47 protein-coding genes and 1 tRNA gene (1 of these 48 running past the window's edge) are annotated in these 57671 nt (G+C 69.1%); 6 read left to right on the forward strand and 42 right to left on the reverse strand.

Going from position 1 to position 57671, the window contains the following annotated elements:
• Positions 1-540: 540 nt before the first annotated feature.
• From G9Q41_RS19010 to G9Q41_RS19030, 5 genes are all read right to left on the reverse strand, one after another.
• Positions 541-1194, reverse strand: coding sequence for a hypothetical protein (locus tag G9Q41_RS19010; protein WP_165633682.1), 654 nt, complete (start codon positions 1192-1194; stop codon positions 541-543).
• Positions 1195-1419: 225 nt separating this feature from the next.
• A complete protein-coding gene (locus G9Q41_RS19015) occupies positions 1420-3990 on the reverse strand; it encodes an ATP-dependent Clp protease ATP-binding subunit (RefSeq protein WP_165633683.1) in 2571 nt (856 codons plus the stop codon).
• A 260-nt stretch (positions 3991-4250) separates the two neighbouring features.
• Positions 4251-5183 carry an ABC transporter ATP-binding protein gene (locus G9Q41_RS19020; protein WP_092524592.1) on the reverse strand — a complete coding sequence of 311 codons (933 nt, stop codon included), beginning with the start codon at positions 5181-5183 and terminating at the stop codon, positions 4251-4253.
• Positions 5180-6286, reverse strand: a complete 1107-nt coding sequence (locus tag G9Q41_RS19025; RefSeq protein ID WP_165633684.1) for an iron ABC transporter permease — start codon at positions 6284-6286, stop codon at positions 5180-5182. Before G9Q41_RS19025 ends, G9Q41_RS19020 begins: the two co-directional genes overlap by 4 nt.
• A complete protein-coding gene (locus tag G9Q41_RS19030; RefSeq protein WP_242687668.1) occupies positions 6283-7407 on the reverse strand; it encodes an iron ABC transporter permease in 1125 nt (374 codons plus the stop codon). The genes G9Q41_RS19025 and G9Q41_RS19030 overlap by 4 nt, the downstream gene beginning before the upstream one ends.
• Positions 7408-7502: 95 nt before the next feature.
• Between G9Q41_RS19030 and G9Q41_RS19035 the strand changes: the two genes are divergently transcribed.
• The gene (locus tag G9Q41_RS19035) at positions 7503-8498 is read left to right on the forward strand and encodes an iron-siderophore ABC transporter substrate-binding protein (RefSeq protein ID WP_165633685.1); all 996 of its coding nucleotides are present in this window, start codon (positions 7503-7505) and stop codon (positions 8496-8498) included.
• A 226-nt stretch (positions 8499-8724) separates the two neighbouring features.
• On the opposite strand, the gene G9Q41_RS19040 is transcribed toward G9Q41_RS19035, so the two are convergent.
• The 18 genes from G9Q41_RS19040 to dacB form a co-directional block, all read right to left on the reverse strand.
• Positions 8725-9087 carry an Lsr2 family protein gene (locus tag G9Q41_RS19040; RefSeq protein ID WP_092524600.1) on the reverse strand — a complete coding sequence of 121 codons (363 nt, stop codon included), beginning with the start codon at positions 9085-9087 and terminating at the stop codon, positions 8725-8727.
• A gap of 252 nt (positions 9088-9339) precedes the next feature.
• A complete protein-coding gene (gene lysS, locus G9Q41_RS19045) occupies positions 9340-10854 on the reverse strand; it encodes a lysine--tRNA ligase (RefSeq protein ID WP_165633686.1) in 1515 nt (504 codons plus the stop codon).
• Positions 10855-11256: 402 nt separating this feature from the next.
• Positions 11257-12087 (reverse strand): type III pantothenate kinase, encoded by an 831-nt coding sequence (locus G9Q41_RS19050; RefSeq protein ID WP_092524604.1) that lies wholly within the window; start codon positions 12085-12087, stop codon positions 11257-11259.
• Positions 12088-12162: 75 nt separating this feature from the next.
• A complete protein-coding gene (gene panD, locus G9Q41_RS19055) occupies positions 12163-12597 on the reverse strand; it encodes an aspartate 1-decarboxylase (RefSeq protein ID WP_165633687.1) in 435 nt (144 codons plus the stop codon).
• 90 nt (positions 12598-12687) lie between these two features.
• Complete coding sequence (gene panC, locus G9Q41_RS19060; RefSeq protein WP_165633688.1) at positions 12688-13608, reverse strand: pantoate--beta-alanine ligase; 921 nt, start codon at positions 13606-13608, stop codon at positions 12688-12690.
• Entirely contained in the window at positions 13605-14567 is a 963-nt protein-coding gene (locus G9Q41_RS19065; RefSeq protein WP_207631477.1) for a DUF2520 domain-containing protein, read from the reverse strand. The genes panC and G9Q41_RS19065 overlap by 4 nt, the downstream gene beginning before the upstream one ends.
• A 183-nt stretch (positions 14568-14750) precedes the next feature.
• Positions 14751-15974 (reverse strand): PrsW family intramembrane metalloprotease, encoded by a 1224-nt coding sequence (locus G9Q41_RS19070; protein ID WP_092524610.1) that lies wholly within the window; start codon positions 15972-15974, stop codon positions 14751-14753.
• A gap of 64 nt (positions 15975-16038) precedes the next feature.
• A complete protein-coding gene (locus tag G9Q41_RS19075; RefSeq protein WP_165633689.1) occupies positions 16039-17415 on the reverse strand; it encodes a DUF6779 domain-containing protein in 1377 nt (458 codons plus the stop codon).
• Between the two features lie 214 nt (positions 17416-17629).
• The gene (locus G9Q41_RS19080) at positions 17630-18097 is read right to left on the reverse strand and encodes a DUF3180 domain-containing protein (RefSeq protein ID WP_165633690.1); all 468 of its coding nucleotides are present in this window, start codon (positions 18095-18097) and stop codon (positions 17630-17632) included.
• Between the two features lie 150 nt (positions 18098-18247).
• Complete coding sequence (folK, locus tag G9Q41_RS19085) at positions 18248-18742, reverse strand: 2-amino-4-hydroxy-6-hydroxymethyldihydropteridine diphosphokinase (RefSeq protein ID WP_165633691.1); 495 nt, start codon at positions 18740-18742, stop codon at positions 18248-18250.
• Positions 18739-19131, reverse strand: a complete 393-nt coding sequence (gene folB, locus G9Q41_RS19090; RefSeq protein ID WP_092524616.1) for a dihydroneopterin aldolase — start codon at positions 19129-19131, stop codon at positions 18739-18741. The genes folK and folB overlap by 4 nt, the downstream gene beginning before the upstream one ends.
• Complete coding sequence (gene folP, locus G9Q41_RS19095; protein ID WP_242687671.1) at positions 19124-19972, reverse strand: dihydropteroate synthase; 849 nt, start codon at positions 19970-19972, stop codon at positions 19124-19126. Before folP ends, folB begins: the two co-directional genes overlap by 8 nt.
• The gene (gene folE / locus G9Q41_RS19100) at positions 19972-20595 is read right to left on the reverse strand and encodes a GTP cyclohydrolase I FolE (protein ID WP_092524618.1); all 624 of its coding nucleotides are present in this window, start codon (positions 20593-20595) and stop codon (positions 19972-19974) included. The genes folP and folE overlap by 1 nt, the downstream gene beginning before the upstream one ends.
• An 85-nt stretch (positions 20596-20680) precedes the next feature.
• Positions 20681-23242 carry an ATP-dependent zinc metalloprotease FtsH gene (ftsH, locus tag G9Q41_RS19105; protein ID WP_092524620.1) on the reverse strand — a complete coding sequence of 854 codons (2562 nt, stop codon included), beginning with the start codon at positions 23240-23242 and terminating at the stop codon, positions 20681-20683.
• Between the two features lie 338 nt (positions 23243-23580).
• Positions 23581-24138: a hypoxanthine phosphoribosyltransferase gene (gene hpt, locus G9Q41_RS19110; protein ID WP_092527638.1), complete on the reverse strand. Its 558-nt coding sequence runs from the start codon at positions 24136-24138 to the stop codon at positions 23581-23583.
• Between the two features lie 32 nt (positions 24139-24170).
• The gene (tilS, locus tag G9Q41_RS19115) at positions 24171-25154 is read right to left on the reverse strand and encodes a tRNA lysidine(34) synthetase TilS (protein ID WP_092524622.1); all 984 of its coding nucleotides are present in this window, start codon (positions 25152-25154) and stop codon (positions 24171-24173) included.
• A 53-nt stretch (positions 25155-25207) separates the two neighbouring features.
• Entirely contained in the window at positions 25208-26380 is a 1173-nt protein-coding gene (locus G9Q41_RS19120) for a zinc-dependent metalloprotease (RefSeq protein WP_165633694.1), read from the reverse strand.
• Positions 26381-26883: 503 nt separating this feature from the next.
• Complete coding sequence (gene dacB / locus G9Q41_RS19125; RefSeq protein ID WP_092524626.1) at positions 26884-29274, reverse strand: D-alanyl-D-alanine carboxypeptidase/D-alanyl-D-alanine-endopeptidase; 2391 nt, start codon at positions 29272-29274, stop codon at positions 26884-26886.
• A gap of 682 nt (positions 29275-29956) precedes the next feature.
• Here dacB and G9Q41_RS19130 point away from each other — a divergent pair.
• Positions 29957-30445, forward strand: a complete 489-nt coding sequence (locus G9Q41_RS19130; protein ID WP_092527641.1) for an inorganic diphosphatase — start codon at positions 29957-29959, stop codon at positions 30443-30445.
• Between the two features lie 98 nt (positions 30446-30543).
• Here the strand turns inward: G9Q41_RS19130 and G9Q41_RS19135 are convergent, their stop codons facing one another.
• The 6 genes from G9Q41_RS19135 to G9Q41_RS19160 all read right to left on the reverse strand — a co-directional run bounded on the left by G9Q41_RS19135 (position 30544) and on the right by G9Q41_RS19160 (position 36175).
• A complete protein-coding gene (locus tag G9Q41_RS19135) occupies positions 30544-30975 on the reverse strand; it encodes a hypothetical protein (RefSeq protein WP_092524628.1) in 432 nt (143 codons plus the stop codon).
• Between the two features lie 176 nt (positions 30976-31151).
• Positions 31152-31982 (reverse strand): DUF4231 domain-containing protein, encoded by an 831-nt coding sequence (locus G9Q41_RS19140; protein ID WP_207631481.1) that lies wholly within the window; start codon positions 31980-31982, stop codon positions 31152-31154.
• 1116 nt (positions 31983-33098) lie between these two features.
• Positions 33099-33338 (reverse strand): hypothetical protein, encoded by a 240-nt coding sequence (locus G9Q41_RS19145; RefSeq protein WP_165633695.1) that lies wholly within the window; start codon positions 33336-33338, stop codon positions 33099-33101.
• Positions 33339-33370: 32 nt separating this feature from the next.
• On the reverse strand, positions 33371-34399 hold the full coding sequence (locus G9Q41_RS19150; RefSeq protein WP_165633696.1) for a cytochrome d ubiquinol oxidase subunit II: 1029 nt from the start codon (positions 34397-34399) through the stop codon (positions 33371-33373).
• Entirely contained in the window at positions 34396-35757 is a 1362-nt protein-coding gene (locus G9Q41_RS19155) for a cytochrome ubiquinol oxidase subunit I (RefSeq protein ID WP_092527644.1), read from the reverse strand. Before G9Q41_RS19155 ends, G9Q41_RS19150 begins: the two co-directional genes overlap by 4 nt.
• A 341-nt stretch (positions 35758-36098) precedes the next feature.
• A tRNA-Thr gene (locus G9Q41_RS19160) sits at positions 36099-36175 on the reverse strand.
• Between the two features lie 103 nt (positions 36176-36278).
• Between G9Q41_RS19160 and G9Q41_RS19165 the strand changes: the two genes are divergently transcribed.
• Positions 36279-37829 (forward strand): hypothetical protein, encoded by a 1551-nt coding sequence (locus G9Q41_RS19165; RefSeq protein WP_165633697.1) that lies wholly within the window; start codon positions 36279-36281, stop codon positions 37827-37829.
• 33 nt (positions 37830-37862) lie between these two features.
• Here the strand turns inward: G9Q41_RS19165 and G9Q41_RS19170 are convergent, their stop codons facing one another.
• The 4 genes from G9Q41_RS19170 to G9Q41_RS19185 all read right to left on the reverse strand — a co-directional run bounded on the left by G9Q41_RS19170 (position 37863) and on the right by G9Q41_RS19185 (position 45558).
• Complete coding sequence (locus G9Q41_RS19170) at positions 37863-39140, reverse strand: DNA polymerase III subunit delta' (protein WP_207631483.1); 1278 nt, start codon at positions 39138-39140, stop codon at positions 37863-37865.
• A 73-nt stretch (positions 39141-39213) separates the two neighbouring features.
• On the reverse strand, positions 39214-42207 hold the full coding sequence (gene topA, locus G9Q41_RS19175; RefSeq protein ID WP_347567619.1) for a type I DNA topoisomerase: 2994 nt from the start codon (positions 42205-42207) through the stop codon (positions 39214-39216).
• A gap of 273 nt (positions 42208-42480) precedes the next feature.
• A complete protein-coding gene (locus tag G9Q41_RS19180; protein ID WP_092524642.1) occupies positions 42481-43065 on the reverse strand; it encodes a hypothetical protein in 585 nt (194 codons plus the stop codon).
• 72 nt (positions 43066-43137) lie between these two features.
• Entirely contained in the window at positions 43138-45558 is a 2421-nt protein-coding gene (locus G9Q41_RS19185) for a sodium-translocating pyrophosphatase (RefSeq protein WP_165633699.1), read from the reverse strand.
• A gap of 334 nt (positions 45559-45892) precedes the next feature.
• Here G9Q41_RS19185 and G9Q41_RS19190 point away from each other — a divergent pair, with 334 nt between their 5' ends.
• Positions 45893-48289: a DEAD/DEAH box helicase gene (locus tag G9Q41_RS19190; RefSeq protein WP_165633700.1), complete on the forward strand. Its 2397-nt coding sequence runs from the start codon at positions 45893-45895 to the stop codon at positions 48287-48289.
• A gap of 130 nt (positions 48290-48419) precedes the next feature.
• Here G9Q41_RS19190 and G9Q41_RS19195 read toward each other — a convergent pair whose 3' ends face one another.
• The 7 genes from G9Q41_RS19195 to G9Q41_RS19225 form a co-directional block, all read right to left on the reverse strand.
• Entirely contained in the window at positions 48420-49064 is a 645-nt protein-coding gene (locus tag G9Q41_RS19195; protein ID WP_165633701.1) for a bifunctional DNA primase/polymerase, read from the reverse strand.
• 133 nt (positions 49065-49197) lie between these two features.
• The gene (locus G9Q41_RS19200; protein WP_165633702.1) at positions 49198-49704 is read right to left on the reverse strand and encodes an Rv3654c family TadE-like protein; all 507 of its coding nucleotides are present in this window, start codon (positions 49702-49704) and stop codon (positions 49198-49200) included.
• Complete coding sequence (locus tag G9Q41_RS19205; RefSeq protein WP_207631484.1) at positions 49701-50189, reverse strand: TadE family type IV pilus minor pilin; 489 nt, start codon at positions 50187-50189, stop codon at positions 49701-49703. Before G9Q41_RS19205 ends, G9Q41_RS19200 begins: the two co-directional genes overlap by 4 nt.
• Positions 50186-50506, reverse strand: a complete 321-nt coding sequence (locus tag G9Q41_RS19210) for a DUF4244 domain-containing protein (protein WP_165633703.1) — start codon at positions 50504-50506, stop codon at positions 50186-50188. Before G9Q41_RS19210 ends, G9Q41_RS19205 begins: the two co-directional genes overlap by 4 nt.
• 155 nt (positions 50507-50661) lie before the next feature.
• Positions 50662-51450, reverse strand: coding sequence for a type II secretion system F family protein (locus tag G9Q41_RS21620; protein WP_347567611.1), 789 nt, complete (start codon positions 51448-51450; stop codon positions 50662-50664).
• Entirely contained in the window at positions 51447-52328 is an 882-nt protein-coding gene (locus G9Q41_RS19220) for a type II secretion system F family protein (protein ID WP_165633704.1), read from the reverse strand. The genes G9Q41_RS21620 and G9Q41_RS19220 overlap by 4 nt, the downstream gene beginning before the upstream one ends.
• Complete coding sequence (locus G9Q41_RS19225; RefSeq protein WP_165633705.1) at positions 52325-53548, reverse strand: TadA family conjugal transfer-associated ATPase; 1224 nt, start codon at positions 53546-53548, stop codon at positions 52325-52327. Before G9Q41_RS19225 ends, G9Q41_RS19220 begins: the two co-directional genes overlap by 4 nt.
• A gap of 410 nt (positions 53549-53958) precedes the next feature.
• Here G9Q41_RS19225 and G9Q41_RS19230 point away from each other — a divergent pair, with 410 nt between their 5' ends.
• Positions 53959-54147 carry a hypothetical protein gene (locus tag G9Q41_RS19230; protein ID WP_165633706.1) on the forward strand — a complete coding sequence of 63 codons (189 nt, stop codon included), beginning with the start codon at positions 53959-53961 and terminating at the stop codon, positions 54145-54147.
• A 173-nt stretch (positions 54148-54320) separates the two neighbouring features.
• Here G9Q41_RS19230 and G9Q41_RS19235 read toward each other — a convergent pair whose 3' ends face one another.
• Both G9Q41_RS19235 and ssd read right to left on the reverse strand, forming a co-directional pair.
• Positions 54321-54668, reverse strand: coding sequence for a hypothetical protein (locus G9Q41_RS19235; protein ID WP_207631486.1), 348 nt, complete (start codon positions 54666-54668; stop codon positions 54321-54323).
• Between the two features lie 703 nt (positions 54669-55371).
• Positions 55372-56469 carry a septum site-determining protein Ssd gene (gene ssd / locus G9Q41_RS19240; protein WP_347567612.1) on the reverse strand — a complete coding sequence of 366 codons (1098 nt, stop codon included), beginning with the start codon at positions 56467-56469 and terminating at the stop codon, positions 55372-55374.
• A gap of 681 nt (positions 56470-57150) precedes the next feature.
• Here ssd and G9Q41_RS19245 point away from each other — a divergent pair.
• On the forward strand, positions 57151-57671 hold the 5' portion of the coding sequence (locus G9Q41_RS19245; protein ID WP_165633708.1) for an HAD-IB family hydrolase. Its footprint extends 325 nt past the window's final position; the window shows 521 of its 846 coding nt (coding positions 1-521); the start codon lies at positions 57151-57153; its stop codon lies off the right edge, out of view.

Genomic DNA, 57671 nt, shown 5'->3' on the forward strand with positions numbered 1-57671 from the left:
CAGCAAAAAACACAAAAAAACAAAAAGACAAGAAGCCACACACGCGTCAAGGCACTGTTGAATTCTCAAAGAACACACCCACACCAGTGGGCACACCACCACAGAACCCCTCCGACACCCATCGAAAAAGCCCCTGCGGTCGGTGCACATTCACCCTAGCACCCCACCACAGCACCCCCAACACCCGGGGGCACCCCAGCACCACCACAACGCACAACCACGCCACAGCAGCACCCAAAAGAGGAACCAGAATGAATTCAATTAATCAAACAACACCGGAAACTCTAACACCCCGAAAACACCCCCACAAAACCGGGGGCCCTCGCAGCACCAGAATCACCAGCACCACCAACACAACCACAACCACCCAGAACCCGAAAGCTCCCAGCAGTTCCCGCCGTGCCGACAACCACCACACTACCCCCACACCCAACACGCACCCACACCCACCCCCCACCACCACACAAACACCAGCACAACACGGGGTTACTCCCGCGGCCCCTCCGAACTCCCCCGGATCCGGACGAGCAGGCCGCAGCCCTACGAGTCCGAGGGCGGCCGCACCTCCGCTGCGGCCTTCCTCGAACGCCACCGACGCAGCCACACCACCAACCCGACGATCAGCGTCGAGATCAATACGACTCCCCCCACGAGAGCGGGCCATCCCCACCTGGCCAGGACCACGTCCACAGTGCGCCGCGTCGCACTGGTCTCGTCCACGAGCAGGATCCCCAGCAGCACCCCCGCCGCGGCGAACACGACAGCCAGCAGCACGTACAACGAGCCGCCGAGCCTACCGCCGCGCTGATGCAGCACCCGCGCGACCTTGAGCAACCGGACGACGCGCACGAGCTGAACCGCGGCCACCACGCGAACCAGACGCAGCACCTGAGCCGGCCCGAAGGCGAAAATCACCGCCGGAATCGTCAGCAGGGTGACCAGCACCATCCACCAGTGAGTGCGCAACCAGCGCAACCGGTTCTCGCTGGACCAGAACAGCAGAACCGACTCCCCGGTCAGAATCAGCATCGACAACCAGTTCAGCACCGAACCGACCAGTGCCACCGGCCCGTCCAACCTGGCCAGGAACACCGCGGGAACGGATACGGCCGCGGCCGCCAGAACGGGGACGTGCAGAGCCCGCCGCACCCGGCGCGCACGCTCCCCCTCCGCTTCCTCACCGCGGGACGTCACGCTTTTTATCCTGACAGACCACCCCGGGAGCACGTTTCCGAAACGGGGACGCACAGCAATCTGAACGCCGCGGTCCTCCACAGCGGGGCGGACACACCGCCCGAGACACGAAAAGGTCCCGCACTCCCTCCCGGGGAGGGAGTGCGGGACCTCGTGACACGGGACCCGCCCGCGGAGCAGCCGCCCGGTCTCACCCGTGGAGCCGGGCGGCCCGTCCTCTCGGGGTCACTCCGAGGAGCCGGAGCCCTCGGACTGGTCGTCCTGGTCCGCGGAGGAACCACCGGACGATCCGGCCAGGTCCACCGGCGGAGCGTCCGGCACGGTGGAGGGCTTGCTTTCGCCGCGGAAGACGAAGCGGGCCTCGTCCTCCGTGCCCTCTTCGTCCCAGCCCTCGACGTCGACGATCACGATCTGACCGGCCTCGACCTCACCGAACAGGATCTTCTCGGAGAGCTTGTCCTCGATCTCGTGCTGGATGGTGCGCCGCAGCGGCCGGGCACCCAGCACCGGGTCGAAGCCCCTCTTGGCCACCAGCTTCTTGGCCTTCGAGGTCAACTCGATGGACATGTCCTTGCTCTTGAGCGCGCTCTCCACGCGCCCGATGAGCAGGTCGACCATCCGGACGATCTCTTCCTCGGTCAGCTGGTGGAAGACGATCACGTCGTCGATCCTGTTGAGGAACTCCGGACGGAAGTGCTTCTTCATCTCCTCATTGACCTTGGCCTTCATCCGCTCGTAGTTGGTCTCCTGCTCGTTGGAGCCGGAGAAGCCCAACCCGACGGTCTTGGAGATGTCCGAAGTACCGAGGTTGGAGGTGAAGATCAGCACCGTGTTCTTGAAGTCGACGACACGGCCCTGACCGTCCGTGAGCCTGCCGTCCTCCAACACCTGCAGCAGCGTGTTGTAGATCTCGTGGTGGGCCTTCTCGATCTCGTCGAACAGCACCACGGAGAACGGCTTCCGGCGGACCTTCTCGGTGAGCTGACCGCCCTCCTCGTAGCCGACGTATCCCGGGGGAGCACCGAACAGGCGCGAGGCCGTGTAGCGGTCGTGGTACTCACCCATGTCGATCTGCACGAGCGCGTTGTCGTCCCCGAAGAGGAACTCGGCCAGCGACTTGGAGAGCTCCGTCTTCCCGACGCCGGAGGGACCGGCGAAGATGAAGGAGCCCGAGGGCCGCTGCGGATCCTTCAGCCCCGCGCGGGTACGGCGGATCGCCTGGGAGACCGCCTTGACCGCGTCGTCCTGACCGATGATCCGCTTGTGCAGCTCCTCCTCCATGCGCAGCAGCCTGGAGGTCTCCTCCTCGGTGAGGCGGAAGACGGGGATGCCGGTCCAGTTGGCCAGCACCTCGGCGATCTGCTCGTCGTCGACCTCGGCCACGACGTCCAGGTCGCCGGCCTTCCACTGCGCCTCGCGCTCCTCCTTCTGCGTGATGAGCTGCTTCTCCTCGTCACGCAGCCGGGCGGCCCGCTCGAAGTCCTGACCGTCGATCGAGGACTCCTTGTCCCTGCGGACCTCGGCGATCTTCTCGTCGAACTCACGCAGGTCCGGCGGAGCGGTCATCCGGCGGATGCGCATCCGCGCTCCGGCCTCGTCGAGCAGGTCGATCGCCTTATCCGGCAGGTACCGGTCGTTAATATAGCGGTCGGCCAGGCTCGCGGCCGCGGACAGCGCGGAGTCGGTGATGGACACCCTGTGGTGCGCCTCGTAGCGGTCCCGCAGTCCCTTGAGGATCTCCACGGCGTGCTCGAGCGAGGGCTCGCCGACCTGGATCGGCTGGAACCGGCGCTCGAGGGCCGCGTCCTTCTCGACGTTCTTGCGGTACTCCTCCAGCGTGGTGGCACCGATGGTCTGCAGCTCTCCGCGGGCCAGCATCGGCTTGAGGATGCTCGCGGCGTCTATCGCACCTTCGGCCGCTCCCGCACCGACCAGAGTGTGGATCTCGTCGATGAACAGGATGATGTCGCCGCGCGTCTTGATCTCCTTGAGCACCTTCTTCAGGCGCTCCTCGAAGTCACCGCGATACCGCGAACCCGCCACGAGCGAACCGAGGTCGAGCGTGTAGAGCTGCTTCTCCTTCAGCGTCTCGGGCACCTCGCCCTTGACGATCTGCTGAGCCAGCCCCTCGACAACCGCCGTCTTGCCGACACCGGCCTCGCCGATGAGCACGGGGTTGTTCTTGGTGCGCCTGGACAGCACCTGCATGATGCGCTCGACCTCGGTGTTCCTGCCGATCACGGGGTCGAGATTCGACTCGCGGGCACTCTGGGTGAGGTTGCGCCCGAACTGATCCAGCACCAACGAGGAGGACGGGGTCCCCTCACTGCGGCCACCGGCCTCGGCCGGTTCCTTGCCCTGGTAGCCGGACAGCAGCTGCAACACCTGCTGACGTACCCGGTTGAGATCCGCGCCCAGTTTGACCAGCACCTGCGCGGCGACACCCTCACCCTCACGGATCAGGCCGAGCAGGATGTGCTCGGTGCCGATGTAGTTGTGCCCGAGCTGGAGCGCCTCCCTCAGCGACAGCTCCAGAACCTTCTTGGCCCGCGGGGTGAAGGGGATGTGGCCACTGGGGGCCTGCTGGCCCTGGCCGATGATCTCTTCGACCTGCTGGCGTACGCCCTCGAGGGCGATACCCAACGATTCCAGCGCCTTGGCGGCGACACCCTCACCCTCGTGGATCAGACCCAGGAGAATGTGCTCGGTGCCGATGTAGTTGTGGTTGAGCATCCTGGCCTCCTCCTGGGCCAGGACAACCACCCGCCTCGCGCGGTCGGTGAACCTCTCGAACATTCGCACTCCCTGACTGCTGCGCCGGCGGTCTCGTACCGGGCACGGCTCCTGCTCACGCCTATGCCCGCGATGGGTTCAGCACTCTGAGCTCCACTCTAGTAGCCACAGCCCACTCAGGGCCGGTCCGGCTCACAGCCCACTTTTCGACAACGCTTCGTTCACTGTGCCTAACAGCGCGCTGAACTGCGACATTCCATTCGGAAAAAGGCCGCTGCGGGGTGTCCGCCGAGCGCGAACAACACGCTCCCCGCCCCGGGAAGTCACTCTTCCGGATCAGCGCTTCCCGCGGTGGAGTCCTCCGCCGCGGCCTCGCGAGAGCCGCGGCCGCCGACCGGAACCACCATGGGAGTACCCACCACCGGGTCCGGAACCACCCGCGCCCTCAGGTCGAACACCTCCTCCAGCAGCTGCTCGGTCACGACCTCCTCCGGAGCCCCCTCCGCGGCGATCCGCCCGTCGACCATGGCCACCAGCCGATCCGCGTACCTGGCGGCGAAGTTGAGGTCGTGCAGCACCATGACCACGGTGCGCCCGCTCTCGGCGTGCAGCCTCCCGATCAGCTCCAGCACGTCCACTTGGTGGGACAAGTCCAGGTAGGTGGTCGGTTCGTCCAGTAACAGCAGGTCCGTGTGCTGGGCCAGTGCCATGGACAACCAGGCACGCTGCCGCTGCCCCCCGGACAGCTCGTCCACGGAGCGCTCGGCGAGGTCCCCGATCCCCGTCAGCTCCAGGGCCTCGGCCACGGCCGACTCGTCGTCGGAGGACCACTGGCGGTACCAGGTCTGGTGCGGGTGCCTGCCCCGCGCGACCAGGTCGGCCACGCACAGCCCCTCGGGGGCCGAGGGGGACTGCGGCAGCATCCCGAGGGTGCGGGCGACCTCCTTCGTCGACATCCGGTGGATCCGCTTGCCGTCCAGCAGGACGCTGCCGCTCTTCGGCTGGAGCAACCTCCCCAGGGCACGCAGCAGGGTGGACTTCCCGCAACCGTTCGGACCGATCACACCGGTTATCCCCCCGTCGAGGACGTCGATGTCCAGTCCGTCGACCACGACCCGCTCCCCGTAGGCCAGCGAGACGTCGCGCGCGCTCAGCCTGCTGGTGGTCCCACCGTCCGCGGAGTCCCCCCGTCCGCCTGCCGAGTTCGACGGTTCGAGGCGCTCGAAGGTCTCGCTCGCGGTGTGCACTGCGGTCATGTCCGAACCTCCCGGTACCGGTGAACGAGCAGGTAAATCAGGTAGGGCGCGCCGAGCACGGCCGTGACCACTCCCACGGGGAGTGCCAGCGAACCGAAGGCCGTGCGTGCGATCAGGTCGGCCCCCACGACCAACGTCGCCCCCAGCAGCATCGAGAGCACCAGCGGTGGTCGCGCCGTGCCCGCCAGCCGGAGGGCTATCTGGGGGGTGGCCAACGCCACGAAGGCGATCGGCCCGGCGGCCGCGGTCGCCAGCGAGGCGAGCACGGTGGCGCTGAGCAGCATGGCCGCGCGCGCCGCGGTCACCCGCACCCCGAGCCCGTGCATGGTGTCGTCGTCGAACTGCAACGCCCCGAGAACGTGGCAGCCGAGCAGCGTCACGGGCACCAGGACCGCCAGGGACAGCGCGACGGGGACGACGTTCTCCCAGCCACGCGCGTTGAGGCTCCCGGTGAGCCAGACCATGGCGCGTCCCGCGTCCTGCACCTCGCCCATGGTGAGCAGCCACAGCGTCGCGTTGACCATCATGGCGTTCATGCCGATGCCGACCAGCACCAGCCGGAACGAGTCCACCCCGCTCCGGTAGGACAGCACCGCCACGAGCACACCGGTGACCAGCCCGCCGAGCAGGGCGACCACGGGCAGTCCCACGCTCGCGGCGAAACCGCTGACACCGCCCAGCGTCCCCCCGGTCACGATCACCGCCGAGGCCGCTGCCCCCGCGCCTGCCGTGACACCGAGCAGGTCCGGGCTCGCCAGGGGATTTCGCACCACGGCCTGGGTGACGGCGCCGGCGAGCCCGAGCGCCGCCCCCACGAGCAGTCCCGTCAGGCTCCGGGGGAGCCGCAACTGGAAGATCACGAGGGATTCGCCGGTGTCCCCGCCGCCGAACAGGGTGCGCAGCACCCCGATCGGGGTGATCGGGTAGTCGCCGAGGGCCAGGTCGCAGGCGAACACCAGCAGCAGGGCGAGCGCTCCAGCGAGCAGCATCAGCAGGGAGCGGGGCCGCACCACCGTGGAGACCGGTCCCAGCCGCAGCGGCCTGCGTCCCGGCACCCGCGGCGCGGAGCCGCGCGCGGGGGATGTTTCGGCCAGTGCCTTCACAGTCGCATCAGCCTCCTGCGCCGCACGAGCGCGATGAAGAACGGAGCACCGATCATCGCCAGCATCACCCCGACCTGGATCTCGGAGGGCCTGGCCACGATGCGGCCGACGAGGTCGGCGAGCAGGACCAGGCACGACCCCGTCAGGGCCGCGAAGGGCAGCAACCAGCGGTGGTCGGGACCCGAGAAGTACCTGGCTATGTGCGGGACGACGAGCCCGACGAAGCTGATCGGTCCGCACAGGGCCACCGCGCCGCCGACGAGCACGGCTATCGCGGCCACCCCCACCGCTCTGGTCCGCGTCACGTTGTGCCCGAGGGCGGCGGCCATGTCGTCGCCGAGCGAGAGCGCGTTCAACCCGGGCGCGCTGGCCAGTCCCAGCACCAGCCCCACCAGCAGGAAGGGAATCACCTGGCTGATCACGGTCGTGTCGCTGATCGCGATGGAACCGACCTTCCAGAACCGGTAGACGTCCATGCTCTGCCGGTCGAGCAGCACCAGGGCCGAGGTGAGCGCCTGCAGCAGGGCGCTGATCGCCGCGCCGGCCAGCGCCAGCGCCACCGGGGTGGCCCCTCCCCTCCCGAAGGATCCGATCGCGAACACCGCGAGGGCGCTGAGCAGGGCACCGCCGAAGCTGAACCACACGAAGCCGAGCATCCCGGTGATGCCCAGCGTGAAAACGGCCAGCACCACGGCCAGTCCCGCTCCCTGGGTGATGCCGAGCACGCTGGGCCCCGCGATCGGGTTCCTGGTGTAGCCCTGCATCAGGGCGCCGGCCAGGCCGAGCGCCGAGCCCGCGAGCACCCCTACGATCGTGCGCGGGATGCGCAAGTCGTAGACGATCACGTGGTTCTCGGTCCGCGCGGTGGACAGCAGCGCCCGCAGCACGGCGTCCGGCGAGATGAGCTTGGCTCCGATGAGGATGCTCAGCAAGCAGCTGGCCAGCAGCAGCGCCCCCAGCAGGGCGATGCCGATCAGCCTCCTGCGCCTGCGGTTGCTCAGCCGGTCCACCGGGGCTTTGGGGGCGTGCTCCGTTTCCGGGGTGGGGGCTTCCCCCTGCCGGGAACGGGACGAGCCGGTGTCCGAGCGCCGCGAGTTCCGGTCGGCCAAACTGCGACTCAAATCCCACTCCCTTGGCTCTCCGACCCTGATTCGCTTAGGTTATCCGCACTTAGGTTAGGCCCACCTAAGCCTAAACGAAACGGGAAGGGACGCCGATGTCGGCAGTCACACGAACGAGACGCGATTTGCTGCGGACTGCGCTGACCGCCGCGGGAGCACTGCCCGTGCTCGGGCTGAGCGCGTGCGGTGACGAGTCAACCGGCTCCGGCAGCGGGAGCGGTTCCGGAGCGGACCGCACCGTCGAACACGCGATGGGCACGACCGACATCACCGGGACCCCGAAGCGCGTCGTCGCGCTGGACGCGAGTTTCACGAGCGCGACCATGGCCCTGGAGACGGACGTCGTGGGCTACACGACCTTCGGAGGACGCAAGGAGCTGCCCGAGTACCTGGGGCAGGACCGCCGGGAGCACGGGGACCGGGCGAGCAGAGTGGGCAGCCTGAGCGAACCCGATCTGGAGAGGATCGTGGCGGCCGAGCCCGACCTCATCCTCTCGGCGAAAGTCCGGCACGAGAAGCTCTACGACCAACTCGCCCAAATCGCCCCGACGGTGTTCAGCCGCACCACGGGCGGAACGTGGAAACAGAACCTGCTGCTCACCGGTAGGGCCCTCGGCAAGGAGAAGTTGGCGTGGCGCAAGCTGGACGCCTACGAACAACGCGCGAAAACCGTCGGTGACAACATCCGCGCGAAAGCGGGGCACAACCCGACCGTCTCGATCGTCCGCTTCGCCGGGGAACCGACCGTCCGCCTGTACAGCGCGGACTCCTTCCCCGGGATCGTGCAGGACGACACCGGGCTGAACCGCCCGGGGGGACAGCCGACCGGCGACGGCATCGCCGTGAACCTGAGCCAGGAGAGGATCCCGGAGCTCGACGCGGAGCACATCTTCCTGAGCGTGTACCCGGACCAGTCCGGAGACGCCGCCGAGGCCAGGAAGAAGTTCACCTCCAGCCCGCTGTGGAGCAAGCTGACGGGGCGAGTCCACGAGGTGGACGACCTCACCTGGATGACCTCGGTGGGGCTTCACGGCGCACACGCCATCCTCGACGACCTCGCCGCGGCGTTCGGAGTGGACCGCGCCCGGTGAGGGGCGGTCGGCGAACCTGCGCCGACGGGAGGAACAAGCCCAGGACAGGTGTACGGGTGCGCTCCGACGTGTCGCCGCGCGACACCGCCCGACCGGGGCGCACCCGGCCCGCACCGAATTCACAGCGGAACGGCCGGATGTCTACCGACGGAACCCGAATCCCGACGAGCACCCGCCCGAAGGACGGCAGGTCGGGAGAACCGAGCCGTTGCTGATTTCCGGGAGTTCAGTGCGCCTTGTGGTATTCGGCCACGATGTCGGCGGGGATGCGCCCGCGGTCCGAAACCTTCATCCCGCGCTTGCGCGCCCATTCCCGAATCGCCTGGTTCTGTTCCCGGTCCGCGCTGGTGGAACCGCCCGAGGAGCCGGAGGACGAACGTGAGGAACCGGAACGCGGCCCCGGCTTCTTGCGCCCACCCGCGCGACGCGCCCCGGCCAGATAGCCGCTCAGCGCCTCGCGCAGCTCGTTCGCATTCTCGTTGGAAAGGTCGATCGTGTAAGAGACGCCGTCCAAGGCGAACTCGACCGTTTCATCGGCTTCCCCGCCGTCCAGGTCATCCACCAGCTGGACGGTTACCTTCTGCGCCATCTTCTTCCGATCCTCCCCGGACTATTCCCTTCGGGAGACGATGCCCTCGCGCCAACCTTCGGGGGTACAGCCCGGTTCCTCGGGAACCGGGCCAATACCGAACGGGCACCGCGAAGTGGGACTCGCTTCGAGCCCGGTATTACATCGTCACCGTTTCATTCTCGTCAGCAAGGTTAGCGCAGTAAAGCCGGAGTCGCACTCACCCCGCCGAAGAAATTTTGGACTTGTCGGGTCCCGAAGGGGCCGGATCAGTCATTCCGGCCGAACGAGGGGGAAGAGTATGGTCTCCCGGATACCGAGACCCGTCAAAGCCATCAACAAGCGGTCGATACCCATTCCCACACCCCCGGTCGGGGGCATTCCGTACTCCAGGGCCCGGAGAAAGTCCTCGTCCACGGGCATGGCTTCCTCGTCCCCGGCCGAGGCCTGGCGCGCCTGCTCCTCGAGGCGCTGCCGCTCGATTACCGGATCGACGAGCTCCGAGTAACCGGTGGCCAGTTCGAAACCCCGGACGTAGAGATCCCATTTCTCCGCCATCCCCGAATGCTCGCGGTGCTGCCGGGTCAGCGGAGCCGTATCCAGCGGGAAGTCCCGCACGAATGTCGGCGCGTACAAGTGATTGCCGACCAGGTGCTCCCAGAGTTCCTCGACCAGCTTGCCGTGCCCGTAGCTCGGATCGACGTCGGACAAACCGACGCTTTCGGCGTGCTTGCGCAGTGTTTCCACCGTGGTTTCGGGGGTGACCTCGAAACCGAGCGCCTCGGAAAGCGATCCGTACATCGTAATGTTGGCCCACTGGCCGGAAAGGTCGTACTCCGATCCGTCCGCCCAAGTCACCGTCTGAGTGCCGAACAGGGACTGGGCCGCCTCCTGGATCAGTTCACGAGTGAGCTCGGCCATGCCGTTGTAATCCGAGTAGGCCTCGTAAAACTCGAGCATCGCGAACTCCGGGGAGTGGGAAGAATCACTCCCCTCGTTGCGAAAGTTGCGGTTGATCTCGAAGACTTTCTCTATGCCGCCGACCACGCAGCGCTTGAGGAACAGCTCCGGAGCGATCCTCAGGTACAGATCCATGTCCAAGGCGTTCGAGTAAGTCACGAACGGCCGAGCAGCTGCGCCGCCCTGCAGGGTCTGCAGCATCGGCGTCTCGACCTCGAGGTAGTCGCGCCGCTCGAAGGAGTTCCGCAGCGAACGCAACGTCGCCGCCCTCGTGCGCACGGTCTCGGCTGCCTGCCGCCGGACCAGCAGGTCCACGTAGCGCTGGCGCACCCGGTTCTCCTCGGTGAGCTCCTTGTGCGCGACGGGAAGCGGGCGCAGGGACTTGGCCGCCAGGCGCCACTCGTCGGCCAGCACGGAGAGCTCACCGCGGCGGGAAGTGATCACTTCCCCGGCCACGAACACGTGATCGCCCAGATCGACATCCGACTTCCACTCGGACAACTGCTGTTGACCGACCTCGTTGCGGCTGAGCATGGCCTGCAACTCGGTACCGTCGCCACCACGCAGCGTGGCGAAGCAGAGCTTGCCGGTGTTCCGCAGGAACATCACCCGTCCGGCGATGCCGACCCGCTCGCCGGTCGAAGTGTCCGCGGGCAGGTCCGGGTGCGCGGCCCGCACCTGGGCGAGCGAGTGCGTGATCGGCAACGCGACAGGATAGGGATCGTTGCCCTCGGAAAGCAGCCGTTGCCGCTTCTCCCTACGCACCCGCAACTGTTCCGGCAGGTCTTCGGCTCCGTCGACGTGACTTGATTGATCCTGGTCATTCACGGTTTACCAGGGTACGGACCCGTTCGGAGGGGCACTGCGGCAGGAGGGGCCGAAAGAACCGCCCGCGCGCTCGGCACCGCCGCGGGTTCTCTCGTGGTGCTCTCGCGAGGAAAGCCCGACGTTGTGTAGGCCGCTACCCGATGTCGGGCCACCCGCAGCGAGAGCCCGCGAGAGGTCCCACCATCCACACCGTCTACGACAAGCGAGTCCCCGAGAAGCCTGTCACTCCAACGCAGGCGCTCTGAGCCCGAGCAGTCGGCACCGCCGCGGGTTCTCTCGTGGTGTTCTCGCGAGGAAGGCCCGACGTTGTGTAGGCCGCTACCCGATGTCGGGGCACCCGCAGCCGGGCGCCGACTGAGGTTCCCCCACGGGCCCCACCGAGCAGAGCTCCGTCACGAGTTGTCATTCCATGTTGCGGTCGAAAACCAACCGCAACCCGAGCAACGTCAACTCCGGGATGTGGTGCGAGATCGTGTGCGACTCGCTGATCACCAGGGGAGCCAACCCGCCCGTGGCCAGCACCGTGGTGGGGCCGCCGTGGGTTTGCTCCAGTTCGGACACGATGCTGCGGACGAGCCCGTCCACCTGCCCCGCGAACCCGAAGAGCAGGCCGGACTGCAGGCACTCGACGGTGTTCTTGCCGATGACCGAACGCGGCCTGGCCAGCTCGACCTTGCGCAGCTGGGCCGCACGCGACGCGAGAGCGTCCAGGGAGATCTCCACCCCGGGGGCGAAGGCCCCTCCGAGGAACTCCCCCTTCGCCGAGATGGCGTCGATGTTGGTGGAGGTGCCGAAATCCACCACGACGCAGTTCGTGGCGTACAGGTGGTGCGCGGCGAGCGTGTTGATCACCCGGTCCGCCCCCACTTCCTTGGGGTTGTCGACCAGCAGCGGAACGCCCGTGCGCACCCCGGGCTCGACCACGACCCGCGGAACGTCCTCCCAGTTCCTGCCCAGCATCACCCGCAGTTCACGCAGCAGCGTGGGGACCGTGGACAACGCCGAGATGCCGGTGATCTTGTCGACGTAGTCGCCGAGCAGCCCGCGCATGGTGAACGCCAGCTCGTCGGCGGTCATCCTCGGTTCGGTCCGCATCCGCCAGTCCCGGACCAGCCGAGCCTGCGCCTTGGGCTTCCGCGTCGAGCCGGTTCTCCGCTCGGACTCGTCGTCGGGGGCGTCCTCGTAGAGTCCCAACACGATGTTGGTGTTGCCTACATCGATGGCGAGCAGCACCGTTGCTTCCCTTCCTTCGCTTCGACCACCGCGGGGCGAACACCGGTGGCCGACTTCACGCCCCGAAAACGCCGCTCAGGCCGACGGGTCCGTCCCGTTCCCGGAGACACCCGAGCTGCCCAGCCCCGAACCGCTCGGGGCGTGCGCGGGGTCTCCACCGGTCTCGACGACGCGGTTGTCGGAATCGACGAACAGCACCCGTGGGCGAAACGTCTGGGCCTCCGAGTCGTCCATCATCCCGTACGCGATCAGAATCACCAGGTCACCGGGGTGAACCAAATGCGCGGCGGCTCCGTTGATACCGAGCACACCGGAATCCCGCTCCCCCGTGATCGCGTAGGTCTCCAGCCGCGCGCCGTTGGTCACGTCGACTATCGTGACCTGCTCACCGTCGAGCAGGTCGGCGGCCTCCATCAGCGCGGCATCTATGGTCACCGACCCGACGTAGTGCAGGTCAGCCTGGGTGACAGTGGCACGGTGGATCTTGGACTTGAGCATGGTTCGCAACATCGGCTCTTTCCCCTCCCGAGTTCCAGGGCTCGTCCCGAGAACGTCCGCGGCCCGGACGACCGGGGCCACCCGCCCAGGGGACTCCCGTCCTCACTCCGCTTCGGCCGCGCTCAGCTCGACCAGGGCGTTGTCGAGCAACCTGGTTCCTCCCACCTCGGCAGCCACCAGCAACCGGGCCTCCCCCGTCTCCGGGGGCGGTCCGAGCTCGGGATCGCGCAGCTCGAGGTAGTCGAGCTTGACCTCCGGTTCGGCGGCCAGCACCTCCCGCGCGGCGGCGAGCACGGCCTCCGCCCCCCGAGAGCCCGCGTGGGCTCCCGCGGCCAGCGCCGCGGAGAGCACCAGGGCAGCGGAACGCTGCCGCTGGTCGAGGTAGCGGTTCCGCGAGGACAGCGCCAGCCCGTCGGACTCCCGCACGATCGGTATCCCCTGTACGTCGGTGGGGATGTTCAGCTCGCGGACCATCCGGCGCAGCAGCACCAGCTGCTGGTAGTCCTTCTCCCCGAACAGGGCCAGGTTCGGACCGACGATGTTGAGCAGCTTGGCCACCACCGTCAGCACCCCGCTGAAGTGACCGGGCCTGCTGGCTCCTTCCAGGTCGCGTCCGGGCTCCCCGGCGTCCACGGTGATCTGCGGGTCGGATCCGTAGAGCTCGTCACGTCCCGGGGAGAGCACGAGCTCCACGCCCTCGCGACCGAGCGCCTCGACGTCGGAGTCGAAGGAGCGCGGGTAGCTGTCGAAGTCCTCGTCCGGGCCGAACTGCAGCGGATTGACGAAGATCGAAACCACGGTCACGCTGTTCGGGACCCGACGAGCGGCCCGAACCAGCTCCAAGTGGCCCTCGTGCAGGGCGCCCATCGTCGGCACCAGCACGACCTTGCGCCCGGTGGCGCGCAGCGCCCGCGTCACCTTGGCGAGCTGATCGGGGTGCCGGTGCACCGTGACCTCGCGCGGTGTGAAACCGGGGCCCGCGCCCACCCCCTCCGAACCGGCCGATTCGTCCGGTGCGCTCATTGCCAACCCCCGTCGAGTACTTCGTTAACACCCACCGCGTCGTCCGAGCGCAGCATTCCCGAACGAACGGCCCGCTCGGCCGTGCGCCTCGCCAACTGCACGTAGCCCGCCACCGCGTCCGGTTCCGCGCTCCCGAGCACCTCGAGGTGGGAGCGCACCGTCCCGGCGTCCCCGCGGGCGACCGGGCCGGTCAATCCCCTGTCGCCGTAGCGCAGCGCGTTGTCCAGCGCGGCGGACAGAATGGGCCCCAGCACGCGATCGGGCGTTTCGATCCCGGAGGAGCGCAACAGCTGGGCACACTCGTTGACCAGGGTGACCAGGTGGTTCGCCCCGTGAGTCAGCGCCGCGTGGTAGAGCTTTCTGGCCTCTTCCGGAACGCGGACGGGGTCGGCCCCCATCTCGACCGCGAGCGCCGTGCCGACGCTGGTTCCCGCCTCGTCATCGGCCCGCGCGGTAACGGCCATGCAGGCCGTGCCCAGTCGTTCCAGGTCCTCGGGCTTGCCCGTGAAGGTCATCGCCGGATGCAGCGCTATCGGGAGTGCTCCCGCCTCGGCCGCCGGTTCGAGCACCTCGGCACCGTGCGCCCCCGAGGTGTGCACCACTATCTGCCCGGAACGCAGCGAACCGGTTCCGACCAGCCCCCGAACCAAGCCGGCCAGCGCGTCGTCCGGCACCGCGAGCAGCACCAGATCCGCCTGCTCGGCCACCTCGTCCGGGCCGCGCACCGGGACCGAGGGCAACAGCTCGGCCGCCCTCGCCAGCGCAGCTTCCGAAACCGCCGAAACCGCGCCTATCTCGTGACCGACCCTGTGCAGCGCAGCGCCGAGAACGCTGCCGACCCGCCCGGCCGAGATCACGCCGACTCGCAGCCTGGGACGCGCGGCGTCGCCGCCCCGCGGGAAGTTCTCCACCGTTCCATCCGAACGGTTGCCGTGCCGATCAGCGGACACGTCGACCAATCCTCCTACCGTTCCAGTCCCGTACCGGGTACCGGACAGCATCGCGAGAGTAACTCCGGAAACGGACTCGTGGACCCACAAGGTGGTGAGAGCCACGTGCTGCCGCCCGACCGCGCCGGGCACGGATGGCGAAAACCACGACCCCGGGGTCGCGAGGCTCGGCTCGCCGCGACGCCCCCGGGATCACTCCTCGGAGGGTTTCCGGACGTTCATCCTGGTCAGCTCGTCCAACTTGATCCGCGCGGTCCGGATGGCCTCCTGCGAACCGCTCGCCGAACGACGCGCCTCCTTGAGGTCCGCGATCAGCTTCTCACGACGCTGCCTGCGCACTGCACTGGTCGTGTTCCCGTGCTGCGCGCGGTGCTGCAGAAAGGCCAGCTCGGTGACCGCTATCTGGTAGTCCTGCACCGCCTTGGCCGCCTCCGGCCCGGCGTTGCGGCGCACCTTGCGCTTCCAGCCGCGCCGTTCGGACAGGCTCGCCAGCATCTCCAGCTCGCTGGGCACGATCAACCCGGCCCGCTGCAGGGCGGGCAGCTGTTGGGCCACGATGCGCTGCTCCCTCTTGCGCTGCCACACGACCAGTCCTCCCGTGCCGAGGAAGACGGGCACCATGATCACGAAGTAGACGTTGAGGAAGCTCTCCCCGCCGAGGGTCGTGGAACCGTTCCACACGGCGTGCAGCAGCACTGCGGCCAGGAAGCCCAGCAGTGGCCAGAGCGTCCGCATCCGGGAACTGCGCGACCTGGTGGCCAGACCGACCCCGATACCGGCCATCGTGGTGAAGAGCGGGTGGGAGAACGGGGCCAGCAATCCGCGCAGCACGAAAACCGCGACCACGCCCCCGCTCATGTTGCCGAGCCCGGTCTGCGCGAAGGCCTTGCCGAAGTAGAAGATGTTCTCGATGAAAGCGAAGCCCGCGGCGGTCAGCGCCGCGTAGACGATGCCGTCCACCATGCCGTTGAACTCGGAGCGGCGCCGGAACCACAGCGCGATCACGAACAGCGACTTGGCGGCCTCCTCCACGACCGGGGCCGTGACCACCAGGGCGAAGTGCTCCTGGAAGGTACCGCTGAACAACACCTCGCCGAATCCGGTCATCGCGTCGTTCAGCATGAAAGCGCAGGCGGTGGCACCTCCCGCTCCCCACAGGAACGCGCCGACGAGCAGCATCGGCGGTTCGGGCTCCCAGCGATCGATCCACACGATCGCGCCGAACACCACGGCGACCGGAAGCAGCGCCGCCAGGGCCCCGACCACAGCGGCTACGTACCCCACTCGAGCCGTGGCGATGCCGAGCATGGCCAACCCGCACATGCCGAGCAGAATCAGCCCGGCCACCGGCCAGCCGACCACTCGGTGCTTGTAGGTCTGGTTCCTGCGGGCACCCGAGATATCAGGATTGGACACGCCGGAAACGATAAGCCCCGCCTCGGGGCGTCGACACCACCTACCGCTCCTTCCGGAGGGTGATTCACTCGTCCCGGCGGCGGCGTCTCCTCGCCTCGTTGGAATCGCCGTAGGCCGCGAGCAGGTCCTCGACCGAAGTTCCCTGCGTGTGGGCACCGGCCACTCCGGTTGGTGCCGCCTCCCCGGATTCCCGGCTCTCCCGGGGGGTTTCCGTTTCTCTCACCCGATCGAGGACAGCACCGTCCTCGCCGTCTTTCTCACCCGATCGTGACTCCTCTTCCGCAGGAACGACTTCCGCTGAAGACCGGTCCGGGCGTCCGCCCGGTGGGAACTCGCTGCGCCCCTGGGGAGCATCGGCCCGGGACTCGGCCGGCGCCGCGACGCGAGGGGGTCGTGCCAGGGGCGGGCCGTTCCGCCGCACAGCGGGAGGTTGTGCTTGAGGGCGTGCCTGGGGGACTCCGCCCGCTGCCGCCTCGCCCCGCTGCGGGGGCCGCCCAGGCCCGACCCCCGGAGCGGGAGGTGACGGCCGGGAATCGGCAGCGCTCGCATCAGCTGTCCCCTGAGCGGGCGGGGGCGGCCCCGAACCGTGATTCGCGGCTCCACCGCTGCTCTCCTGCGTCTCGGGCGGGGAGGCTCGCGTTCCGCTCCGCCTGACCACCGGGTTCCGCGCGGACGCTTGGGGCGGGCGCTGACCATCAGGAGGCTCGCCGCTGTCCGCCGCCCCGTGCACGGCACCGGTGAACCTCGGCGGCCGCTGCGGCGGAGGACTCGGAGGCGGCTGCTGCGGAGGGGCGTTCGGAGGTGGTTGAGCCGCTTCCCGCTGCGGAGCGGGCGGTGGTCCCGGAGCTGCCGGACGCACCGGAGGAGAAGCGGGCGGGGAGTTCGTCCCCGTGCGCGCGCTCCCCTCCGGAGCAGGGCCTGCCGGAGCGTTCTGCCGCGTCAGTCGAGCCTGCCCGTCCCACCCGCCCGAGTTCCGTGACGCCGACTCCCCGCGTGCGACCTCCGCCGCATCCCCCGTTCCGACCGGAGAGGTTCGCTGCCCGCCCTGCTTCGGGGGAGCCTCCCCCGAGGGGGCGGAGCGCTCCAGGGAGCGCTCGAGCAGCCGCCGCAGCTCGCGCACCTCGGAACGCAACTCGGAAATCTCCGACTCGGTTTCCGCGCGCACCCGCCGGTGCGCCTCGTTCTCCGCTTCCGATTCGTGCTGCTGACGCGCCTCGATCTCGCGCTCGAGCTCGCGCTCGTACTCACGCTGGTTCCGGTTCAACGACTCGTCCCGCTCACGAACCCGCTCGCGTAACCGGCCGGCCAGCAGCGCGGCCAGCAGAGCCGCCCACAGCGCCACCACGATTCCCAACCGCAGCAGTCGGACGTCGTCGCCGAACATCAACACCGTCGTCGCCGCGACGGCCAGGACCGACGTGCCGACCCACAGCAACGTCACTCGTCCACCTCTCGCCGGAGGCTCGGAGTCGTTCGGGGCAGCCATGCGGCCAACAGTACCCGGAATTTATGTCTTCGAAATCCGGAGGGATTCCAACGTGACAAAGCGATTACGCAACGAAGTGCTGTTTTTCGAGCAGCCGGAGCGGAAAATCACCTTTTCGCGCGAAAACGAACCGCGGAAACAACCGAACGAGTTCACACCGGAAAGAGCACTACTCGTCCTCGGAGTCGGTGTCCTCCTCGGGCTCGTCCGGATTGCGCATGCACCACTCCAGCCACAACCCCGCGCCGATCAGCGCCACAGCACTGATGAGCCCGATCACGGCAGCCGCAGTGTCCGACTTGACGACCTCCACGGGCCCGTACCGAGGCAGCAGGAAGACCAGCAGAGCCACCCAGGCGCCCCCCATGAGCGCCCCGGCCAGCGAGGAGGCCTTGGCCAACGCCACCACCCGAGTAGCCGTCATCGGATCGAGTGGCTCGATTCCCGGTTTGCGCTGCACCTTCGGGCGCACCACGAAAGCCAGCACGACCTCCAACAGCGCGACCACCAGCAGGGTCGCGCCCGCGGCGAGCGGCAACGGGGGAAGCGCACCGTAACCCACTTGCACAGCGCCGTAGACCAGCACGGCCGCGATCAGAGCCGCGGCCACGAGATCACGAGTCCTGGTGTAGCTCATCCGCCCTCCGTGCCGGCGCCGCCGTCGTCCCGGAACCGCACCTCGGACACCGCGGAGACGGCTCACTGCCTTTGTTACGAGTCCCTGCCCGGGGACGAGTCACGATCCGTGCGTCCGCGCCCCCTCGGACCCCGGTCCGGAAAACCACCGTCAGAGCAGGCTCAGGTCCCGACACCTGCGCACCCCGGCCACCTCCTCGTCCGGAAGTCGCCCGCACAGCTCGGACACCCTTCCGCGCCCGGGCAGAACCGCCTCCGGCTCCACCTCGGCCCAGGGAACCAGCACGGTCGCCCGCTCGGACGTTCCTGGGTGCGGCAGCAGCAGCTCCGGATCGCCGCTGCGCACGTCGTCCACAGTGACCACGTCCACGTCCAGGGTGCGCGGTCCCCAACGCTGCTCCCGCGTGCGCTCGGCTTCCTGCTCGAGCCGCTGCCCACGACGCAACCAGTCCCACTCGTCGAACTCGGGAGAGCTCACCACGAGCACCGCGTTGAGGAAGTCCGGCTGATCGGTGACCCCCCACGGCGCCGTCTCGTACACCGCGGAAGCCGCGACCAGCACGTCGGAAAAACCACGTGCCGCCAGCCGCAAGTACTCGAGGCGGTCACCGACGTTCGATCCCAGCGAGAGCACCGCACGACTCATGTCGAAGCGGCCTTCGCCCCACGCCCACCGCGCCGCGAACGGCGGATGGTCACCGAAACGTCGTCGAAGGTGAGCGGGATCGGCGCAGCAGGCTTGTGGATCGTGACCTCCGCGGCGTGCGGCCTGCCGTCGGCCATGACGTCGTCGGCGATCTCCGCCGCGACGGTCTCGACCAGGTCACGGGAGGGACCGGTGACCACGGCCGCGGCGCGCTCGGCCAGCACCCCGTAGTGCAGGGTCCGGTTCACATCGTCCTCGGCGGCGGCCTCGTCGAGATCCACCCAGACGGTGATGTCCACGACGAACTCCTGCCCCTCCTGCTTCTCCCGCTCGAACACCCCGTGGTATCCGAACGAGCGCAGGCCGGTGACCGCGATCCGGTCAGCCAAAGTTCTCACCTCCGCGTTTCCAGGCGTCGGTGACCCGCACCGCGTCCAGGGAACCGACCACGTCGTGCACGCGCACCGCCCAGGCACCCCGCTCAGCGGCCAGCGCGGAAACCGTGGCCGTTGCCACGTCACGTTCGGCCGCGGGACGGGGCGTCCCCGCGGAATCGGCCAGCACTGCTCCGAGGAAGCGCTTGCGGGACGCCCCCACGAGCACCGCGGGCCCCATCCCCAGGAAGGTTTCCAGGTTGTGCAGCAGCTGCCAGTCGTGCTCGCCGGTCTTGGCGAAGCCGAGTCCCGGATCCAGCACGAGCGATTCCTCCGCTACCCCGGCCTCCAGAGCTGCCTCGACACGCGCGGCCAGCTCGGCGCGCACCTCGGAGACCACGTCCTGGTAAACCGCCAGGGAATTCATCTCGCGGCTGTGCCCCCGCCAGTGCATGAGCACCCAGGGAACCCCCGCGTCGGCCACCGCCCCGGCCATCTCCGGGTCGGCGAGCCCCCCGGACACGTCGTTGACCAGCCCGGCTCCTGCGCGCACGGCAGCGGAAGCGACCTCGGCACGAGTCGTGTCCACGCTGACCGGAATCCCGGCACGGCTCAGCTCGCGAATCACCGGAAGAACCCGTTCCGACTCCACCTCGGCGGCCACCCGCTCGGAACCGGGGCGGGTGGATTCCCCGCCCACGTCGACGATGTCGGCGCCCTGCTCCCACAGCTGCCTGCCGTGCGCCACGGCGGCCTCGTGGTCCAGATAGCGCCCACCGTCCGAGAAGGAGTTGTGCGTAACGTTCAACACGCCCATGACCAGGCAGCGGGACACTTCCGGCAGCCCAGCGGCCATCATTTCCCCCGAATCAACGACAGTGCCTCGGAACGGGACGAGGCCGAGGACCGGAACACTCCGCGCACCGCCGAAGTGGTGGTGACCGAGCCCGCCTTGCGCACTCCGCGCATGCCCATGCAGAGGTGCTCGGCCTCCACCACGACGATCACTCCCCGCGGTTCCAACTTGCGGGTGAGCGCATCGGCGATCTGCGAGGTCAGTCGCTCCTGAACCTGCGGACGCTTCGCGTAGAGGTCGACCAGCCGCCCGAGCTTGGACAAGCCGGTCACCCTGCCCTGGTCGTTCGGGATGTATCCGATGTGGGCCATGCCGTGGAACGGCAGCAGATGGTGCTCGCACTGGGAGTACATGGGGATGTCCCGAACCAGCACGAGCTCCTCGTGGGACTCGTCGAAAGTCCGGTCCAGCACCTCGTCCGGGTCGGTGTAGAGCCCGGTGAACAGTTCCTCGTAAGCGCGGGCGACCCGCTCCGGGGTTTCCCGCAGCCCCTCACGATCGGGGTCCTCGCCCGCGGCCAGCAGCAGTTCGCGGATCGCAGCCGCCGCTCTGGGCCTGTCGAACTTCTGATCAACGAACTCGGCGGGATCGGCGCCGAACTCGGCGTCCGGCCCCACCGGCACGCTCTCACCTGTCACGTGTAGTTCCCTCCACAGCGGCGCGGCATCCGGTCGACGACCGGATGCCGCTCACCACCGGGGTCCACCGTCAGCGGTTCTCGGTACCGTTCCCGTTCTCGCCCGTGGTCCCCGAATCGCCTCCGGAGCTCCGTCCGGAATCCTGAGATCCCTCGGACGTGTCCTGCTCGGCTTCGGTGTTAGGTTTTCCGGTTTGCTCACCGCTGGTCGAGCCACCCGATTCCCCGGAGGGCTGCTCGGGCTGCCCCTGCCGAATCTGCTCGGTCCGGGGGCCTTCCTGCTGCACGGACTGACCGTTCTCCGGTCGTGCACCGCCCTCCCAGGAAGGCACCCAGTTGTGCTGGTTCGGTGCCGGAGGCTGGTAGGGCTGCCCACCGGGTGAAGTGGCCGGAGTCCACCCCGGAGGGGCGCCGTAGTTCGGCGGAACACCCTGCGGAGGCTGCCCGCCCTGCGGCGGATACCCCTGCGGTGGCTGCTGCGGCTGACCGGCACCCCCCGGGTAGGGCATCTGTGCGGTCCCCGGCGGCTGGTTGCCCTGCGGCGGCTGCTGCGGCGGCTGCTGTGCCGGGTACCCCTGGGGCGGATGCCCCTGCTGCTGCTCGGAACCGTACTGCTGGCCGGGTTGCTGGGCCCCGTATCCGTTCGCTCCCGGAACGGCTCCGACCGGAGCGGGACTCGGCTGGTCGTTGACCGGCGGCGGCCACGGCTCGCCGCGCTCCATCGCCAGTTCGCCAGGTGTCTTGATCGGCGGCTTGTCCGAGGGAGTACGACCACCGAAGTCGTTGAACGCGGTGATCCGCGGACGCTTCTCGACCTCGGCGAAGATCCGCTCCAGATCGGCGCGGTTGAGCGTCTCCTTCTCGAGGACCTCCCGGACGAGGTTGTCGAGTACGTCCCGGTAGGTGCTCAGGATCTCCCAGGCCTCGGTGTGCGCGGCCTCGATGAGCTTGCGCACCTCTTCGTCGATCTCGTGGGCCACTTCCAGGGAGTAGTTCGGCTGCTGCCCGGCGGAACGGCCGAGGAAGGGATCGCCCTCCTCCTTCCCGTACTTCACCGCGCCCAAGCGGGCCGTCATGCCGTACTCGGTGACCATCGCGCGGGCGATCTTCGTCGCCTGCTCGATGTCGCTGGAGGCACCCGTGGTCGGCTCGTGGAAGATCAGCTCCTCGGAGGAGCGGCCACCGAGCGCGAAGACGAGACGTCCGATCATCTCCGAACGGGTCATCATGTCCTTGTCGTCCTCCGGGACGACAAGGGCGTGCCCGCCGGTCTTGCCCCTGGGCAGGATCGTGAGCTTGTAGACCGGCTCCAGGTCCGGCATGGCCCAGGCGGCCAGGGCGTGCCCGCCCTCGTGATAAGCGGTGATCTTCTTGTCCCGCTCCGAGATGACCTTGTTCTTGCGCCGTGGACCACCGATCACGCGGTCCACCGACTCCTCGAGGGCCGCCCCGGTAATCAGCTGCGCGTTCTCCCGCGCGGTGAGCAGCGCCGCCTCGTTGACCACGTTCTCGAGGTCGGCGCCGGAGAAACCGACCGTGCGCTTGGCCAAACCGTCCAGATCGACGTCCGGGGCGAGCGGCTTGCCCTTGGAGTGCACGTTCAGGATCGCACGCCTGCCGCGCAGGTCGGGGGCGGCGACCGGGATCTGGCGGTCGAAGCGGCCCGGGCGCAGCAGGGCTGGGTCGAGGATGTCCGAGCGGTTCGTCGCGGCGATCAGGATGATCCCGCCCCGCGAGTCGAAGCCGTCCATCTCGACCAGCAGCTGGTTCAGCGTCTGCTCGCGCTCGTCGTGGCCACCACCGACACCGGCACCACGCTGCCTGCCGACGGCGTCGATCTCGTCGACGAAGACGATGCAGGGCGCGTTCTGCTTGGCCTGCTCGAACAGATCCCGCACCCGGGAGGCACCGACACCGACGAACATCTCGACGAAGTCCGAGCCGGAGATCGAGTAGAAGGGCACTCCGGCCTCACCCGCCACGGCACGGGCCAGCAACGTCTTGCCCGTTCCCGGCGGACCGTCGAGCAGCACGCCCTTCGGGATCTTCGCGCCCAGAGCCTGGTAGCGCGTCGGGTACTGCAGGAAGTCCTTGATCTCGTGCAGTTCCTCGACCGCCTCGTCGGCACCGGCGACATCGCCGAACAACGTCTTGGGCATGTCCTTGGTGAACTGCTTCGCCTTGGACTTGCCGAAGTTCAGCACCTTGCTGCCGCCGCCCTGGGCGTTGTTCATCATCCACATCACCAGCAGGACCAGCAGTCCCACCGGGATGAGGTAGAGCAGCAACTGACTCCAGATGGAGCTCTGGGACACCTCGGTGTTCCAGTTGGAGACGCCTGACTGCTCTATCCGGTTGACTATGTCCTCGTTGGCCCCGGTCGGATACTTGGTGATGATCCGGTTGCTGCCCTGAACCTGGACGCCGTCGTTCAGAGTCAGCCTCAGCCGCTGTTCTTTGTCCTCGATAGTGGCTTCCGCCACGTTGCCCTGCGATATCTGCTGCAGTGCCGTCGAGGTGGATACGTCCTGATAGCCACGCGTGTCGTCGAAGAGCACGCTGAAGGCGTAGAACAGCAGCAACACCGCCAACAGCCACAGCAGCGGGTTGCGGAGCAGGCGCTTTCGGTCCATTCACTTGCGGCCGCCGAGCGGCCTCGACCCTCCCTGACTGTCACGTCGGGTGGTGGCGGGCGTCCATTCAACGTCCACCCCCGGTTCAGCCCAGCGTACCGTCCGCGACAGCGACAAACTGCGCGAACCGAACCACAGGCCCTCCAGGGTACCCGCCCCTGGAGTTCAACGGGTCACACGCCGGATTAGTTCCAACCACCTCCCGCGGAGGTGGCACAACGCACCGACGGTGGCCGACAGGAGTCGCCCGACCCATCGTCACCGGTGCGAGGATACCGCCGGGCGCCTCGTCCCTTCCGGTTGTACCCGTTACGGGGACGGCTCGGGAACCGCGCCGCTCACACCCCCGAGGTGTAGACCTTCGGATCAAGACTACCGATGTAGGGGAGATCGCGGTAACGTTCCGCGAAGTCGAGCCCGTAGCCGACGACGAACTCGTTCGGGATGTCGAAACCGACGTACCGGACGGGAACCTCGACCTGGACCGCATCGGGCTTGCGCAGCAGAGTGCATACCTCGAGGGAGGCGGGACCGCGCGCGGCGAGGTTCTTCAGCAGCCAGGACAGCGTGAGCCCCGAATCGATGATGTCCTCGACGACCAGCACGTGCTTGCCCGCTATGTCCCGGTCCAGGTCCTTCAGGATGCGGACGACCCCGGAGGACGAGGTCGACGAACCGTACGAGCTGACCGCCATGAACTCCAGCTGAGCCGGTGACGGAAGCGCCCGGGCCAGATCGGTCATCACCATGACGGCGCCCTTGAGCACCCCTACGAGCACCAGATCGCCTCCCTGCAGGTGCCCGTAGTCCTCATCGATCTGTTTGGCCAGCTCGGTGACCTTGTCGTTGATCTGCTGCTCGGATATGAGCACGGAGGCAATGTCGCCGTCGTACACGGCCCGGCTTCCCCTCTCGATTGGGTTGATGTTCACCCGTCGCTCGATCGTTGGTCGATTCCGCGACCCCTGCATTCCACCAGAAGAGTGCCGCGAGCTCGAATCAGCTCGTACCCTCCGGGCAGAGCGTGACCACCCTGTCCCCGCCAGTCACCGACCAAGGCGTCGGCCGCCCGCAGATGGGAGTCGCTGAGCTCGGGAACCCCGCACTCCGAGAGCCAGTTCCGCAACACCCGCCTGCGTACCGCGGGCGGATGACCGGAGAGCGCACGCGCGTCGAGTCCTTCGGCGCCACGCACCCGCTCGCGAGCTTCCTCCGCGACCGAGTCCAGCGCGTCCGCGTCCTCGCGCAGCTGCGCGGCGGTTCGGGACAGCGCGGACGCAACACCACCCTGCAGCACCTCCTCCATGAGGGGCAACACCTCGGAGCGAAGACGTACCCTGGTGAAACGGGAATCCGAGTTGTGCGGATCCCGCCAGGGAACCAGCCCCAGCTCGGAGCAGGCCGCCTCGGTGGTTCCGCGGGAAACCCCCAGGAACGGGCGGGCCCACGGCGCGTCCAACGGCCGCATCCCCGCGATCGACCGCGCTCCCGACCCCCTTCCCAGACCGAGCAGCACCGTCTCGGCCTGATCGTCGAGGGTGTGGCCGAGCAGCACGAGCGACCCCTCAGGACGATACCGCCGCAGCACCGCGTAGCGGGCGCGGCGCGCGGCGGCCTCCGCACCTCCCGCACCACCCGGCTGAACCCGGACCGTGTCCACCTGGGAAAACCCCAGGTCAACCAGCTGTTCGGCAGCACGGGCCGCGACCTCGGCCGACCCCTCCTGCATCCCGTGATCCACGACAACGCCGTGAACGGGGACACCCCGGCGACGCGCGAAGTACGCGGTCGCCGCGGCCAGTGCGAGCGAGTCCGGGCCGCCGGAACAGGCCACCACCGGAGGAAAGCTCCGGTGCGCGGCGGCCTCCTCCGAGTCGAGCAACCGACGCACCGCGACACGAATCTCACTCACACAGGCGGGTGGGGACACGCGCTCATTCTCCCACCGCGCCCCTCAGGAACCGCTCAGCCGTGCACCCTGCGCAACCAGGCGGGGGGATCCGAGATCTCGGCGCGGCTCGGCAGGTTGTCCGGGCGGGCCCACACGGCGTTGAACCCCTCCATGCCCACGGCCCCGACCACGTGCCGCGTGAACTCGGCGCCCTTGGCGTACTGCTTGATCTTCGCGTCCACGCCGAGCAGGCTGCGCAGCAGCCTGTCCAGCAAACCACCACCGGAACGGCGCCGGGTGAACCGCTCCCTGATGGTGTGCACGCTCGGGACCACCCGAGGCCCCACCGCGTCCATCACGTGATCGGCGTGCCCCTCCAGCAGCGTGGAAACGGCGATGATCCTGTCCAGCGCGGCGCGCTGGGACGGGCTCTGCAGCAGCTCCACGACACCGAGCATCCCCGGGCTCGTGTCGGACTCACCGGAACGCCCCGAACGCACCTCGCGAACGGCCGAGGGCAGCCTGCCGAACAACTCCCCGGTGGAGCCGTCCATCGCACTCATCAGCTCACCGACGCTGTTCGCGAAGTACTCGCGCAACCAGGGAACCGCGTTGAACTGCAGCCGGTGGGTGGACTCGTGCAGGCACACCCACATGTGGAAGTCCTCCTCGGGAACTTCCAGGGCGCGCTGGGCGGCCACGATGTTCGGTGCCACCAGCAGCAGTCGCCCCGCCCCGCTAGCCCCAGGAGCAGCTGGCGCGAAGGGATCGTACTGACCGAGCACCTTGGTGCCGAGGTAAGCCAGCACCACTCCGGCCTGAATCCCGGCGCCCCTGCTGTTTATGGTCGCCAACAGCTCGTTGGACCCCTCCGAATCGGCTCCGGAGGTGTTGGCGAAGGCGACGTCGGTCAGCTCGGCCAGACCACGACCCGCGCCGCGCAGCCAACCGGGGCGATCCACCACGTCACCGGACTCGATCGGGAGCTCGCCCCCCAGACCGGTCAGCTCGCGCACGTGCTTCTCGGCACCCGCGCTGAACTCGCGCAGACTCGCGACCGTGGTCGCGGCCTCGGCCCGGGAGATCTCCGGACCCGGTTTGAGCAGCCGGCCCGCCGTGTTCACGGCCGTGTCCCAGTCGACGGCACCGGTGCCGAGCCCCTCGGTGGAACCGGCACGTTGCGCGGTGGTGTACCCGCTCCCCTGGCGGCGCGGCGGCACGGAAAGCGCGGACGCACGAACATTCACAGGACTGACCCTACCCCCACGCGAGCTCACCAGCGAACCTTTTGGAGAGTAGGCGGCTCCTGCTGCGTAGCGGTGCGGGTGGCGGAACCTCAGTCGGCGCCCGGCTGCGGGGTGCCCCGACATCGGGTAGCGACCTACACAACGTCGGGCCCGTCCTCGCCGGGCACTCGACTGAGAACCCCCGGCGGTGCCGACTGCTCAGGCTCACAGCGCCTGCGTTGGGGTGGCAGGCTTCTCGGGGCCTCGGTTGTCGTAGGTGGTTGCGTGGCGGAACCTCGGTCGGCGCCTTGCTGTGTTGGGCCGCTCTTGAGTAGCGACCTACGCGGCGAGCGGCCCGGCCTTGCAATGCATCCGACTCACGCACCGGATGTTCTCGTCCTGATTAGGCTCGCAAGCACTTACCTTGGGCGGCTCCTGCTGCGTAGCGGTGCGGGTGGCGGAACCTCAGTCGGCGCCCGGCTGCGGATGACCCGACATCGGGGATCGACGGCGGGACACCGGGTTCAGCGACAGCCGCAGGAACGCAGTTCCGCGGCCACCCGATCCAGCGCGGGACGTGCCGCGTTCGGCTGGCTCCCGTTCGAGACGAACGCGAAGCTCAGCAGTCTGCCGTCCTTGGTGACCACGGTCCCCGCCAGGGCGTTCGCCCCGGTCAGCGTTCCGGTCTTGGCCCTGACCCAACCGCGCGCTTCCGATGCTGGCCCGTCGTACCGCCCGGCCAGACTGCCGGTGGCTCCCGCGATGGGAACAGCGGTCAGCACCGGCCGCAGCCTGGCGCTGCGCCCGGACGGCCCGTCCGCCGGCGCGCTGGCCGTCCGCAGCAGCTCACCCAGCAATCGCGGAGGCAACCGATCGGCATCGGCCAGCCCGCTCCCGTCGACGAGCTCCACCCCGCTCAGGTCGAAGCCGTTCCGCTCGAGAACGGAACGCACCGCGCGCACGGCACCGGAGAAGGAGGGCTCGTGCCCCGTGGCCACCGCCACCTGACGTGCCACCGCCTCGGCCAGCACGTTGTCCGAGTCCCGGAGCAACTTGCGCACCAGGTCCCGCAGCGGAGGGGAGCGAACCTCGGCGAGCGTGGAGGTGCTGCCCCGCACCGTGGTCGTGCTCACCGACTCGGTCGACGCCCCCAGCCGGGAGGCGAGCTCGCGCGCCGCGTCGAGGGCGGGATGCTCACTGCGCGGGCTGTGGATGTCCGTCGGGTCCTCGCGCCCGCCGTCGAGCATCACCGGGCGCACGGGGGCGATGTAACCGTTCCTCACGTCCCCCTGGTCCCAGTCCTCGGCGAGAGTGGGACCGCTGTAGCGACTCACGTCCACCTTCACGGAGTCGATCTCCCCCGAGGTGCTCGAGCGGATCTTGCGCACCAGCTCGTCCAGCCGCGCCGCATCCGGGTAGACCGAACTGCGCCCCTCGGGCAGTGCGGACAACGTCGGGTCCCCACCTCCGACGAGGACGACGCTTCCGGGGTCCTGCCCGCGCACGACCTTGGTGCTGAACCGGAAGTCGTGGTCAACGGCCAGCAGCGCGGCACAGGACGTGAGCAGCTTGTTGGTCGAGGCCGGAACCATGCCGCGATCGGCGTTCCGGCTCCACAGCACCTTCCCCGTCCTGGAGTCGAGGACGGTCCCGCCCAGGTCGCTCAACGCCGGGTCCGCCACCACTCCCTCGAGCGCTCGCGACAGCCCCTGCCTGGTCGGCATCCGCGCCGAGGAGTCCAGCCCACTGACGGCGGGGTCCAGCCGCACCGGCGCGGGAGGATCCGCGCGGGGGTTCAGCACGTCACCGAACCAGGTCGTGGTCCCCAGCACGGCCACGAGCCCGAGCACGATCACACCGGCCAGGGAAACCGCGGTGATCGCACTTCTGCGGCCCATGCGTTCGCGGACCCGTTTCCAGTGGAACCTCCTGGCTCCCCCGCCGGAACCGGAGTCCCCGGCCGCACCGACCGTGTCCGGGGGATCACCCCGTGAAACCTCCGCGTCGGGATTCCGCTCACCGCCCCCGGCGACCTCTCCCCCACCAGTGGCGGTGCCTTCCCCTCCAGTGGCGAGGTCATCCCTGGCAGCGGCGGTGTCACCCCCGCCGACGGGCGCGGTCTCCGCCGACGATTCCGCCCCGGAGCCCACCGCGGAGGTTCCCGCGACAACCCCCTCGCCGCCGTCCCCACCGTCGACGCTGCCTCCCGTCGCGGGCTCCGATTCGGGGAGGGCCCGCGCACCGGGACTGCCCAGCAGTCGGGGGACGCCTGACGTCGCACCGCCAGGCGGCATGCCGAAATCGGCCGGATCGGCCGGGCGGCTGGCTCCGGGGGAACCGGATCCGGCCACGTCCGAGGTGCCGGGGGACCGCTGCCCGTCCGAAGGAGGCTTTTCCACGACGGTGGGGGGAATCACGGCCAGCTGCACGGTCGGCGGATCATCAGCGGGACCGGCCGAGCCGGAGTCCCCGGGGCCCGGCTCCGCAGGGGGTGACTCCTCCGCGGGAGTTTCTTCCGAGGACGTTCCCGCCGGAGACGTTTCCTCCGGGGAGGTCTCCTCCGAAGACGCCCCCTCCGCGTGACCGATGGTTTCCAACCGCTGAGTGCTCTCGACGGCCGATTCGTCGTGCTCCGGCCACGCAGGGGCGGCTGCCTCGGAATCCTCGGAGTTCTCGGAACCCTCGGAGTCCGTGGAGCCCTCGGAGCTCTCGGACTCCGCGGCCCCGCTCGCCGCCGCTTCCCCGGAAGTGGCTTCCGGGTCCTCGGCGGGCCAGTCGAGCGATCCCTGGTCCTCACTCGTTCCGGTGATGTCGTGCTCCTCCGCGGAGGGGGACGATTCCGCCGCGGTGGCCGCGGACGAGTCGACCTCCTCGTGATCGCCCGTCTCGCCCTTCGAAGCCTGGGGATCGGACAAGGGGGACCTCCTCGAGGGGTTACTCGACGGTTCACCGGCTCGCTTGTGCGATCTCGCGCACTGTCATGCGGCTGGGACGGCTGACTTGCTCCACACTAGATGCGCCGGGAGGGGGCAGCGGTACGGCCACACCCGCTCCGGGGACGGTCCGATGAACGATGAGCTCTGGAGTCCGATGGAGAGATTCGCTCGGCACGGCCGAGTCTCGCCCAGCGATCCCACCGGTGCCGTGTTGCGGGTCGCCCCGACTCACCCAGTGGTGTGAGGAAAACTACACAACGGGAACGGGGCGAGCACTCCCGCAGGAGCTCCGCTCCGGGGCTTCCGGGGATGTCCGGCAGGAGCAACCCGCGCGGAAGGCCCCGTGACACCCCGCACGGGCGAGGTGGGCTCTCGGCGCCGCCACGACCGAGGCATCGCGCCGGAACAACCGAGCAAACACGCCCGGCGAAGCACTATTAGGCTGTACGCGCACTCCACCGGCGACCGGCGATGGTCGACCGCTCGGCCACCGGGCCGCTCCGGTCGAACCTCACGTCGGATGGTCCGCCGCAGGCGGGCGATCGGGGACTCCCCGAGCAACGGCCGGGAACGGCACGGCCGTTCCGGCGACATTCGAGCGGTCGGCGGACCGCACGACAGGTCGCCGTCCGAAACACCGTCAGGACGAATGAGGAACCGCGTGGACTTCGACGTAATGATCGAGATCCCCAAGGGGAACCGCAACAAGTACGAGGTGGACCACAAGACGGGCCGGATCCGTCTCGACCGGACGCTGTTCACCGCCACCCAGTATCCGGCCGACTACGGATTCATCGAGGAGACCCTCGGCGAGGACGGGGACCCGCTGGACGCGCTCGTGCTCGTGCAGGAGCCGACCTTCCCCGGCTGCCTGATCAGCGCGCGCGCCATCGGAATGTTCCGGATGCGCGACGAGAAGGGCGGCGACGACAAGATCATCTGTGTTCCGGCCGACGACCCGCGGCAGGACCACATGCGCGACATCCACCACGTCCAGGAGTTCCACCGGCTGGAGATCCAGCACTTCTTCGAGGTCTACAAGGACCTCGAGCCCGCGAAGAGCGTGGAAGGCGCGACCTGGGTCGGCCGGGAAGAGGCCGAGACCGAGATCAAGCGCTCGTTCGAGCGCGCCAAGGAACAGGAGCACTGACTCCCGGACCTCGTCCGGCACGCTCCGAAAAACGTGGGTCCCCACCGGCCTGGTGGGGACCCACGTTTTTCGGGTGTTCGGGTACGCCCCGCGCGGAATCAACCGATCGGCAGGCTGCCGACGATCCCACCGAGGGGTGATTTACCACCGAGCAGTCCGCCCGTGGACTGACCGGAGCTACCGTCCCGACCGCTCACGCCCTCCTGGAGCGCGTCGCCCGCCTTGTCCACCGGCGGCGCGTTCAGCAGGTCGCCGACGGCCTTACCGCTCTCGTCCACGGAGGGCACGCCGGCAGCGCCGTCCCCGGAGCGGCTCGTGGCGGCGTCCGGAGCGGGCACGACGTCACCGACGACCTGCTTGGTCGACTCCAGGGTCGCGGCCGTGTGGTAGGTGGCCTTGGCCACGCTGTTGTCCGTCGGCAGCTCGGCGGGCAGTTCGGGGCTGTCCGCCGCGGAAGCGGTACCCGCGAAACCGATGGCACCAGCACTTCCTGCCAACAGAGCGGCCGCCGCGGTCAAAGTGCGTTTCATCGCCTAGCTCCTCTCTGCACAGGTGGCGGTCCTGCGCGCCAAGAAGAGCCTACGGAAACGCCCTTCAACACGGTTCAGCGATTACCCAATACATCAATTTGCACGAAACGTAATTACGAACATCCCCAGAAGCTCCTCAATGCAGCATCAAAAGGCGGCCAGCTCACTCGATCAGGTCAAACCAGATTGTCCGGCAGCACAGCGGGCCCCACCTGTTGCTGACGTTTGGCGTGCTCGTCCAACAACACCTCGGCCTCGTGGGCGAACTCCGCGTAGGCGGCCCGCTCGTCCTCGAAACGACCGTACTTGCCCACCCGAAGCTCCACCGAGTGGTATTCGCGCTCGAGGGCATCAGCGGTTACCTGCAAATTCACACTGCGTTCCCGGTACTTGCCGTAACCGGACAAGGCCGCGGTCAACGCCACCACGAGACTCAACACGACAGCCGACCAGCGAGCGGTCGCCATCGACACCGAAGCGGCAGCCACCACCGCGGTCACGATGGACCCGGCTATGACCATCACCTGCAGCACGTTGTTGGCACACCGATAACGACGAGCCTGCCTGCGGTACGCCCGGACGGCGTCCGGCAGGTACACGCGGTAGCGCTTGTGCGTGGCCAGCAGGTCACCGGAGTCCATGTCGTCGAGCATCTGCTCGCGACGCGCCTGATTCAGCTCCCGCAGTTCGATCGCCATACCGCGTACCCTGAAGTACTGGCGGTACAGCAGGAAGAGCGATCCCACCACGGAGATCATCAGTATCACCGAGACGAGTGTCGTCATCCACCAAACAGGGGTACCCCGCAGCACGAGGCCCCCCAGAGCGAGGGCGATCAGGACTCCGTTCCCCGGAATGGCCCACACGACCAGCAAACGTCGTAACAGCAGTGCCCGATGCACCTGTTCGGAGAGGTCCGCGATGCGTCGCGCGACGTCATCAGGGGCCGAATCGGCGGAGAGCACACCTCCTCCGACTATCCCCGTACTGACCTCAGTACTGCTCATCACACGATCCCTTCACGGCGTCACTGTGATCGAAATAGCTCAACAGCGTTACTGCAATCGGCTGACGGGGTGACGCCCGGGCTGGTCGAATAACACAACGCACTCAGTTCCCCCGTACGGAGGAGCTGACATCGTTCACCTGCGATCACCGAACCGTCACATCATCCACGAGCTTCCCCGCGCGGAAGCACACGCGCCATGAACACGGGTTCTACCACTCCGGACGATCGCCCCCACACGGTCTCCGGGTACACGATCGGCCCTCACCGGACGGACGCGCGCACCGGCCCCGCTCGACGGAACGACTTCCCGACCAAGCACCACCCGCCGAGCGAAACGAGCACCCGCCCGGGACGACCTTCAAGAACCGACTCCGCCTGCCCCTCGAGGAACTTCGTGGGCTCCCGGGAAACCCCCCGAGCGGGACGCGGGCCCGCGCTGGACGAACACCCCCGCAATTCCGGAACGATCCGGTTCACCCACGCGGTGGGCGGAACGGCGGAGAGCTCGCCGGAACCGCGCGGCACGAGCGAGTGGACCCTCCCGCCCCGAGTCCCGGAGCGATCACGCCGACCGCTCACCCGCGGAGAACCGGCAGCCGGAACCCGCGCGGAACAACGCGCCACCGTAAACAGTTCCCGGAAAAATCCCTCGGGAAATCCCGCACGGAGCACCCTCCCCCATTCGAACCACCCCAGCAGTGGGCCACCTCAGAAACCTCCGGTCGGGCCGCACAACTCGATCCCGCGGCAAGGAGCACGAACCCACGAATCTCACCGCACGGCAGGATCGTATTACACGCCCTCACGAGCTCCACGGGCCTTCCCCCCGTACTCGACGGTCACCCTCACCAGGAACTTCCACTCCGGGGTCCGCACCGCAGCACCACCGCCCACGGAGGCGCGAGCGCGGAGCGAAACGCGGTGAACAACCCGACCGGAATCGACGCGAAACCAATCCACGAAGAATTCCGACTTCGGAATAATTTCCGATGCGCCCCCGGAACAACCACGGAAGAAGTGTTCCGCAACACGGAAAACGCGACGAAGCTTCTCCTTTTCGACCGAGTTCCGCTTCAGCAGCGAGGTCTCCCGGATCCGTTCACTCGGACGCCGCTCAGGAGGGAGTCTCCTGCCCGGGCAGTTCGGAGTCCATGGCGACACGCCAGCACCGCCAGGCCTCCCGCTGGGCGAGCTGGGCGTCCTGCCAGACCCGCGCCGCCCGCCGCTGCCCGGACAGCACCGCGGCCATCCCGGACAACGCCTCGGCCGCCTCGCAACCGGCACGGGCCAGCCGCTCTAGCTCCGCTCGCTCCAGCTGCGGGCGGGAACGAACCGAACTCCCCCGCTCATCCACCGCTCATCCACCGCTCATCCCCCGGGCTCGCGCTACTCGGAAGCGCTCGTCCCCCGGCCGGTCGAGTGCGGCTGCACGCGCTGGAACAGGCTGAACATCCACCACAACGAGGGAAGCAGCAGCACGGCCCCGATCAGGGTGACCACCAGGCTCACCCGCAGCACGGACGGTTGGGCGGCGGCCTCCTCGATGGTGGTGTCCGGCAGCAGCACCAACGGGTACTGAGCCACGGCCCACCCCCACAGCAGGGCCGCCACGGCGACCGCGGCCGCCCCCCGGGAAGGCACGTACCTTCTGCGCAGCAGCAGAGCGAGCGAGGCCACACCTCCGAGAGCCGAGACGAGGATCAGCGGCAGCCCCTTGCCGACGAGCCCCGCGTAGAGGCGGGGAGCGTCCGCGTGGAGCACGGCTATGCCGCCGAGCGCGACCACCCCGGTGACCGCGGCTGTCCCGAGCGCCTTGCGGCGGAAGGTCTCGGCCAGCGCGTCCTGCCCCTCCCTGCGGGCGTCGGCGCACAGGAACACCGCCGCGAGATAGGCCGCGATCGCCACCGCGAGAACCCCGCCCAGCGCCGAGGTGGGGTTGACCCAGCTACCGACGAGCTCGCCCTCCGCTATCCCCGCGGGGGTCCTCCCGGAAGCGATCCCCCCGGCGACGGTCCCGAGGAAGAACGGGGTCAGCACCGAGGACAGCGCGAAGGCGAACCCGTAGACCCGCCGATGGCCGAGCTCCGTGCTGGCCTTGCGGAACGCGAAGGCCGCTCCCCTGGCGATGATGCCCAGGGCAACCAGGGTCAGCGGGATGTACATGGTCGAGGACACGGCCGCGAACACCTCGGGGAAACCGGTCCAGCACAGCACGATGACGAATATCAGCCAAACGTGGTTGGCCTCCCAGACCGGACCGATCGAGTGGTTGATGAGGTCCCGCTGCTCGGCCCCCTTCCGCGTTCCTCCCGCCAGCAGGTCCCAGAAACCACCGCCGAAATCGGCACCGCCCAGCAGCACGTAGGCGGTCAAGCCCGCCCACATCACCGCGATCATCAGGTCCGCGAGACTCATGCGTGTTCCTCGTCGTGTTCCTGCGGAGCCAGCGGGGCCCGCGCCAACCGCCTCAGCACGTAGATGGTGGCGACGGTCATCACCAGGTACACCACGGCAACGGCCAGCAGCCCGCCGTAGAGCCCCGGTACAGGGGTGACGGCTTCGGCAGTGCGCATCCTGCCCCAGACGATCCACGGCTGACGTCCCACCTCGGTGGTGATCCAGCCGAATTCCAGCGCCAGCGGAGCGGCGAAGCCCGCCGCGGTCGCCAGGACGAGAAAGACCCGGTTGCGCGGCAAGCTCCTGCGCCGCCACCAGACGAGACCGCACCAGATGCCGAGCAGCAGCAGCCCGAAACCGATGGCCACCATGATCTGGAAGGACCAGTGCACGATGTTGACCGGCGGGCGGTTCTCGGCGGCGGCCTCGGCCAACCCGAGGATTCGCCCGTTCGGGGTCCAGTGGGCCAGCAGCGAGAGACCGCTGGGGATCTCGAGGGCGTACCGCATCTCGCCCTGCTGGTAGACACCGCCGAGGTGCAGCGGGACGTTGCGCGCTGTTTCGTGAACGCCCTCGATGGCCGCGAGCTTGATCGGCTGGTTCTCGGCGAGGAACTTCGCGGCCCAGTCCCCCACTCCTATCTGCACCGGTGTGAGCACGGCGCCGACCGTGAAGGGAATCAGGAATCCGAGCCGGTGGTAGCGATCACGCCTGCCGCGCAGCAGCGCAGCGGCGTAAACCGCGGCCATTCCGAAACCGGCCACCATGAAAGCGGCGATGATCATGTGCACGGTCTGCGGCCAGGCCGCCGGGTTGAACATGGCCGCCCACGGCTCGACCTGCACCACCCGGCCGTTCTCCAGGTCGAACCCCCTGGGCTGGTTCATCCAGGCGTTGGCCGTGACGACGAAGAACGCCGAGGCCACTCCTGCGACGCAGACGGGGATGCCGGTCAGCACGTGAACTCGGGGCGAGAGCCTGTCCCAGGCGTAGAGGTAGATCCCGAGGAAGATCGCCTCGATGAAGAAGGCGAATCCCTCCAGGGTGAACGGAAGCCCGATGACCTGCCCGTAGGTGTCCATCATGCCGGGCCACAGCACACCCATCTCGAAGCTCAGGATCGTGCCCGAGACCGCGCCCACGGCGAACAGCACGCCCATGGCCTTGGCCCAGCGCTGGGCGAGCAGCCGGTACACCTCGTCCCCGGTGCGGTTGCCGCGCCACTCCGCGAAGACCGTGATCGCGGGCATGCCCACCCCGAAGCAGGCGATCACGATGTGCCACCCCAACGACAGGGCCATCTGGATCCGGGCCGCGACCAGATCCGCGGGCGATGCGGCCTCAGCCAGCAGTTCCGCAGCCGAGTGGCCCGTCATCGGATCACGCACCGCGCGGAGAACGGCGCCCGCACGCACAACATCGAGCTCGACACCCCGCCCCCTTCAAGTTGGCCGATCGAGCCGTGCCGGAAATCCGAGCGGTTCCGGAATCCTCCGACCCGCTCATCGGAACCTAACCGAGCCGGGGAGGGTTCGCAGGGCGAGCCGATCAGCGTTTCGGGTGATACATCGGCAATCGCTCGAGGACGGGAGGGGCTGCTCGCTCGGAAGGACGAAGCAGCCGCGGCGCTCGCACGCGGACCGGGCGCGGCCGGGCCCGCCACCCGGACCAACGAAAAACCGGCCACCTCCCGCTGCGGGAAGTGGCCGGTCATCGGTGGAGCCGCCTAGGGGAGTCGAACCCCTGACCTACGCATTACGAGTGCGTCGCTCTGACCTACTGAGCTAAGGCGGCGAAACCGAACACGAGTGTAGCGGACGCCGAAACGTCACTCACACACCCCCGGCTCGTTGGACACCACGGTGACGTCGATCACGGAATCCGCGGAGGGTGCCGGATGCGCATACCCACTGTCCACCGCCTCGCGGTGTGCTCCGCCGTCTCGCTGGCGGTGGTGCTGCTGGGCCTTCCCGCAGCCACCGCGCAGAGCACCCCTCCGAGCACCCCGACCCCCACGCCCGAGTTCCCCGATCAGCCACCGGGCTCCGCTGAACCGGCAACCCCACCGCCCGGGCCGGTAGTCGGCGGTGCCGGAACGGGGATAGGACTGCTGCGCGTGCTGCCCAACGCCGTCCCGGGCGAGTCGATCATCGACGACCCCGGGTTCGACGAGAAGCTGCCCCGGCAGGCGCTGGTCGAGACCGGGATGGGCGTCTCGGTCGCCAAAGCCGACTCACAGGCCTACCTGGCCCAGGAGAAAGCCGTGGCGGAATCGGCCCCGCTCGGTTTCGCCGTGGGCGGCAACGCCCCGGCACTGCCCGGCTCGCTGTCCCAGACGGCCGTCCCGGACCACGCGGAACCGCGGACCCGCGGCCTCGAACCCCCGTCCTCCCCGCTGGACGGCCTGCTCGACCTCGGGGCACTCGAGGGCAGCGCGCACGCCAGGTGGGACGAGCAGCTGGGCCCCTGCGTCGAGCCCATATCCGCGGCGCGGACCTCGCTGGCGGAGGTCTCGGCGGTGAACATGCTGCCCGCGCTGAACAACCGGGAGGACGAGCTGGCGGCCGAGGCCGCCGAGCTGTCGGGCGGTCCGCCCCCGGCGGAGGACGGGATAGCGCTCGGCGAGGAGATGGGGCCCCTGGAGAAGTTGGGCGGGCTGCTCACCGGTCCCGCGGCTGATCCCGCGAGCGGAAAGGGCTCGCTGCTGCGCGTTCCAGAGGCGATGCGGGCCGACTCCAGCGTCCGGCTGGTGGACGTTCCCGGGCAGCGGGGCAAGGCGGTGCGTTCCACCTCGCGGTTCGAAGCGGGCGGTATTCACCTGTTCGCGGGCACCTCGCAGGAGCTGCGCATCGACGTGGTCAGCCGTCCGAAGTTGACCGCCACCGCCACTGGTGACCCCGAGACGTCCTCGGTGGACTACAGCGCTCCCGTGCTGCGAGTCAGCCGCGGCGGGGAGGAGCTGTTCACGCTCGACGCGGCCAACCCCGAGTTCGAGCTGCCGATCGGCCTTCCCCTGCCCGCACCGGGCGAGGACTCCGACACCGCGCTCGTGGGGCACTCGGACCGGGAGAACGTCCTCGACATCGGGGTGCTCCGACTCAGCCTGGGCGAACTCACCAAGGACGAGACCGGAGGTGAGGTGCGCGCCGGGGCCCGGCTGCTCGACCTGAAGATCCTGCCCAACGACTTCCTCGGGTTCTCCACCGCGCTCGCCCAGGTCTCGTTCGGCGAGCAGTTCGCGCGGGCGGGAGCCCCGGAGGGCGGAGTCCACTGCGAACGGAGCACCCCTCCGGAGAACACCACGGCACCGCCGGTGCGGGAGGCCGGTGGGCCGCCGCTGGCCAAAACCTCGGGGGCCTACCACGCGGTCGGGCTCTTCTGGACGGGAACGCTGCTGCTGTTGCTCGGCGCGGTGCTCGTAGCCGCGCTGCCACGCCGCCGCCAGTAGAGGTCGAACCGCCCGCGCGGGAGCGCAGTCACCTCACCGGTACAGCTCGGCTGCCAACGCCTCCACGGCCACGACCGGCTTGACGTTGCGGTTCAGCGCGGTGCGGCAACGCAGCACCGCCTCCAGCCGGCGCAGGGCGGTTTCCGAGGTCCACTCGGCCGCCGCCCTGGACACGTCCCGCGCGAAGTCGGGATGGTTCAACGGCACCATCGCGCCGAACCTGGTAGCCAGCACGTCGCGGTAGAAGCCGGCCAGATCGACCAGCGCCAGGTCCAACGCGTCCCGCTGGGACCGGGTGGCACGCGCCTTCTGCTTCCGCTCCAGCTCCTTCAGCGCCGCGTTGGCCCCCTTGGTGGCCGAGGAGGTCCCCTTTCCGGTTCCCCCAGCCCCCATCGCGGTGCGCAGCTCCTCCTTCTCCGCCTCGTTGCGCTCCTCGTTGAGCTCGGAGGCCTCGGTCTCGGCGGAGCGCACGAGCCGTCCGGCCTCGCCGAAGACCTCGGACAGGTCGCGCAGACCGCGCGGAATGCCCAGCACCGTCTCCCGCCGCTCCCGCGCCTGCGGATCAGTGGCCAGTCGCCGCGCCCTGCCGATGTGCCCACCGCAGACCGAGGCGGCCCACTCCGCCGTGGAGCGCTCGATGCCGTCGCGGCGGCGCAGCGACTCGGCTATCGCCCCGACCAGGGGGGTGCGCAGTTGCAGGGCCCTGCAGCGGGAGCGGATCGTCACGGGCACGTCGGCCGGGTGGTCCGAGGGGGCGCACAACAGGAACACGGTCCGCTCGGGAGGCTCCTCGATCGCCTTGAGCAGCGCGTTGGCCGCACCTTCGGTGAGCCGGTCGGCGTCCTCGATCAGCACTATCCGCCAATACCCCGTGGTCGGTCTCCTGGCGGCGGCCTGCACCAGCGAGCGCATCTCGGCGACCGAGATCGACAGCCCCTCCGGGGCCACCGTGGTCACGTCGGCGTGGGTCCCCGCCAGCGCGGTCTCGCAGGCCGCGCAGGTCCCGCAGCCGGGCGCTTCCGCGTCGGCGCACTGCAGCGCCCCGGCGAAGGCGCGCGCGGCCTCCGCGCGCCCGGATCCCGGCGGGCCGGTGAACAACCACGCGTGGGTCATCGCACCGCCCGTGGTGCTCTCCCCGCGAAGACGTGCCCGCGCGGCGCGCACGGCGCTCGTCAGCGTGCGCACGGCCTCGGGCTGTCCGACGACCTCGGCCCAGATTCCCTCACCCGAGGGATCCGCTCCCCGATCTCCGGACGGGGAACCGGGCGCCACCTCCCCCGCGGCGACGGACGAGTCGGTCTCCGCAGCCATTCACGACACCTCACCACAGCTCCGACGACGTTCCGGAACGAACGAGCTCCGCGGCGAACCACGTCCCCCGCGGTCAGCTCTGCGAGCGGCTCGCGGCACGTTGCCTGCCACCGCTTCCGGTGGAACCACCCGTTCGCGAGCTCCCGGACGAGGATCCACCGTTCGCGCCGTTCTTCGACGTGCCGTTCTTGCTCGTGGAGCTCTTCGCCGTACCGGTCTTGCTCGTGGAGCTCTTGCTCGTGGAGCTCTTGGACGTGCCGGTCTTGGACGTGGAACTTCCGCTTCCGGACGCGGTCCCCGAACTCCTGCCGGACGACTTCTTCCCGGACGAGCCCGTGGAGGAACCGGTCCCGTTCGCCCCGGAGGACGACTCCCCGGAACCGCTGTCCTTGGCCTTGGCACCACTCTTGGTCCCGCCGCCCGAGCTCGTGCTCTTCGACTTCTTGGTCCCCTTCTTCTTGGCCGGCGCCTTGGCCCGCCGCTCGGCGACCAGCTCGATCGCGCGGTCCTTGCTCAGCTCCTCGACCGTGTCACCCTTGCGCAGCGACGCGTTCGTCTCCCCGTCGGTCACGTAGGGACCGAACCGACCGTCCTTGACGACCAGGTTCCTGCCGGTGTCGGGCTCCTCGCCCAACTCCCGCAGCGGAGGGGCCGCCGCCCTGCGAGCGCGCTGCTTGGGCTGCTCGTAGATCCGGCGGGCCTCCTCCAGGGTGACCGTGAAGATCTGCTCCTCGTTGTCCAGGGAACGCGAGTCGCTCCCCCGCTTGAGGTACGGACCGTAACGGCCGTTCTGCGCCGTGATCTCCTCACCCGTGTCGGGATCGGTACCGACCGTGCGCGGCAGCGAGAGCAACCGCAGCGCGTCCTCCAGGGTGACGGTGTCCAGCGACATGGACTTGAACAGGCTGGCGGTGCGCGGCTTGCCCTTGGTCCCCTCCGGCAGCACCTCCGTCACGTACGGCCCGAAGCGGCCGTCCTTGGCCACGACCTCGTTGCCGGTCTCCGGGTCCGTTCCGAGCGTGCGCCCCTCCATCGGAGTGGCGAACAGCTTCTCCGCGATCTGGGGCGTCAGCTCGTCTGGCGCGAGCGAGTCCGGCAGGTTGGCGCGCTGCGACTCCCCGCTGCCGCTCTCGGCGGCGTGCGCCGGACGTTCCAGGTACGGGCCGTAGCGACCGACGCGCACGTACACCGTGCGCCCCTCGTCGTCGCTGAACATCGGAATCGAGTTGACCTGGCGGGCGTCGATGTCCTCCACCCCGGAGCCGACGAGCTTCTTCAGACCGCCTGCCCTGCCGATGGAGTCCTGCGGGCCCACCTCACCGCCGAAGTAGAAACCGTGGAGCCATCTGGTGCGCTGCTGCGCACCCTCGGCTATGCGGTCGAGCTCGTCCTCCAGCGCTGCGGTGAAGTCGTAGTCGACCAGCCTGCCGAAGTGCTGCTCCAGCAGGCCGATCACGGCGAAGGCGATCCAGGACGGCACGAGAGCCGACCCCTTCCGCCAGACGTAACCGCGCTCCTGGATGGTGCTGATGATCGAGGCGTAGGTGGACGGGCGGCCGATGCCCAGGTCCTCGAGCGCCTTGACCAGACTGGCCTCGGTGTAGCGGGCCGGCGGGTTCGTCGAGTGCTCGTCCGGTTCGAGCTCACCCGCCCTGAGGTGCTGCCCCTCGACCAGGCGCGGCAGCCGCGACTCCGCGTCGTCGGCCACGCCCCCCGCCTCCGAGTCCACCGACTCGACGTAGGCCTTGAGAAAGCCGGAGAAGGTGATCGTCCTGCCCGAGGCGGCGAAGACGCACTCCTCCCCGCTCTCGGCCGTGCCGGACACCCGGACCGACATCGTGGTCCCCTTGGCGTCGGCCATCTGAGAGGCGATCGTGCGCTGCCAGATCAGCTCGTAGAGCTTGTAACCGTCGGCGTCCAGCTCCGAGCCCACGTCCCTCGGGGTGCGGAAGTTCTCCCCCGCCGGACGGATGGCCTCGTGGGCCTCCTGGGCGTTCTTGACCTTGCGCGTGTACTGCCGCGCCTGCCCGGAGATGTAGCTGTCGCCGTAGAGCTCCACGGCCTGCTGCCGCGCGGCGTTGATCGCCGTGTCCGACAGCGTGGTGGAGTCCGTGCGCATGTAGGTGATGTAGCCGTTCTCGTACAACCGCTGCGCGGTGCGCATCGTGCGGTCCGCCGAGAAACGCAGCTTGCGCCCGGCCTCCTGCTGCAGCGTCGAAGTCATGAACGGCGCGTAGGGCTTCCGCGTGTAGGGCTTCTCCTCGACGCTGGACACGTTCAGCTCGGCCGTGTCCAACCCGGCGGCGAGCGAGCGGGCGCGCTGCTCGTCCAGCACGAGCGCGTCGCCGGTCAGCTCCCCGTCCGGGCCGAAGTCCTTCCCGGTCGCCAGCCGCGCACCGTCGACGCTGACCAGGCGCGCACCGAAACCGGAACCCTGCTCCTCGGGAACGCGCAGCGTGGCGGCGATGTCCCAGTAGGACGCCGGAACGAAACGGATGCGCTCCCGCTCACGCTGCACCACGATCCGGGTGGCCACCGACTGCACCCTGCCCGCCGAGAGCTTCGGCATGACCTTCTTCCACAGCACGGGGCTGACCTCGTAGCCGTAGAGCCGGTCCAGGATGCGCCTGGTCTCCTGCGCGTCGACGAGGTTGTTGTCCAGCTCCCTCGGGTTGGCCGCAGCCGCCCGGATCGCCGCCTCCGTGATCTCGTGGAAGACCATCCGCCGGACGGGGACCGACGGCTGCAGCGTCTCCAACAGGTGCCAGGCGATGGCCTCGCCCTCGCGGTCACCGTCCGTGGCCAGGTACAACTCGTCGGCCCCCGACAGCGCCTGGCGCAGCTCGTCGACCGTGTCCTGCTTCTCGTCGGTCACCAGGTAGAGCGGTTCGAAGTCGTTCTCCACGTCCACACCGAGACGTGCCCACGAGTGCCCCTTGTAGGCGGCGGGGATGTCCGCCGCTCCGCGCGGCAGGTCCCTGATGTGTCCGCGGGACGACTCGACCTGGTAGCCCGAGCCGAGAAAGGAAGCGATCTTGCGCGCCTTGGCCGGGGACTCGACGATCACCAACCGCCGACCGCCGGAGCCCCCGGTGGAAGTCTGAGAAGCGCGCCCCTCGGCGCTGTCCTTCTTCGTCCGTGTCGAGCCAGCCACGCCTACCCTGCTCTCGTCTGGAGGTGTCCGATTCGTCAGTGTGCACCGTGCACGGCCCGGTGCGCCGTGCCGGGGAACGCACAGCGTGACACACGTCTACCCCGCTCCGCTCGTTTCACCGGGGCAAACGGCCCAGAACCCGGCGGTGTTCCTCAGGGACAACCGGTGTGACCTGTGGCGAATGACTCACGGCTGGAACGGCCACACTCCCCCAGCGGCACCCTCGGGAACCGGCCCGACGAGCTCGGCCAACCGCATCAGACGACGTCTGCCCACGATCCGCAAAGCGGGGTCCTGCCCCGTTGAGCCAACCATCCGCGCGGGAAGGCCGGCTCGGCCGAGTGATGTAGCCAACGGCCCGTGCGTTTCCGGCACGCTCGGATCCAGCCCGAGAAGATAGCCCCCGGTGACAGGGGCGCCCGAGGTGAGCGCCCAAACTCTGAGCGCCCAGCCATCCGGGATGAATCCGTTCGGCACCGACTTTACCGCGCCGTGTAACCAACACGCCGCCAGCTGGGTCAGATCGGCGCGGAAAGCGGTGCGGACCAGCGGCTCGCCGGACTCGGCGCGTTCCAGCTCAGCGGTCACTCCCCGCTCCGCGCACACCGCGACCAGCGCGCGTGCCCTCCAGGACTCGGCGACCACCACGGAGAGACGCGCGGCGGTGCCGCGGCCGAAGGTGGTCGCCTGCCCCTGCCCGCACAGCAATCCGGCCAGATCGGCGATGCGGGCGGGCCGCGCCTCGGCCGAGAAGAACGACAGCTGGCCCACGTCGGTGATCGTAGAACTCCCGTTCGAACGGCACCAGGGTCCGTGTCATCCGACCGTGGCGCGGCCGGGCCCTCACCCGGTCGCCCCGTCGCTGCCCGACGAGGAACCGGCTATGGCGGTGCTCCTGCGCTTGGACGCGATCACAGACGAGGCGATCACCACCACGCAGACCACCGCTATCGTCACCCGCAGGGCGATCGAAGCGTCAACTCCCGCCGTCACGGTGACCACGGCCGGGGCGACCAGCACCGAGACCAGGTTCATCACCTTGAGCAGCGGGTTGATGGCCGGTCCCGCGGTGTCCTTGAACGGGTCCCCCACGGTGTCGCCGATGACGGTGGCCTCGTGGGCCTCGGAGCCCTTGCCACCGTGGTGGCCGTCCTCGACCAGCTTCTTGGAGTTGTCCCAGGCACCCCCCGAGTTGGCCAGGAATATCGCCATCAGGGCTCCGACCGCGATGGCTCCGGCGAGGTAGCCGGCCAGCGGTCCGACTCCCAGTCCGAACCCCACGGCCACCGGGGCGAGCACCGCCAGCAGCCCCGGGGTGGTGAGCTCCCGGAGCGAATCCCTGGTGCAGATGTCGACCACCCGCCCGTACTCGGGGCGCTCGGAGCCGTCCATGATTCCGGGTTTGGCGGAGAACTGCCTGCGCACCTCGTAGACGACCGCACCGGCAGCCCGGGAGACGGCGTTGATGGCCAAGCCGGCGAACAGGAACACCACGGCCGCGCCGATGATCACTCCGACGAGCACGTTCGGGGCGTAGACCAGGAACTCGCCCACCGTGAGCTCGGTAGCCATCTCGGCCAGGGTGGTGGCGATCGCGTCCCGGTAGGAGCCGAACAGGGCCGTGGCCGCCAGCACCGCCGTGGCGATCGCGATGCCCTTGGTTATGGCCTTGGTGGTGTTGCCCACCGCGTCGAGCTCGGTGAGCACCTCGGCGCCCTCGCCCTCGAACTCGCCGGACATCTCGGCTATGCCCTGGGCGTTGTCCGCGACGGGGCCGAAGGTGTCCATGGCCACGATCACGCCCACGGTGGTCAGCAACCCGCACCCGGCCAGCGCCACCGCGAACAGCGCCACCGAGATGGAACCGGACAGCAGGAAGGCCCCGAACACGGCGGCCGCGATCACGAGCACGGTGTAGACGGCCGATTCGAACCCGACGGAGAAACCGGTGAGGATGACCGTCGCGGGCCCGGTGGTGGAGGACTCGCCGACATCGCGCACCGGTTTGCGCTCGGTGGCCGTGAAGTAGCCGGTGAGCTTGAGGATCACCACGGCCAGCGCGATGCCGATCAGCACCGACGCGAGGGCCATCACGGCCGGGTTGCCGGGCAGCTCGCCTATCTCGGGGGGCACCCCTTCCAGCCGAGCGTACGAGCCGGGCAGGTAGATCAGCGCGGCCACGGCGCAGGCCAGTCCCGCTGTTCCCGCCGAGATGTAGAAGGAACGGTTGATCGAGGTCAGCGCGCTCCGCCCGCTGCGGGCCCTGGTCGTGTAGATGCCGAGCACCGCGGTGAGCACGCCTATGGCGGGCACGATCAGCGGAAAGAGCAGTCCCTTCGTCCCGAAGGCCGCCGTTCCCAGGATCAGCGAGGCGACCAGGGTCACCGCGTAGGACTCGAACAGGTCGGCGGCCATGCCGGCGCAGTCGCCGACGTTGTCGCCCACGTTGTCCGCGATGGTGGCCGCGTTGCGCGGATCGTCCTCCGGGATGTTGTGCTCCACCTTGCCCACCAGGTCAGCGCCGACGTCGGCGGCCTTGGTGAAGATCCCGCCACCGACGCGCATGAACATGGCCAGCAGCGCCGCGCCGAAGCCGAAACCCTCCAGCACCCGCGGGGCCTGCCCCGCGTACACGAGCACGACCAGCGCGGCCCCGAACAACCCCAGACCTATCGTGGTCATGCCGACCACACCGCCCGTGCGGAACGCGATCCGCATGGCGGTGCTCCTGCCCGCGGCCGGGTCGTTCGCCGCTGCGGCCACGCGCAGGTTGGCCCTCGTGGACAGCCACATGCCGAGGTAGCCGATCGCCGCGGAGAAAACGGCTCCGAGCAGGAAGAACACCGACCTGCCCACCCGCTGCTCGAGGGTCTCGGCGGGCAGCGCGAAAAGCAGGAGGAACACGATCACTGCGAAAACGGCCAGCGTCCGGAACTGTCTGTTGAGATACGCTGCGGCCCCTTCCTGGACTCCCCTGGCGATCTCGCGCATCCGCGTCGAGCCCTCCCCGGCCGACATGACCTCCCTGATGAGCACGTAGCCGAACGCCAGCGCGGCGAGCGCGATCGCCAGCACCACACCGACGACGGCGTAGTCGGCAGCGTCGAGCCGGAGGTTGCTCAGCTGCGTTCCCTGAGCCAGTGGGTGACCGGCGCGGGTCGCGTGCTCGGTGGCCACGCTCGTTCCTCCGTCTCCCGGCGGTGGCTCCGGTCGCGGTCGACTGTTCCCGTCCCAACCGGACCGGGCAACGCTGAGCAGGGACATCCGTCCTCCTCGGTTGTGCTGGTCGTGTCCGGAGCGTCCGCTGTCTCCGGTCTCGGGCACCGGCGGTGCCGCACGGCCGTCCCGCGGCCCTCGGCGCCGTACCGGCACCCCGTTCGCGAGTGCGTGCTGCAGATCACTTCGTGATCTTTCACTCCTGCCGAGGTGCGGATTGTTCCACGGTGGATCGATCAAGGCATCCGCGTACTCACCCGTTCAGGGGGAAGTTCATCGATTGAGAGCCGCGCTCGCTCAGCACGGGCTCGATCCGATCCGGCACGGGGTCCGTGCGGGCACACGTGCGGCCCCCGGGTTGCGCCTGTGCGAGGCTCGCCCCGTGACCCCGATCGAACCCGGCACCGGAACGCGACGTTCCCGGGAGGAGAGCGGCAGACGACTACTCGAGAGAGTGCTGGCCGGAACTCCGGACGCGGAGTCCCCGCTGCGCCACGTCGAACAGCTGCCGGGGCGGGAGGCCCGGCACGACGACTGGCCGGACTGGGTTCCGGAACGCGTGCTGCACGCACTACGCGAACAGGGGACCACGCTGCCGTGGACCCACCAGGCACGAGCGGCCGAAGCCGCTCACGCGGGCAACCACGTCGTCGTCGCCACCGGAACCGCCTCGGGCAAGTCCCTGGCGTACCAGCTGCCCGTGCTGGCCACTCTGGACTCCGACCCGCAGGCCACCGCGCTGTACCTCTCCCCCACCAAGGCGCTGGGCGCCGACCAGCTCCGCTCCGTCCGGGAACTTGACCTGCACGGGATCCGCCCCGCCGCCCACGACGGCGACACCCCGTACGCGGAACGCGACTGGACCAGGGCGCACTCCAGGTGGGTCTTCACCAACCCGGACATGCTGCACCACGGCGTCCTGCCGCGGCACTCGCGCTGGGCGAGGTTCTTCCGGAACCTGAGCTACATCGTGGTCGACGAGTGCCACACCTACCGCGGGGTGTTCGGGTCGCACATCGCCCTGCTGCTGCGCAGACTGCACCGCATCGCGCGGCACTACGGATCCTCCCCCGTCTTCGTGCTCGCCTCGGCCACGATCGCCGAACCGGAGGCGCTGGGGGAGCGGCTCACCGGGCGACGCTGCCTGGCGATCACCGAGGACGGCTCACCGCGCGGCGGACGCACGGCAGCGCTGTGGGAACCCCCGCTGCTGGAGGAGATCTCCGGGGAGAACGGTGCTCCGATCCGGCGCTCCGCGGGCGCGGAAACCGCGCGGATCATCGCCGACCTCGTGGTCGAGTCGGCCCGCTGCCTCGCGTTCGTCCGCTCCAGGAGCGGCACGGAGCTGGCCTCGCTCGGGGCCAGGCGAGCGCTGCGCGAGGTGGCCCCCGAGCTGGTGGACCGGGTCGCCGCCTACCGGGGCGGTTACCTCCCCGAACAGCGCAGGGAGCTCGAGCGCGGACTCGTCTCCGGCGAGCTGCGCGCGCTGGCCACCACCAACGCCCTCGAGCTCGGTGTGGACATATCCGGGCTGGACGCCGTGGTGATAGCGGGCTATCCGGGCACGCTCGCCTCCTTCTGGCAGCAGGCGGGCCGGGCAGGACGTGCCGGGGAAGGCGCGTTGGTGGTGTTCGTCGCCAGGGACGACCCGCTGGACACCTACCTCGCGCACCACCCGCGCGCCGTGTTCGACAGGCCCGTGGAGACCACGGTGCTCGATCCGAGCAATCCCCACGTGCTGCGTCCGCACCTGACCTGCGCCGCCGCGGAACTTCCGCTGAGCAGCGACACCCTCGAGGAGTTCGGTGGCGCGGTGGCCGCGGAGGCCGTGGAACGGCTCCGGGAGGCCGGAGCCCTCCGCACCCGCCCGAACGGCTGGTACTGGACCTCCCGGCAGCTCCCGCACCGGGACGTGGAACTGCGCGGCTCGGGCGGGAACCAGGTGGCCGTCGTGGAGGGGGACTCGGGAAGACTGCTGGGTACCGTGGACCCGGAATCCGCGCACGGAACAGTGCACCCCGGAGCGGTCTACCTGCACCAGGGGGAGTCCTTCGTGGTCGACGAGCTGGACACGGAATCGGGAATCGCCCTGGTGCACGAGCAGGACCCGGAGTGGCACACCACCCCGCGGGAGGAAACCGACATCGCGGTGCTGCGCACCGGGCACCACAGTCGGCCGAGCCCAGGTCTGTCGATCAACCTCGGCGAGGTGGAGGTCACTTCTCGGGTGGTCGGCTACCTCCGAAGGATGCCGAACGGCGAGGTCCTCGACCAGACACCGCTCGACCTGCCTGCGCGGACGCTGACCACGGTGGCCGTCTGGTACACCCTCGACGACGAGCTGTTGACCGGTAGCGCACCGGGGAGCGCCGGGCTGGATCCGGCGCGCCTCCCCGGTGCGCTACACGCTGCCGAGCACGCGGCGATCGGCCTGCTACCGCTGTTCGCGACCTGCGACCGTTGGGACATCGGCGGGGTGTCCACCGCACTGCACGCGGACACCGGGGAGGCGACGGTGTTCGTGCACGACGGTCACCCTGGCGGTGCCGGATTCGCCGAGCGCGGGTTCGCCGCGCTGTTCCCGTGGTTGGCCGCTACGCGGGAGGCGATCGTTGCCTGCGACTGCCCGGCCGGCTGCCCGTCCTGCGTTCAGTCGCCGAAGTGCGGCAACGGCAACGAACCGCTGGACAAGGCGGGGGCTGTGGCCGTGCTCGATCTGGTGCTCAAGGCTGCGGAGGACTCGGAGGATTCGCGGGACTCGGAGCAGCGGACCGGGTAGCTCCCCGCCGGGTTTCCGGTGGGCTCACCTCGCCCACCGGACGGTGCCCTCCCCGGCGCGGCAACGCCGAGAACACCGCCCGAGCCGACCGCACCACCGCACGAACCCCGAGCCGACGAACTCCGCCCCTCTACATCGCGGCGAGCGGCTGGGAAGCGAGACCGCTGCGCTCGGCCAGATCGTGCAACCCCGTGAGCAGCGCCTCCTGCACGTGGTCCGGATCGGGCAGTCGCCAGTCGCACATCTGCGGTTTGACCCTCCAGTGCAGGATCCCCTCCGGGAAGGTCGACGGCGGGAGCGGAATCCAGCTGCCCTCCGAATGCAGCACCACGCCCTCGTCGGCGAGCTCACCGTTCAACTGCTGTCCCCCGGTGGTCAGGAAGTACCACCGACCGTGCGGAGTGGCGGCTATCGGAACCGGGCTTCCGGACGCCCGCAGCGCCCGGGCCGTACGTCGGCCGTGGTCCGCGTCGACCTCGATCGCCTCGATACCCGTTCCGGTGGCCAGCAGAACGCTGTACGGGCGCTCCGACCACCACGCGGCGACGTTGTCCGCCCCCACGAGCTCGCCCGTCCAGTTCCGCCGAATCGGCAGCGGCCCCTCCACGACGTCTTCCCGCCCGGAGAGAGCACCCGTGCTCTCGTGGCCGTCCCAGCCACCGACGACCGGATACGTCCCGGGGAAAACCGGCCAACCCCGCGAAGCCAGCTCGAGGACCTGCACGCGCAGCTCGATTCGGAAGGCGCTGTGCCAACCTTCCGCCGCCAAATCCATTCCGTTTCGCCTCCTTGGTTCGGGCTCGTACCCCCAAGGAACGTCAAGGGGCGGGCCCGCGTACACCCCCGCGTCGACGACCGGTCGACGGAAGGCGACGAGCGTGATCGAGGCAACAGCACGGCCGAAGAGGTCAGCGTGACGAGTGGTCGTTGTGATGCCGCTCACCGTGCACCGGACCGGCCAGCGCCCGCCCCGTCACACGCCGAAGCCCCGGGAGGCCGTTCTCGCGGACGGCTTCGGTGCGCACCCGGAAACGCGTCCCGCCAGCCTCGCAGGAAAGCAGGGTCGCGTCCATGCCGCGCACCACCCACTCGGCGCGGTCGCAAGCAGCTTGCTCCCCCCGGAAGGCGTGCGAGGCAGCGGCCAGGGCCGCGAGATCGGCCGCGCCCCTGACCCGGTGCCCGGCCACCAGCGTCGCCCCGAACTGGATCCCCACCCAGAACAGCGTCAACAGCGCCACGATCAGCACGGCCCCGACGACGGTGCTGACCCCCCGTTCACCGGCGCGGGATTCTCCGGAACCGTCCCGGTCCTCGGTGGACGACTGCCCGACCCTGCGGTGAATGCCGGTCCGTCTCCCGAGAACCGCGCACGCCCCGCGAAGCGCAACCCGGCGATCAATCCACCCGCCACTCATCCGGGGTGCTCCCGACCGACGCCTCGCCGCCCCGCGACGGAACCGGCCGCTCCCGGTTCGAGCACCGCGTGCGCCTCGGCCCTCAACCTCCCCGGCACCAACCGCCCGACCGGCGGAGCCGAAACCGAGACCGAGATCCGCTCCCCGTGTTCGGTGACCTCGAAATCAGCTCCTTCCGGAAGGATCGCCCCGACCCGCTCCCCGACCGCGTCCGTGTCCCCTCGCGCGGTGAGCCGGGCGATTTCCACAGCGGCATCGGTGCACCGCAGTTGAGTGATCACGGCGGCGAGGCCACCCGCTGCCAGGGCGAACACGAGCACCACCGAACAGATCCCCAACGCCGCTTCCACAGTGACCGTGCCCGCATCGGCCGCGGTGCCAGCCCGCCCCCGGGCGGACCTCCGATCACCCGCGCAGCGGAGGTCCACCTCCCCGAACTCCGCACCGGAACCGCTCCGCGCGGACGCTCCGCCTCCCGCGTTCACCCGAGCTCCTGGGACAGGGCGCTGCGCAACAACGAGGTCAACGCCTCTGTGACGGCATCGCTCGTGACGATCGTGTAGAGCAGCCCGGCGAAAGCCGCCGCCGCGATCGTGCCGACGGCGTACTCCGCCGTGCTCATCCCCTCGTCACCACCCAGCACCCTGTGAAGCACCGGGGTCCTGAGTCCCCGCTCGCCGCGAGTGCGCGCCGGGCCGCGCCTCCAGCGACCTCGCGAGCGGATCACCCCGGCACCGAACAGCCACGTGCCGAGCACGGCCGTACACCACCACGCCCGGAAAACCCCACCGAGCAGTGTCATCCTCGTCCCCTTTCACCGATCGATCACGAACGAAGCAGTTTCGAAAAGTTCCCCTCCGAAGAGCGCCCCACCTCGGGGAACGGGAGGAGTCGGGATCGTCTCCACGGGACGCTGCCCCGGCACGCCCTCCGCACGTGCCGTCCCGCGAACCCCACTCACCAGTGCGGACCGATCCGCTGCATCATCCCCAGCACAACGGGCAGCACTCCCAGGCAGAAAAAAGCGGGCAGGAAGCACAGCCCCAGCGGGGCCGAAACCCACACCTCCACACGGCCGGCTCGAGCCGCGGCGTCCTCCCGAGCCTCCTCACGAGCTCGCGCGGCCAATTCCTCGGCCACTCTCGCCAATCCGCTGCCGCTGCGCGCACTGCGTCGTGCCGCCCGCGCCAGCTCGGCGGTCTCGGAACGCCGCAGTGCGGGTTCCCAGCCCGAGACCGAATCGGTCCCCAGCTCGAGAGCACAGGCCACTTCACGCAGTCCCTCCGCGGCCGTCCCCTCGAAGTCCTCGGCCACCTCGCGCAGCAGCGCCGTGGCCGGCAGACCGGCTCGGAGGCCGACGGCCAGCAGATTCCAGCCGGAGGCCACCCCGAGCGGATGGGTCGTGCGCCCGGAGCCGCTCCCACCGAGCACCCTGGAGACCGCCCACCCGGCACCGGTCCCCGCGAGCACGGCGATCACCGTCCCCGCCAGCGGGAAGACCACCAGCGCGGCGAACACGGCCACACCGCACGAGGTGACCAGCGTTCCGCCCGGAAACCGCGCAACCACCCTCCACCGCGCCGTCCACGCACCGCACTTCGCGGTGATCAGACCGGGCAGGAAGCGCACCGGCGAACCGCCGAACTCCCCCAACCGACTCCGCGCGGTCCCCCGTCCGGACAGCGCGAGCGCACAGGCCAGGACCGCAGCAACGACAGCCGCGGAGAGGTCGAACGCTCGGATCACGGCCGCATCGCCACCTCGGTCAACCGCTGGACCCACAACACCCCGGCACACAGCAGTGCCGTTCCGACCAGCAGCAGAAGCTGCCCCACCGGCTCGGAGACGAGCACACCGATCGGATCCGCTCCACCCGTCTCACCCAGCAGCAGCCCGAGCAGCGGAAGCCCGCTCAACACCGCCGCAGTGGCACGTGGTCCGGCCAGTTTCGAGTCGATGTCCCGGACGACCCGCACCCGGTGCTCGGCGTCCTCGCGAACGGTCTCCAGCAACCGTCCCAGCGCGACACCGTGCTGCTCGGACATCCGCCAACACCGCGCGAAGCGGGCCGTCGCCGGGAGCAGCTCCGGCGGAGGACGTTTCGCCCCCAGGCTCTCGGCCGGAGTGCCGCCCAACCTGGAAGTCACCGCCAGATCGCCGAACAGCTCGGAAACGTCCCCTCCCGTGTCGGTGGATGCGCTCGCTGCCGCGGCGCTCGGATGCGCCCCGGTGCCCAGCTCACCGATCAGCACCCGCAACCCCGCGGCGAGTTCGGTCAACGAACGCACTCCCCTGGTGGTCCGCAGCCGGTGTTGGCGATATCGCACCGCCAACGCCGCCAACAACGCTCCCGAGACGGAACCGGCCGGTCCTAGCAGCAGGATCCCGAGCAGGGCCGCAGCACCGAGGACGGCCGCACGCCCGAGCGCGGGACTCCGCCCGGCACGCCGAATCACGGCTGTCCTCGCGTTCTTTAGGCCTTCGTGGTTGATCCTTTCGTGGTTGAGTCTGCGTGCCGCACCGGGCAGGGGCCAGACCGCCAGCGCGATCGCGAGCAGTGCGGGAAGTGCCGGAAGCAGCACCGCGGCGGGAAAGGCCTGTCGCGTCCCGTAGAAGTCCGTCATACGACCCCCGCACCGTGTCCGGGCAGCATGGCCAGCAATTCGTCCCGGCCCGGCCCCCATCCACCGTCGACCTCCCAGGCGGGGACCACGCAGCTGTGCGCCCCCTGGCGACGGAGCACGCCTATCCCGGAAAGATGTCTGCCTCTGGAGGCGTCGCGGTGCATGTGCAGCACCACCCGGACAGCGGCCGCGAGCTGGCTGTGCAGCGCATCCCTCCCCATCCCGCCGTGCACGCCGAGCGCCTCCATCCGTGCCGGAACCTCCTCCGGGGAATTGGCGTGCACAGTCCCGGCGCCACCCTCGTGCCCGGTGTTCAACGCGGCCAGCAGGTCGCACACCTCGGCACCCCGCGCCTCGCCGACCACCAGTCGGTCCGGGCGCATCCGCAATGCCTGACGGACCAGATCGCGCGTGTGGATCTCCCCGGTGCCCTCGATGTTCGGCGGCCTGGTCACGAGCCGAACCACGTGCGGGTGCTCGGGGTGCAGCTCCCCGGCCTCCTCCACGCACACGATCCGCTCGTTTCCGGGAACCTCACCGAGCAGCGCCGCAAGCAGGGTGGTTTTGCCCGCCCCGGTGCTGCCGGAGACCAGGAAGGCCGCCCGGGCGGAAACGAGCGAACGCAGCAGACCGGCCGTGCTCGAGTCGAAGGTGCCCAAGGCTCGGAGACTTTCCAGGTCGTGCGTTGCCGGGCGCAGCACCCGCAGCGATACGCAGGTGCCCTTCGCGGCGACCGGGGCCAGCACGGCGTGCAGGCGCACTGCGGAACCCTCCGCCGTTTCGGGCAACCACCCGTCCACCCACGGTCGCGCGTCATCGAGCCTGCGGCCGGTGGCCGCGGCCAACCGCTGGGCCAACCGGCGCACCTCCTGTTCGTCGGTGAAGCTCACGTGCGAACGCTCCAGGCCCAGTCCACGATCGACCCACACCTCGTTCGGCCCGGTCACCAGCACATCGGTCACACCGGGTTCGTTCAGCAACTCCTCCAGCGCCCCCGCCCCGAGGAACTCCCTGCGCAGCTGCCGAATCGCGGCCAGCACCTCACCGTCCCCGAGCGGGGTGTCCGCCTCCTCCCGCACCGCCGTCGCCATCGCCTGGGCGGTGACGTCCCCTCCCGCCGCCACCAGCCTCGCCCGGACTCGGGAGACGAGCTCCTCGGTCACACGGCCCGACGTAGCTCGGGTCGGTTTCCCCGCACGTCCCGCTGGGTCCGCGAACATCGGAAAGCACCTCGCTTTCTCTCGGAGGTCGGGGCCGTCCTCGCGGCCTCGACAACCACACTGATCCGCTTCGACGGCGTTTCCAATACGAGATTCAGCGAGGTGTGCAGCGCTGCGTTTCCTGTGGACAACTCGCACCACGAGCTCCGCCCAAACGCGAAGAGTAGCCAGCTTTCTGACACCATCAGGTGAGCCACAGCGAAGTTCAATCACACACAGAAACGTTCCGATCACTCGATCGATTCAAGTGGGCAACACCACTGCTACTTGAAACCCGAAACACCACAAAAACACCCGATAGTGGGAGTACGGGAACGGAGCGGCGTTGTGTTTCAACGGCCGACGGCGTGTTGTCATACCGCCATTCGGGTAAGCAGGGATCCGGAAAACACGGAAGAACGGAGGCCGACGTGAGCGAGCACAGGTGGGAACCGTCCTCCGGAGACTTCACCGCGCTGCTGACCCACTACGGAGAACTGGCCGCCGAGCTGGAGGAGAGCACCGATCTCGAAAGGGCGGAAGAACTGCGAAAACGACTCGCGGAACTGGACTCCCTCATCGACCGCGTCAATTCACCGTTCAGCCTGCCGGGACTGTGAGGCGCGGCACCGGAGCCGAGGCGGCAGTCGTCCGCCCCTCAGAGCGGGGGACGTCCACGTGCTCAGCGTCCCGCCCGTGGCAACACCTCGGCGCGAGAGCGGTCAGCCCCGGCACGGGAGCCGAGCCGTCCGGGGCTCGTGCCCGGTAACGCCCGGAAGTGAACCAGACGCGCTCAGGGGTGCACCCCCAGCATCGTGGCAGCCGTGCGGGACGAGCCCCGGGATCCCGTCTCGTAGGTCTCGACGACCGGCTGCTTGCGCGGACTCGGAGTCACCGGGTGCTGTTCCTCCCGGACAGCGGTGTCCAGAACCCGCTGGATCTCCCGCTCGGTCGCGGCGTGAGCACGCGCGCTGACCTCGGTCACCTCCTCGGCCGAGAGCAGCCCCCGCCCGGCGCTGTCGGCCAGCTCGGAGCTGAACGCGGAATGGCGATACAGGACCAGGGCGATCTCGTCGACCAAGGCGGAATCGGTGGAACCGGTAGCCGTCCGAACGACACTCTCGGCAATCGTGATATCCATCGGCCGTGGGACGACCTGGGAAGACTCGGACACCGCGAACCTCCTACCAGTACGGTGCGAAATAACCGCGAATCCAAAGCAGATCCATTCGGGTGACCACGAAAGAAGGCCTTGCTCGTCGAAATGACGGCCACCCCGAAGAACGCTGCGGCAAGTTTACCGCCCTCTTCCGAGGTTCGCCGGATCGAATTCGCCCCACCCGCCGAACCACCCGACCGGACGGAACTGATCGATTTTCCACGTGAACCACCTCGCCGACTCATCGTGCACTCGACGACCAGATCGGTTATCCTCCACCGCGGAACAGTTCCACAACGAGATCGGCGAGTCTCGGCAAACAGCGAACCGCCCCCGGAGCCGTCGAATTCATTTCCCGGCGGGAGGACGCTCGGACCGTCCACAGCAGGCAAAACACTCGCCACGTGATACCGGGAAGCACTTTCGGGGACCCCACCCCGAAGAGATCGCTGCGCCCCACTGATCCACTCGCGGCACCGTGCCGCACCTCCGCAGTTGCCCCACTTCGGAACGGCACGCGCATTCATCACTCATACCACACCGCCCCGGACCCGCCGGATCATTTGTCGATCAGGTGGTCGAATCGCAATCACAGCTACATCGAAAATCGATCTAACCGCTCGAATTCCCCGCTGAGCAGCGTGGCTGCCGTGGTCGGTAGCGGGACGCCGGGCCAGTGCGCCATTCACCGCGAGTCCGGATCACCCGTTTCCCACCGTGTCTCACCCAAGGCCCCGAGCACCTTGCGGGCGGCCCGCACCGAAGGCCCTCGCATTCCCGACCCCAGCGCGTACAGTCCGAATCGGTCCACCAGCCCGGCCATGCGCGGATCCGCGCGCATGGCGGCCACTATCTCCACATCGACCGAACGCCGGACATCGGAGACTTCCAGCCCACCGGGCGCCGGACCGCGCACGACAGCTCGCACGGACTCGGTCCGCTCCCGCAACGAGGTCAGCAGCTTCCCCGCCGCCGCGCAGGCACGGACTTCGGCCGGGATCACGACAGCGGTCAGATCGGCCCGGCGCAGCACCTCCGCGGAGGGCTCGTCGAGCGTCCGGGGGAGATCGCAGACCACGGTCTCCCCCGCCCGCGCACCGGCCTCGACCACGGCCTCGACCGAACGCTTCGTGATCCCCTGCCCCGTGCGTCCCGGACACAGCAGGGAAAGCGCCCCGGACCCGAACCGTCTGGTCGGCAAGGCCTCCCGCAGGGCGTCCGCGGTCACCCGACCCGTACCAATGGACAAGTCCGACCAGCGCACCCCGACCGCGCGCTCCTCCCCGAGCGCGAAGTCCAGACCACCACCGAGCGGATCACAGTCGAGCAGCATGCAGCGGCGTCCCTGCTTGGCGGCCAACACCGCCGTCAGCGCTGCGAAGACCGAGGCTCCCGCTCCGCCGCAGCCGCCCAGCACGGCCAACACGCTGCCCGCCCCGGAGACCGGCTGCTCGTCGAGACCGGCCAACAACTCGACCAACCACTGCTCGTCTGCGGGCAGCGCCACGGCGTGTCGCGCTCCGCACCGGAACGCCGCGCGCCAGAAGTCCGGCTCCGGATCCCTGCTCACCAGGACCGTCTCCGTTCCGCGCGGAAGTCCGGCCGCCGCGCACTCCGCGGCGGCGCAGGGATCGAGCAGTACCGGACGAGCCGTTCTCCAGCCCTGCTCGAGCTCCTCCGGTGCGGCCCGGCGCGGTTCGCATCCGGCCGCCGCCGCGATCCGGGACAGTTCCTCGCCCAGTTCGTCGTCCCCGGTGACGATCAACGGATCCCGCGCTGTCACCCGCACCTCCCCGTGTGGCTCCACTGCCGTCCCCGCACACAACCGTGTGACCCCGACGAGGACTGCGCGCAGCACTGCTCGCGGCCACGGGGTCGTCCCGCTCGCGCAAACAGGCCCACGAGATCGTCGAGAACAGGCGACGGATGCTGTCGACTCCACGATCCCGATCGACCGTTCCGTCGCAAAGCGGGAAGATCGCGAGTTGTGGACAACTCCGACTACTGGGGACTTCGATGACCGGGGACTCCGCTGACCGGAGTCGGCTCCGATCAGCGCGGCCCGGCGCGCCGAATTAGGCCGCCGACAGCGGTTCCCAGCGGATTTCGGGCCGGTCCTTCGGTGAGGGATGGCCCCCGCCAGGGGGGAGGGACGGGGGCCATCCTGGTTCAGCCCCGGGGGGTCGGGCTGAACTATCCGGTGCACCGGACCTCCCCACTGTATCGCTCCCTCTCCAGTGGACGCGTTGCGTCCATTAGGAGGAATAACTCTCACTCAAACGAAGCTCGCAATAGTCCAAACAGGTGAGGAAAAACCACGCAACGCACTCACCCGAGAGCCTGGACCTCGCCCGGGGAAACCCCGGGGCAGGGCGCATTCGGCTTCCCGCGCCGGACGGCGCCCCCTCACTGCCCGTCGAACCACTCCGCCGACGAAACAGAGCCCGTCGCCGGCAGGACTCCTATGCTGGGACTCGTGACCGACCCCGAGGCCTCTCCCCACGAAACGACAGCCGGCACCGCGGCCTACTTCGAGCTGGACAGGACGGTTGTCGCGCGGTCGAGCACGCTCGCCTTCAGCAGACCGTTCTTCCAGGAAGGTCTCATCAACCGCCGAGCCGTGCTCAAAAGCACCTACGCGCAGTTCCTGTTCATGCTGGCCGGCGCGGACGCCGACCAGCTCGAGCGGATGCGCGCGCACCTGACCTCGCTGTGCGCGGGCTGGGACGTGGAGCAGGTCGACGCGATCGTGGAGGAGACCCTGCACGACATCGTCGACCCGCTCGTCTACAAGGAGGCCGTACAGCTCATCTCCGAGCACCGGGAGCGCGGCGACGACGTGGTGCTGGTCTCCTCCTCCGGGGAGGAGTTCGTGGCCCCCATGGCGAGAATGCTGGGCGCCACGGACTGGACCGGAAGCCGGATGCGCGTCGAGGACGGGCGCTACACGGGGGAGCTGGAGTTCCACTGCTCCGGGAACGCCAA

This window comes from Actinopolyspora sp. BKK2, assembly GCF_011291845.1.
GTDB classification, from domain to species: domain Bacteria; phylum Actinomycetota; class Actinomycetes; order Mycobacteriales; family Pseudonocardiaceae; genus Actinopolyspora; species Actinopolyspora saharensis.

What these genes read in the sequence shown, in the direction of transcription:
- G9Q41_RS19015 (WP_165633683.1), bottom strand. Translation starts at nt 3,990, where the DNA reads ATGTTCGAGAGGTTCACCGACCGCGCGAGGCGGGTGGTTGTCCTGGCC.
- G9Q41_RS19020 (WP_092524592.1), bottom strand. Translation starts at nt 5,183, where the DNA reads ATGACCGCAGTGCACACCGCGAGCGAGACCTTCGAGCGCCTCGAACCG.
- G9Q41_RS19035 (WP_165633685.1), top strand. Translation starts at nt 7,503, where the DNA reads ATGTCGGCAGTCACACGAACGAGACGCGATTTGCTGCGGACTGCGCTG.
- G9Q41_RS19040 (WP_092524600.1), bottom strand. Translation starts at nt 9,087, where the DNA reads ATGGCGCAGAAGGTAACCGTCCAGCTGGTGGATGACCTGGACGGCGGG.
- panD (WP_165633687.1), bottom strand. Translation starts at nt 12,597, where the DNA reads ATGTTGCGAACCATGCTCAAGTCCAAGATCCACCGTGCCACTGTCACC.
- panC (WP_165633688.1), bottom strand. Translation starts at nt 13,608, where the DNA reads ATGAGCGCACCGGACGAATCGGCCGGTTCGGAGGGGGTGGGCGCGGGC.
- G9Q41_RS19080 (WP_165633690.1), bottom strand. Translation starts at nt 18,097, where the DNA reads ATGAGCTACACCAGGACTCGTGATCTCGTGGCCGCGGCTCTGATCGCG.
- folK (WP_165633691.1), bottom strand. Translation starts at nt 18,742, where the DNA reads ATGAGTCGTGCGGTGCTCTCGCTGGGATCGAACGTCGGTGACCGCCTC.
- folP (WP_242687671.1), bottom strand. Translation starts at nt 19,972, where the DNA reads ATGGCCGCTGGGCTGCCGGAAGTGTCCCGCTGCCTGGTCATGGGCGTG.
- ftsH (WP_092524620.1), bottom strand. Translation starts at nt 23,242, where the DNA reads ATGGACCGAAAGCGCCTGCTCCGCAACCCGCTGCTGTGGCTGTTGGCG.
- G9Q41_RS19135 (WP_092524628.1), bottom strand. Translation starts at nt 30,975, where the DNA reads ATGAAACGCACTTTGACCGCGGCGGCCGCTCTGTTGGCAGGAAGTGCT.
- G9Q41_RS19140 (WP_207631481.1), bottom strand. Translation starts at nt 31,982, where the DNA reads ATGAGCAGTACTGAGGTCAGTACGGGGATAGTCGGAGGAGGTGTGCTC.
- G9Q41_RS19150 (WP_165633696.1), bottom strand. Translation starts at nt 34,399, where the DNA reads ATGAGTCTCGCGGACCTGATGATCGCGGTGATGTGGGCGGGCTTGACC.
- G9Q41_RS19155 (WP_092527644.1), bottom strand. Translation starts at nt 35,757, where the DNA reads ATGACGGGCCACTCGGCTGCGGAACTGCTGGCTGAGGCCGCATCGCCC.
- G9Q41_RS19165 (WP_165633697.1), top strand. Translation starts at nt 36,279, where the DNA reads ATGCGCATACCCACTGTCCACCGCCTCGCGGTGTGCTCCGCCGTCTCG.
- G9Q41_RS19170 (WP_207631483.1), bottom strand. Translation starts at nt 39,140, where the DNA reads ATGGCTGCGGAGACCGACTCGTCCGTCGCCGCGGGGGAGGTGGCGCCC.
- G9Q41_RS19185 (WP_165633699.1), bottom strand. Translation starts at nt 45,558, where the DNA reads ATGTCCCTGCTCAGCGTTGCCCGGTCCGGTTGGGACGGGAACAGTCGA.
- G9Q41_RS19195 (WP_165633701.1), bottom strand. Translation starts at nt 49,064, where the DNA reads ATGGATTTGGCGGCGGAAGGTTGGCACAGCGCCTTCCGAATCGAGCTG.
- G9Q41_RS19200 (WP_165633702.1), bottom strand. Translation starts at nt 49,704, where the DNA reads ATGAGTGGCGGGTGGATTGATCGCCGGGTTGCGCTTCGCGGGGCGTGC.
- G9Q41_RS19210 (WP_165633703.1), bottom strand. Translation starts at nt 50,506, where the DNA reads ATGACACTGCTCGGTGGGGTTTTCCGGGCGTGGTGGTGTACGGCCGTG.
- G9Q41_RS19220 (WP_165633704.1), bottom strand. Translation starts at nt 52,328, where the DNA reads ATGACGGACTTCTACGGGACGCGACAGGCCTTTCCCGCCGCGGTGCTG.
- G9Q41_RS19225 (WP_165633705.1), bottom strand. Translation starts at nt 53,548, where the DNA reads ATGTTCGCGGACCCAGCGGGACGTGCGGGGAAACCGACCCGAGCTACG.
- G9Q41_RS19235 (WP_207631486.1), bottom strand. Translation starts at nt 54,668, where the DNA reads ATGGATATCACGATTGCCGAGAGTGTCGTTCGGACGGCTACCGGTTCC.